52 protein-coding genes (2 of these 52 only partly in view) are annotated in these 54,977 nt (G+C 69.9%); 17 read left to right on the top strand and 35 right to left on the bottom strand.

Annotated elements, in window-relative coordinates:
- A protein-coding gene (locus tag AC27L4_RS08570; protein WP_487141662.1) for an LOG family protein crosses the window boundary here: on the top strand, positions 1-586 show its 3' portion. The gene continues 167 nt to the left of window position 1, outside the view; 586 of the gene's 753 nt are visible here — the last part of the coding sequence; its start codon lies beyond the left edge, outside the window; its stop codon occupies positions 584-586.
- A gap of 46 nt (positions 587-632) precedes the next feature.
- On the opposite strand, the gene lon is transcribed toward AC27L4_RS08570, so the two are convergent.
- The 6 genes from lon to AC27L4_RS08540 form a co-directional block, all read right to left on the bottom strand.
- Positions 633-3,050, bottom strand: a complete 2,418-nt coding sequence (gene lon / locus AC27L4_RS08565; RefSeq protein WP_487141661.1) for an endopeptidase La — start codon at positions 3,048-3,050, stop codon at positions 633-635.
- 12 nt (positions 3,051-3,062) lie between these two features.
- Positions 3,063-3,470: an Hsp20/alpha crystallin family protein gene (locus AC27L4_RS08560; RefSeq protein ID WP_487141660.1), complete on the bottom strand. Its 408-nt coding sequence runs from the start codon at positions 3,468-3,470 to the stop codon at positions 3,063-3,065.
- Between the two features lie 187 nt (positions 3,471-3,657).
- Entirely contained in the window at positions 3,658-4,014 is a 357-nt protein-coding gene (gene rplT, locus AC27L4_RS08555) for a 50S ribosomal protein L20 (protein ID WP_487141659.1), read from the bottom strand.
- A 37-nt stretch (positions 4,015-4,051) separates the two neighbouring features.
- Positions 4,052-4,252 (bottom strand): 50S ribosomal protein L35, encoded by a 201-nt coding sequence (rpmI, locus tag AC27L4_RS08550; RefSeq protein ID WP_487141658.1) that lies wholly within the window; start codon positions 4,250-4,252, stop codon positions 4,052-4,054.
- 405 nt (positions 4,253-4,657) lie between these two features.
- Positions 4,658-5,878: an amidohydrolase family protein gene (locus tag AC27L4_RS08545; protein WP_487141657.1), complete on the bottom strand. Its 1,221-nt coding sequence runs from the start codon at positions 5,876-5,878 to the stop codon at positions 4,658-4,660.
- Complete coding sequence (locus tag AC27L4_RS08540; RefSeq protein WP_487141656.1) at positions 5,875-6,927, bottom strand: questin oxidase family protein; 1,053 nt, start codon at positions 6,925-6,927, stop codon at positions 5,875-5,877. Before AC27L4_RS08540 ends, AC27L4_RS08545 begins: the two co-directional genes overlap by 4 nt.
- Positions 6,928-7,118: 191 nt before the next feature.
- Between AC27L4_RS08540 and AC27L4_RS08535 the strand changes: the two genes are divergently transcribed.
- The 3 genes from AC27L4_RS08535 to AC27L4_RS08525 all read left to right on the top strand — a co-directional run bounded on the left by AC27L4_RS08535 (position 7,119) and on the right by AC27L4_RS08525 (position 10,393).
- Entirely contained in the window at positions 7,119-8,390 is a 1,272-nt protein-coding gene (locus AC27L4_RS08535; RefSeq protein ID WP_487141655.1) for an ABC transporter substrate-binding protein, read from the top strand.
- Between the two features lie 261 nt (positions 8,391-8,651).
- On the top strand, positions 8,652-9,572 hold the full coding sequence (locus AC27L4_RS08530; protein WP_487141654.1) for a carbohydrate ABC transporter permease: 921 nt from the start codon (positions 8,652-8,654) through the stop codon (positions 9,570-9,572).
- Positions 9,569-10,393: a carbohydrate ABC transporter permease gene (locus AC27L4_RS08525; protein ID WP_487141653.1), complete on the top strand. Its 825-nt coding sequence runs from the start codon at positions 9,569-9,571 to the stop codon at positions 10,391-10,393. The genes AC27L4_RS08530 and AC27L4_RS08525 overlap by 4 nt, the downstream gene beginning before the upstream one ends.
- A 109-nt stretch (positions 10,394-10,502) precedes the next feature.
- Here AC27L4_RS08525 and AC27L4_RS08520 read toward each other — a convergent pair whose 3' ends face one another.
- From AC27L4_RS08520 to AC27L4_RS08490, 7 genes are all read right to left on the bottom strand, one after another.
- On the bottom strand, positions 10,503-11,663 hold the full coding sequence (locus AC27L4_RS08520) for an ABC transporter ATP-binding protein (protein ID WP_487141652.1): 1,161 nt from the start codon (positions 11,661-11,663) through the stop codon (positions 10,503-10,505).
- Between the two features lie 84 nt (positions 11,664-11,747).
- Entirely contained in the window at positions 11,748-14,897 is a 3,150-nt protein-coding gene (locus AC27L4_RS08515) for a beta strand repeat-containing protein (RefSeq protein ID WP_487141651.1), read from the bottom strand.
- A gap of 208 nt (positions 14,898-15,105) precedes the next feature.
- On the bottom strand, positions 15,106-16,233 hold the full coding sequence (locus AC27L4_RS08510; protein WP_487141650.1) for a helix-turn-helix transcriptional regulator: 1,128 nt from the start codon (positions 16,231-16,233) through the stop codon (positions 15,106-15,108).
- A 183-nt stretch (positions 16,234-16,416) separates the two neighbouring features.
- Positions 16,417-16,575, bottom strand: coding sequence for a hypothetical protein (locus tag AC27L4_RS08505; RefSeq protein ID WP_487141649.1), 159 nt, complete (start codon positions 16,573-16,575; stop codon positions 16,417-16,419).
- A gap of 92 nt (positions 16,576-16,667) precedes the next feature.
- Positions 16,668-17,177, bottom strand: a complete 510-nt coding sequence (locus AC27L4_RS08500; RefSeq protein ID WP_487141648.1) for a toxin-activating lysine-acyltransferase — start codon at positions 17,175-17,177, stop codon at positions 16,668-16,670.
- 70 nt (positions 17,178-17,247) lie between these two features.
- Complete coding sequence (locus AC27L4_RS08495) at positions 17,248-17,856, bottom strand: glutathione S-transferase family protein (RefSeq protein WP_487141647.1); 609 nt, start codon at positions 17,854-17,856, stop codon at positions 17,248-17,250.
- An 85-nt stretch (positions 17,857-17,941) separates the two neighbouring features.
- On the bottom strand, positions 17,942-18,679 hold the full coding sequence (locus AC27L4_RS08490; RefSeq protein WP_487141646.1) for a M48 family metallopeptidase: 738 nt from the start codon (positions 18,677-18,679) through the stop codon (positions 17,942-17,944).
- Between the two features lie 89 nt (positions 18,680-18,768).
- Here AC27L4_RS08490 and epmA point away from each other — a divergent pair, with 89 nt between their 5' ends.
- On the top strand, positions 18,769-19,815 hold the full coding sequence (epmA, locus tag AC27L4_RS08485; protein WP_487141645.1) for an EF-P lysine aminoacylase EpmA: 1,047 nt from the start codon (positions 18,769-18,771) through the stop codon (positions 19,813-19,815).
- Between the two features lie 95 nt (positions 19,816-19,910).
- On the opposite strand, the gene AC27L4_RS08480 is transcribed toward epmA, so the two are convergent.
- Both AC27L4_RS08480 and AC27L4_RS08475 read right to left on the bottom strand, forming a co-directional pair.
- Entirely contained in the window at positions 19,911-20,168 is a 258-nt protein-coding gene (locus tag AC27L4_RS08480) for a BQ00720 family protein (protein WP_487141644.1), read from the bottom strand.
- Between the two features lie 66 nt (positions 20,169-20,234).
- Positions 20,235-20,663 (bottom strand): Hsp20 family protein, encoded by a 429-nt coding sequence (locus tag AC27L4_RS08475; RefSeq protein ID WP_487141643.1) that lies wholly within the window; start codon positions 20,661-20,663, stop codon positions 20,235-20,237.
- Positions 20,664-20,824: 161 nt separating this feature from the next.
- Between AC27L4_RS08475 and AC27L4_RS08470 the strand changes: the two genes are divergently transcribed.
- Complete coding sequence (locus AC27L4_RS08470; RefSeq protein ID WP_487141642.1) at positions 20,825-22,147, top strand: cobyrinic acid a,c-diamide synthase CobB; 1,323 nt, start codon at positions 20,825-20,827, stop codon at positions 22,145-22,147.
- A 20-nt stretch (positions 22,148-22,167) separates the two neighbouring features.
- On the opposite strand, the gene hisE is transcribed toward AC27L4_RS08470, so the two are convergent.
- Positions 22,168-22,509: a phosphoribosyl-ATP diphosphatase gene (hisE, locus tag AC27L4_RS08465; RefSeq protein WP_487141641.1), complete on the bottom strand. Its 342-nt coding sequence runs from the start codon at positions 22,507-22,509 to the stop codon at positions 22,168-22,170.
- Between the two features lie 363 nt (positions 22,510-22,872).
- On the opposite strand from hisE, the gene hrcA reads away from it, so the two are divergent.
- Positions 22,873-23,940: a heat-inducible transcriptional repressor HrcA gene (gene hrcA / locus AC27L4_RS08460; protein WP_487141640.1), complete on the top strand. Its 1,068-nt coding sequence runs from the start codon at positions 22,873-22,875 to the stop codon at positions 23,938-23,940.
- A 9-nt stretch (positions 23,941-23,949) separates the two neighbouring features.
- Here hrcA and AC27L4_RS08455 read toward each other — a convergent pair whose 3' ends face one another.
- The 5 genes from AC27L4_RS08455 to AC27L4_RS08435 form a co-directional block, all read right to left on the bottom strand.
- Entirely contained in the window at positions 23,950-24,828 is an 879-nt protein-coding gene (locus tag AC27L4_RS08455) for an efflux RND transporter periplasmic adaptor subunit (RefSeq protein WP_487141639.1), read from the bottom strand.
- Entirely contained in the window at positions 24,825-25,034 is a 210-nt protein-coding gene (locus AC27L4_RS08450; protein ID WP_487141638.1) for a DUF1656 domain-containing protein, read from the bottom strand. Before AC27L4_RS08450 ends, AC27L4_RS08455 begins: the two co-directional genes overlap by 4 nt.
- A 9-nt stretch (positions 25,035-25,043) precedes the next feature.
- Complete coding sequence (locus AC27L4_RS08445; RefSeq protein WP_487141637.1) at positions 25,044-27,113, bottom strand: FUSC family protein; 2,070 nt, start codon at positions 27,111-27,113, stop codon at positions 25,044-25,046.
- A complete protein-coding gene (locus AC27L4_RS08440; RefSeq protein ID WP_487141636.1) occupies positions 27,110-27,586 on the bottom strand; it encodes a MarR family winged helix-turn-helix transcriptional regulator in 477 nt (158 codons plus the stop codon). The genes AC27L4_RS08445 and AC27L4_RS08440 overlap by 4 nt, the downstream gene beginning before the upstream one ends.
- A 105-nt stretch (positions 27,587-27,691) precedes the next feature.
- Positions 27,692-28,684 carry a GlxA family transcriptional regulator gene (locus tag AC27L4_RS08435; RefSeq protein ID WP_487141635.1) on the bottom strand — a complete coding sequence of 331 codons (993 nt, stop codon included), beginning with the start codon at positions 28,682-28,684 and terminating at the stop codon, positions 27,692-27,694.
- Between the two features lie 148 nt (positions 28,685-28,832).
- On the opposite strand from AC27L4_RS08435, the gene AC27L4_RS08430 reads away from it, so the two are divergent.
- Positions 28,833-29,990 (top strand): diphosphate--fructose-6-phosphate 1-phosphotransferase, encoded by a 1,158-nt coding sequence (locus AC27L4_RS08430; protein WP_487141634.1) that lies wholly within the window; start codon positions 28,833-28,835, stop codon positions 29,988-29,990.
- Between the two features lie 4 nt (positions 29,991-29,994).
- On the opposite strand, the gene mog is transcribed toward AC27L4_RS08430, so the two are convergent.
- The 8 genes from mog to mutM all read right to left on the bottom strand — a co-directional run bounded on the left by mog (position 29,995) and on the right by mutM (position 38,170).
- On the bottom strand, positions 29,995-30,522 hold the full coding sequence (gene mog, locus AC27L4_RS08425) for a molybdopterin adenylyltransferase (RefSeq protein ID WP_487141633.1): 528 nt from the start codon (positions 30,520-30,522) through the stop codon (positions 29,995-29,997).
- A 117-nt stretch (positions 30,523-30,639) separates the two neighbouring features.
- Positions 30,640-32,109: a chromosomal replication initiator protein DnaA gene (dnaA, locus tag AC27L4_RS08420; RefSeq protein WP_487141632.1), complete on the bottom strand. Its 1,470-nt coding sequence runs from the start codon at positions 32,107-32,109 to the stop codon at positions 30,640-30,642.
- Positions 32,110-32,198: 89 nt separating this feature from the next.
- Positions 32,199-32,645 (bottom strand): rhodanese-like domain-containing protein, encoded by a 447-nt coding sequence (locus AC27L4_RS08415; protein ID WP_487141631.1) that lies wholly within the window; start codon positions 32,643-32,645, stop codon positions 32,199-32,201.
- 725 nt (positions 32,646-33,370) lie between these two features.
- Positions 33,371-33,637, bottom strand: a complete 267-nt coding sequence (gene rpsT / locus AC27L4_RS08410) for a 30S ribosomal protein S20 (protein ID WP_487141630.1) — start codon at positions 33,635-33,637, stop codon at positions 33,371-33,373.
- Between the two features lie 192 nt (positions 33,638-33,829).
- Positions 33,830-35,554 (bottom strand): YbaL family putative K(+) efflux transporter, encoded by a 1,725-nt coding sequence (ybaL, locus tag AC27L4_RS08405; RefSeq protein ID WP_487141629.1) that lies wholly within the window; start codon positions 35,552-35,554, stop codon positions 33,830-33,832.
- Positions 35,555-35,645: 91 nt separating this feature from the next.
- On the bottom strand, positions 35,646-36,437 hold the full coding sequence (locus AC27L4_RS08400) for a TSUP family transporter (RefSeq protein WP_487141628.1): 792 nt from the start codon (positions 36,435-36,437) through the stop codon (positions 35,646-35,648).
- A 4-nt stretch (positions 36,438-36,441) separates the two neighbouring features.
- Positions 36,442-37,215 carry an enoyl-CoA hydratase gene (locus tag AC27L4_RS08395; RefSeq protein ID WP_487141627.1) on the bottom strand — a complete coding sequence of 258 codons (774 nt, stop codon included), beginning with the start codon at positions 37,213-37,215 and terminating at the stop codon, positions 36,442-36,444.
- A gap of 88 nt (positions 37,216-37,303) precedes the next feature.
- Positions 37,304-38,170: a bifunctional DNA-formamidopyrimidine glycosylase/DNA-(apurinic or apyrimidinic site) lyase gene (gene mutM / locus AC27L4_RS08390; protein ID WP_487141934.1), complete on the bottom strand. Its 867-nt coding sequence runs from the start codon at positions 38,168-38,170 to the stop codon at positions 37,304-37,306.
- A 67-nt stretch (positions 38,171-38,237) separates the two neighbouring features.
- On the opposite strand from mutM, the gene ubiE reads away from it, so the two are divergent.
- The 3 genes from ubiE (at position 38,238) to AC27L4_RS08375 (ending at position 43,027) form a co-directional block, all read left to right on the top strand.
- Positions 38,238-38,993 (top strand): bifunctional demethylmenaquinone methyltransferase/2-methoxy-6-polyprenyl-1,4-benzoquinol methylase UbiE, encoded by a 756-nt coding sequence (gene ubiE, locus AC27L4_RS08385; protein ID WP_487141626.1) that lies wholly within the window; start codon positions 38,238-38,240, stop codon positions 38,991-38,993.
- A gap of 163 nt (positions 38,994-39,156) precedes the next feature.
- Complete coding sequence (locus AC27L4_RS08380) at positions 39,157-40,932, top strand: cation:proton antiporter domain-containing protein (RefSeq protein ID WP_487141933.1); 1,776 nt, start codon at positions 39,157-39,159, stop codon at positions 40,930-40,932.
- 103 nt (positions 40,933-41,035) lie between these two features.
- Positions 41,036-43,027, top strand: coding sequence for a hydantoinase/oxoprolinase N-terminal domain-containing protein (locus AC27L4_RS08375; protein WP_487141625.1), 1,992 nt, complete (start codon positions 41,036-41,038; stop codon positions 43,025-43,027).
- A gap of 52 nt (positions 43,028-43,079) precedes the next feature.
- Here AC27L4_RS08375 and AC27L4_RS08370 read toward each other — a convergent pair whose 3' ends face one another.
- Together AC27L4_RS08370 and AC27L4_RS08365 are read right to left on the bottom strand one after the other, a co-directional pair.
- Complete coding sequence (locus AC27L4_RS08370) at positions 43,080-43,874, bottom strand: YdcF family protein (RefSeq protein ID WP_487141624.1); 795 nt, start codon at positions 43,872-43,874, stop codon at positions 43,080-43,082.
- Positions 43,875-43,954: 80 nt separating this feature from the next.
- A complete protein-coding gene (locus tag AC27L4_RS08365; RefSeq protein ID WP_487141623.1) occupies positions 43,955-44,401 on the bottom strand; it encodes a MarR family winged helix-turn-helix transcriptional regulator in 447 nt (148 codons plus the stop codon).
- Positions 44,402-44,461: 60 nt separating this feature from the next.
- On the opposite strand from AC27L4_RS08365, the gene AC27L4_RS08360 reads away from it, so the two are divergent.
- From AC27L4_RS08360 to AC27L4_RS08335, 6 genes are all read left to right on the top strand, one after another.
- Positions 44,462-45,202, top strand: coding sequence for a DUF899 domain-containing protein (locus AC27L4_RS08360; RefSeq protein WP_487141622.1), 741 nt, complete (start codon positions 44,462-44,464; stop codon positions 45,200-45,202).
- A gap of 130 nt (positions 45,203-45,332) precedes the next feature.
- Positions 45,333-46,106 carry a VOC family protein gene (locus AC27L4_RS08355; RefSeq protein ID WP_487141621.1) on the top strand — a complete coding sequence of 258 codons (774 nt, stop codon included), beginning with the start codon at positions 45,333-45,335 and terminating at the stop codon, positions 46,104-46,106.
- Between the two features lie 99 nt (positions 46,107-46,205).
- A complete protein-coding gene (locus tag AC27L4_RS08350; RefSeq protein WP_487141620.1) occupies positions 46,206-47,165 on the top strand; it encodes a substrate-binding domain-containing protein in 960 nt (319 codons plus the stop codon).
- Positions 47,166-47,273: 108 nt separating this feature from the next.
- On the top strand, positions 47,274-48,809 hold the full coding sequence (locus tag AC27L4_RS08345; RefSeq protein WP_487141619.1) for a sugar ABC transporter ATP-binding protein: 1,536 nt from the start codon (positions 47,274-47,276) through the stop codon (positions 48,807-48,809).
- A gap of 5 nt (positions 48,810-48,814) precedes the next feature.
- Complete coding sequence (locus tag AC27L4_RS08340) at positions 48,815-49,834, top strand: ABC transporter permease (RefSeq protein WP_487141618.1); 1,020 nt, start codon at positions 48,815-48,817, stop codon at positions 49,832-49,834.
- Between the two features lie 226 nt (positions 49,835-50,060).
- Complete coding sequence (locus AC27L4_RS08335) at positions 50,061-51,665, top strand: caspase family protein (protein ID WP_487141617.1); 1,605 nt, start codon at positions 50,061-50,063, stop codon at positions 51,663-51,665.
- A 187-nt stretch (positions 51,666-51,852) separates the two neighbouring features.
- Here the strand turns inward: AC27L4_RS08335 and AC27L4_RS08330 are convergent, their stop codons facing one another.
- The 4 genes from AC27L4_RS08330 to coaA form a co-directional block, all read right to left on the bottom strand.
- The gene (locus AC27L4_RS08330) at positions 51,853-52,608 is read right to left on the bottom strand and encodes an SDR family oxidoreductase (protein ID WP_487141616.1); all 756 of its coding nucleotides are present in this window, start codon (positions 52,606-52,608) and stop codon (positions 51,853-51,855) included.
- 81 nt (positions 52,609-52,689) lie between these two features.
- Positions 52,690-53,919: an argininosuccinate synthase gene (locus AC27L4_RS08325; RefSeq protein ID WP_487141615.1), complete on the bottom strand. Its 1,230-nt coding sequence runs from the start codon at positions 53,917-53,919 to the stop codon at positions 52,690-52,692.
- 71 nt (positions 53,920-53,990) lie between these two features.
- Positions 53,991-54,746: a phosphatase PAP2 family protein gene (locus tag AC27L4_RS08320; RefSeq protein WP_487141614.1), complete on the bottom strand. Its 756-nt coding sequence runs from the start codon at positions 54,744-54,746 to the stop codon at positions 53,991-53,993.
- Between the two features lie 30 nt (positions 54,747-54,776).
- Positions 54,777-54,977, bottom strand: the final stretch of a protein-coding gene (coaA, locus tag AC27L4_RS08315) for a type I pantothenate kinase (protein ID WP_487141613.1). 753 nt of this gene lie beyond the right edge of the window; only the last 201 of its 954 coding nucleotides appear in the window; the start codon falls outside the window, past its right edge; it ends in the stop codon at positions 54,777-54,779.

Here is a 54,977-nt window from a genome sequence, read left to right as displayed (position 1 = left end):
CGGCTCGGCGCGGGTGCGGGAGGGGCAGAACGGCAATCACGGCCGCTGGTACGCCGAGGCGCGGACGTTCGGGCGCATCGCCTCCGAGCGCGGCGGCGCGCTCGACGAGGGGCCGGAGGGGCGCTTCAACGTCATCGCCACCGGCGGCGGCCCGGGCTTCATGGAGGCGGCGAACCGCGGCGCCAGCGAGGCCGGCGCGCCGACCATCGGCTTCAACGTCGTGCTGCCGCACGAGCAGGAGCCGAACCCCTACACCACGCCCGACCTGACCTTCCGCTTCCACTACTTCGCCATGCGCAAGATGCACCTGGCCATGCATGCGGCGGCCCTGGTGGTGTTCCCCGGCGGCTTCGGCACGCTGGACGAATTGTTCGAGATCGTCACGCTGCGCCAGACCGGCAAGATGCCGTTCTGCCCGATCGTGCTGATGGACCGCGCCTTCTGGACGAAGCTGATCGATTTCGACGTGCTGATCGGGGAAGGCTTCATCCGGCCGGAGGACCTGACGCTGTTCGCCTATGCCGAGACCGCCGAGGAGGCCTGGGCCATCCTGGAGCGCCAGGGGCTGACCGCGCCGGCGCCGTGAGGCGTCGTCCGGACATGAGGCCTCTCCCGCGCGTCTGCGAGCCCGGCTACTGCACCGTCTCCGGCGCCTCCGCCGGCGCATCCTCCAGGGCCGCGGCGATGGCATCGTCGACACGCTCCAGCCAGATGAACTCCAGGCGGTTGCGGGCGTCCTCGGGAATGTCCTCGAAGTCGCGGCGGTTGCGGGCCGGCAGCATCACCCGGGTCACGCCGGCGGCCGCGGCGGCGACCACCTTCTCCTTGATGCCGCCGACCGGCAGCACCAGGCCGCGCAGCGAGATCTCGCCGGTCATGGCGGTGTCGCTGCGCACGGTCCGGTCCTTCATCAGGGAGACCAGGGCCATGAACATGGCGACGCCGGCGCTCGGCCCGTCCTTGGGCGTGGCGCCCGCCGGCACGTGCACGTGGATGTCGTTCTTCTCGAACTGGGCGGGATCGATGCCGAGCGCGGCGGCGCGGCTCTTGACCAGGGTCATGGCGGCCTGGGCGCTCTCGCGCATCACGTCGCCGAGCTGGCCGGTGAGGATGAGGCCGCCGCGGCCGGGCGCACGCGTCGCCTCGATGAACAGGATGTCGCCGCCGACCGGGGTCCAGGCCAGGCCCGTGGCCACGCCGGCGACGCTGGTGCGCATCGCCACCTCGTTCTCGAAGCGCGGCGGGCCGAGCACGGCGGGGAGGGCACCGGCGGTGATGTGCACGTGCGGGGTGCTGCCCTCGGCGATGCGCACCGCCGCGTGGCGCAGCGCCTGGCCGATCTCGCGCTCGAGGTTGCGCACGCCCGCCTCGCGGGTGTAGCCGCGGATGATCGCCTGCAGGGCCGCATCGTCGACCTCGGCCTGCTCCGCCGTCAGGCCATTGGCCTCGAGCTGGCGGCGCACGAGGTAGCGGCGGGCGATCTGCAGCTTCTCGCCCTCGGTGTAGCCGGCCAGGCTGATGATCTCCATGCGGTCGCGCAGCGGCCCGGGTATGGTGTCGAGCATGTTGGCTGTGGCGATGAAGACGACCCGCGACAGGTCGAAGGGCACGCCGAGATAGTTGTCGCGGAAGGTGGCGTTCTGCTCGGGGTCGAGCACTTCCAGCATGGCGGCGGCGGGATCGCCCTGGATGCCGCGGCCCATCTTGTCGATCTCGTCGAGCATCATCACGCAGTTGCGCGCGCCGGCCTTGCGGATCGCCTGGATGATGTTGCCGGGCAGGGCGCCGACATAGGTGCGGCGATGGCCGCGGATTTCGGCCTCGTCATGCACGCCGCCCAGGCTGATGCGCACGAAGGGCCGGCCCATCGCCCGGGCGATCGACTGGCCGAGCGAGGTCTTGCCGACGCCGGGCGGGCCGGCGAAGCACAGGATCGGCGCCTTGCCTTGCGGCGCGAGCTTGCGTACCGCCAGGAACTCGATGATGCGGCTCTTGATCTTGTCGAGCCCGAAATGGTCGTGGTCGAGGATGCGCCGCGCCTCGGGAATGTCGATCGGCTTCTCCTCCGGCAGGGCCCAGGGCAGCTCGACCAGCCAGTCCAGATAGCTGCGGATCATGCCGGACTCGGCTGCGGCCTCGGGCGTGCGCTCGTAGCGGCGCAGCTCCTTGCGGGCCTGCTTCTCCACCTCTTCCGGCATGTCGGCCTTGGCGATGGCCTCGTTGAGCTCGGCCACCTCCTGGCCCTTGCCGTCGCCCTCGCCGAGCTCGCGCTGGATCGTCGCCATCTGCTCGCGCAGCAGCGCCTCGCGCTGGCGCCCATCGAGCGAGGCCTTGGTCTGGCGGCCGATCTCCTGGCTGAGGCGCAGCACCTCGATGCGCGCCGAGAGCAGGCGCGAGACCTTGTCCATCCGGGCGGCGAGGTCGATCGTCTCCAGGATCTCCTGCTTCTCGCGCGGCGTGACGTCCATGTAGGCGGTCGCCAGGTCCGCCAGGGCCGCCGGCGAGGGCGTCGACTGGAAGGCGGCGACGAGCTCGGGCGGCGCCTGGGGGATGAGCTGGATGGTCTCGATCGCCAGGTTCTGCAGGTTGAGGAAGCGCGCCTCGATCTCCGGCGTGCGGGTGGCCGGCTCGGGGATGGCCGCATAGCGGGCGGCCAGGAAGGGCGCGCCCGACAGGTAGTCGAGGATGCGCACGCGCTGCGCGCCCTGGCAGACGACGTGGTGGGTGTTGTCGGGGGCAGTGATGTAGCGCACCACATTGGCCAGCGTGCCGACGGAATAGAGGCCGTCCGGGCCGGGATCCGCGGCCTCGGGATCGCGCTGCAGCACGATGCCGACCGGTCGTTCCTCGCGCACCGCCTGCTGGGCGGCGGCGATCGAGGACACCCTGCCGATGGTGATCGGCATCACCGTGCCGGGAAACAGCACCATGTTGCGCACCGGCAGGATGATCAGCGCGTCGTCCGGCAACGGCACGGTCTCGGCGGCGCCCTGCGAAGCGGGCGTCACGGCGTCGGCGCGAGGAGCATCCCCCGAATCGGGCATCGTCATCGACAGGTCTCCTCAGAGCGCTTTCGCGAGATTGAACACCAGGCAGCCATTGGCCGCGAAGCGGCTGACGGTGTAGCGCCCGGCCGGCAGGGCGATGCGCCGCTCGAACCGGCCCTGCGGCAGCTCCAGACGGTGGATCACGGCGTTGCGCAGCTGCGGCGGCAGGGTGCGCCGGCCGGCGACGATGAGGGCGCCGTCGTCGATCACCGCCTCCACCTCGTTCGGATCGACGCCGGGCAGGGCGACCAGGATCAGCACCTCGCCCTCGGTCTCCAGCACGTCGACCGGCGGCTCCCAATGCGGCTCGCGCGCATTGGCCGAGCCGCGCAGCCGGAACATCTGCCGACGCATGCGTTCGGCGCGGGCCAGCGACTCGATCGCCTCGGACAGCATCCAGTTTTCGGAATCTCGGCTCGGCATGGGACCTCCTCCGGTGCCAACGGACGCGCCCGGGACGGGAAGCACCCGGGCCCCAAAGCTTTAGCACCGTGGCCGGTCCGCCGGGAATCGGCAAGCGAGGCTGCGGCACGCACGGGGTCGCGCCGGGTCAACAAAAAACCCGCCGCGGAGCCCGCGGCGGGTTATGTGGCGGTTCAGGCCCGGCGGTTCAAGCCGCGGCGGCCTTGACCTTGTCGACCAGGGCCTTGAAGGCCTCGGGCTCGCGGATGGCGAGGTCGGACAGCACCTTGCGGTCGATCTCGACGCCGGCCTTGGCCAGGCCCGCGATGAACTTGGAATAGGTCAGGCCGAACTCGCGGACCGCAGCGTTGACGCGCTGGATCCACAGGGCGCGGAAGGTGCGCTTCTTCAGCTTGCGGCCGACATAGGCATACTGCATCGACCGATCCACCGCCTGCTTGGCGATGCGGATCGTGTTCTTGCGGCGACCGTAAAAGCCCTTGGCGGCCTTGAGGGTCTTCTTGTGCTTGGCGTGGGACGTGACGCCCCGCTTGACGCGCGACATGGCTGATCTCCTTGATGTGTGCTTGTGCCTGCGGCGATCAGCCGTTGGGCAGGAAGTACTTCTTCACGTTGTCGCCGTCCGTCTTGAACAGGACGCTCGTGCCGCGAAGGTTGCGGATCTGCTTGTTGGTCCGCTTGATCATGCCGTGCCGCTTGCCCTGCTGGGCATAGACCACCTTGCCGGTGCCGGTGATCTTGAAGCGCTTTTTGGCGCCTGACTTGGTCTTCATCTTGGGCATTTTGCTCGTCTCCGAAATGAAAAGGGCGCCGGGATCCACGACGATCCAGCCGCCCGGTGTAGCTTGACGATGGTGAAACCGTCCGAGCCAGACACATCGCCACGGCAGCCCTTACCAGCCGGTCGATGCGGGGAACGCGGCTCTATAGTCGGATGCCCCGAAAAAAGCAATGCCGGCTTCGAGCCGGCGGTCAGGACAAGGCGGATTTGCGGATGGGCCCCGTCGCCGAGGTCGATGCCGGGCCCGGTATCGAGCGCCGGGGCGTCGGGCACGTCCAGGGGGCTGCCCTCCAGGCTTCTCCCAGGCTTCCTCGGTCGCCGGCGCCGCGACCGGCTGCACCACCGCGTCGCTGCGAAAACATGGCTGCCAAGCGGTTGACGCATCGCCAAATGAACCGCCTCGGGCCTATACCGGCCCCTCGACCACGAGCCGCCCGTCGCGGGCGAGGACGCGGCCGCGCTTGAGCACCAGCGAGCGCGGCGGATGCGCGGCGACCGCTTCGGCGACCGAGCCGGCCGGCGTGACGACGAGGTCGGCGACGGAGCCGTCTCTCAGGCCGTGCCCGGCCAGGCCGAGGACGCGGGCCGGGGCGATGCTGGCAAGATCGAAGGCCAGCTCCAGGTCGGCGTCGCTGCGGAAATCCTGGCAGTAGCCGACCAGCATGGCCCGCTCGAGCATGTCGCCGTTGCCGAAGGGCGACCAGGCGTCGCGGATATTGTCGGAGCCGGCGAACACCCGCACGCCCATGGCGCGCAGGTGCTTGACCGGCGGCATCGGCACCGAAGCCGGGGCGCTGGTCATGATGGCGACGTCGGCCCGGGCCAGCAGCTCCGCCGTGCGGGCGAACTCCTCGTCGTCGACGCCGCCGAGGGCGAAGGCGTGGCTGACGGCGACACGGCCGGCGAGGCCCAGCGCCAGGGTGCGCTCGGCGATCTGGCGCAGCTCGAAGCAGCCGAGCAGGCCGGGGTCGTGCAGGTGGATGTCGACGCCGACGCCGTGACGGTCGGCAATGCCGAACACGGCGTCGAGATGGCCGGTCACATCGTTGTCGATGCCGGCGGGGTCGAGGCCGCCCACCAGATCGGCGCCGTCCCGGATCGCCTGGTCGAGCAGGTCCTCGGTGCCGGGCTCGGCGAGGATGCCGCTCTGGGGAAAGGCGACGATCTGGATGTCGATCAGCGCCCGCGCCGCCTCGCGCACCTCCAGGAGGGCGTGCAGGCCGGTGAGGCCGGACTGCCTGTCGATGTCGACATGGCTGCGCAGCGCCGTCGTGCCGTGGGCGACGACCTGGCGGATCAGGTGCCGCGCCCGCTCCGCGACGGGATAGGCGAGGTCGCGGCGCTGTTCCTTTTCGCGGGCGATGCGCTCGGCGATGCCGTCGCCGCGCCGATGCGGCTGGAACGGCAGGCCGAGCAGGGTCTTGTCGAGGTGGACATGGCCGTCGACGAAGGCAGGCGTCAGCAAGGCGCCGCCGAGATCGATCCGGCCCGGCGCGTCGGCCGGCAGCGAACCGGCGTCGACGAGGCCGGCGATGCGGCCGTCGGCGATGCGGATGTCGGCGCGGCTGCCCCCCGGCAGCAGGGCGTTGGCCAGGATCGAAGGCTGGTCCGTCAGCAATCCGGTCACGCTATCAGCCCCATGCGGCGGGCGGCGACCACCTGGTAGAGGCGGTCGCCGTGGAAGGCCGCTTCCTCGCGGGCGGAGAACACCAGGCTGAGATCGTGCTCGTCGTCGGAGCGGACGGCTGCGGCGGCGATCTCCGGCCAGTCCGGGCAGGGCAGATGGCGCCACTCGGCCAGCTGCTCGCCGGAGGGCAGGTCGGGGAAGCCGATCTTGGGATAGAGCGCGGCGATCGCCTGCCAGAAATAGCGCAGCGCCGGCGCCGGGTCCGGCACGACCGGGCCGAGCAGCCTGAGCCAGTGCGAGCCGGTGAGCGCATGCAGGGCGCAGAAGTCCATGGTGCCGGCATAGAGGGCGAGCGAGGCGGCGCGGATGCGCTCGCCCGTCTCCGGCCCGATCTCCAGCCAGTCGACCAGCGGGCGGAACTCCGGCCGGCGCGACATGGCGCGCATGAAGTGCCAGAGCAGGTCGAGCTCGGTCTCGATACGGCGGTAGGCCTCGACGGAGCGCATCCGCAGCAGCACCTCGGCCGGGTCCGGCGTCTGCGGCGTCGCGCCGGTGGCCGGGCCGAGCTCCAGATAGGTCGCGGCCCAGTAGCCGAGGGCGACGGCGATCTCGTCCGGATCGGCGCGCATCACGCCATAGGCGAGGCGCATCAGGCCATGGGTGGCGCTGGCCGCCATGCCGGGCAGCAGCGTCGGCAGATAGGCCGATATGGCGCCGCGCGGCCCGAGCCGGGCGACCTCGCCATGGAAGAAGGCGCGGTAGTCGCTCTCGCGGCCACGCTCGCCGAGCGCCTCGGTCCAGGTCGCCCGGTCGATCGGCGCGACGGGCGGCGGCGGCGGATGGAGACGGTTCATCGTACGGTATGCCTCGAAGAACTGGCCGAGCCGCTCGTCCGAGCCGCCGAGCCGATGCATGGCGACCAGCACCATCGGCAGGTGATTGGCGAGCAGGACCGGGAATTCGGCGCTGAAGTCCCGGCTGGCGACGAGCAGCCGTTCGAGGCCGGCCTCGCCGGGGGCGGACGGTTCGGAGCGGCGTGCGAGGGGCATGGCTGCCTCCTGAGGCGAGGGTTCGCGGACCGGCCGCCAGTCTCCGACGAAACCGGCGAAGATTCAAACCGGCTGACGTCCATGCCCGTGTGGACAGGCGCGGGCAAGCGCGCCATGCTGCCGGGGCAGCGTCGGTTTCCCGATACCATGCCATGATGCGCCGGGGCCGGCGACAGGAGGGGGAGGAGGCGATGAGACTCTATGCACGGGCGGCCTTCGCCGCGGCGATGGTGCTGGCCGGCGCCCTGCCGGGCGCGGCGCAGGACAAGCCCTATGACGGCATGACGCTGACCCTGGCCTCGCAGAACGACCAGTACGCCACGGTGCTGGCCGACCTCGCGCCCAAGTTCAAGGAAGCGACCGGCATCGAGGTCAAGGTCGACATCCTCAGCTATCCCGAGCTGCTGACCAAGGTCACCGCCGATTTCGTCGGCCACGCCAGGGGCTACGACCTCGTCACCATGGACAATGTCTGGGCCGGGCAGTTCGCCGAGGGCGGCTACAGCGTCGACCTGACCGAGTGGATCAAGCGCGACGCCGCCGAGATCAAGCCGGACGACATCCATCCCGTGCTGATGACGGCGCTCGGCAACTACAAGGGCAAGCAGGTGGCCTTCCCCTTCGCCGGCTATGCCAATGTCCTGGTCTATCGCACGGACCTCTACGAGGCGGCCGGGCTGAAGCCGCCGGAGACCATGGAGGACATGGTCGCCAACGCCCACAAGCTCACGGCGCCGCCCAAGCAGTACGGCTTCGTCGCCAACGGCCAGAAGGGGCCGGCCGTGGCGCAGGACTGGATGCAGTACAATGCCGAGATGGGCGGCTCCATCCTCGACAAGGACGGCCGGCCGGCGCTGAACTCGGATGCCAACGTCAGGAGCCTCACGGTCTACAAGGAGCTGTTCGACAAGACCGCGCCGCCCGGCGCCGCCGACTATGACTGGGGCGGGCGCGAGGAGAGTTTCCGCCAGGGCCTCGCCGCCCATATGCAGACCTGGTCGGTCGGCCTGCCCGGCTATTCCGACCCGAAGATGTCCAAGGTGGTCGGCAAGGTCGGGGTCAGCGTGGCGCCGCCCGGCAAGGGCGTGCCGAAGAAATACGGCGTCGGCGGCTGGGGCATGGCGATCAACGCCGATATCGACGCCAAGCGCCAGGAGGCGGCCTGGCTGTGGATCAAGTGGCTGACCAGCCCGGCGGTCCACAAGGAGTTCAACCTGCGCGGCGCCGGCAGCTATCTTCGGATCAGCGAGACCCGCGACCCCGAGATCCTGGCCAAGTTCCCGTTCGTGGCGGTGATCGACGAGGTCTTCGTCCATGGCGACGGCGACTATCGCCCGCGCATCCCGCAATATCCGCAGATCCAGGATCTGCTCGGCACCGCCGTCAATGCGGTGCTGATCGGCAATGCCGACCCGAAGGCGGCGCTCGACGAGGCCCAGGCCGAGGCCGGGAAGCTGTTCTGAGGGGCGTCTGCATCTCGGATCGCGGCTTTCCGGTACGGTGACTGGCGTGCTCGTCATGACGATCTTTTCAGGCCCCGACACGCAATTGCAGGCAGAACAGGGGGCAGGAGTCTTCTCCGCGCAAGTCGGATGTTTCCGCCTTGCGCGGAGAAGGCTTTCTCGCGCCATATTCCGGGACGCCGCTGCCGGAGCGATACCGTGATCGACGACCGTTGGCACCGCCACAACGGATCGGGCCCGCCCATGGCGATGCGGCGGGGGATGCCTGGAGCGCCAAGCGCCTCTCGGCTGCCTTACCGGCGGCGGCGGCAGGTCTTCCTCGTCCTGCTCGGCGCGCCGGCCCTGGCCTATGTGCTGGCGGTGGCGGTCTGGCCGCTGATGCAGGGCATTGCCTACAGCTTCTACGACTACAGCCTGCTGCGGCCGGGCCGCACCGCCTTTGTCGGCCTCGACAATTACCGCACCCTCCTGGCCAGCGAGGCGGCGCGGCGCTCCTTCGTCGTCACGGTGGTCTTCACCGGCCTGGCCGTCGCCCTGGAATTCGTGCTCGGGCTCGGCCTCGCGCTGCTGCTGTGGCGCGACGGGCGCTTCCAGCGGGTGTGCCTGGCGCTCCTGCTGGTCCCGGTGACGGTGACGCCGATCGTCGTCGGCCTGGTCTTCCGGGCCCTGCTCGGCGCCGACTACGGCATGCTCGGCACCTGGTTCGCCGCCTGGGGCCTGTCCGGGCCGCGCGGCTTCCTCGGCGATCCCGCCACCGCCCTGCCGACGCTGGTGGTGGTCGACGCCTGGCAATGGACGCCGTTCATGGCGCTGGTCCTGCTCGCCGGCCTCAAGTCCCTGCCGGTCGACGTGCTTGAGGCGGCGGAGGCGGACGGAGCGACCGCGGGCCAGCGCCTCAGGCTGATCGTGCTGCCCATGCTGCTGCCGGCGGTCTTCCTGGCGCTGGTGCTGCGCACCATGGACGCGTTCCGCGTCTTCGACATCGTGTTCGCCACCACCAATGGCGGTCCGGCCGACGCCACCAACGTCCTGATGGTCTATGCGGTGAAGCAGGGCCTCGAATTCTTCAACATCGGCTTCGCCTCGGCGATCGCCAATGCGATGATCCTGTGCATCGCCTTATTCTCGGCGGCCTTCATCGTGCTGGTGCGCCGGGCCGACAAGCGGGCCAACGAGACATGAGCCGGCGTCCGTCCACGCGCGTGCTGGCGGCCGAGCGAGGGGCGCTGGCGCTGGTCACCCTCATGTTCCTCGCGCCGGTGGCCTGGCTGGTCTCGACCGCCTACAAGCCGGTGCGCGACATCTTCAGCATCCCGCCGACGCTGCTGTTCACGCCCACCCTCGACAATTTCCGCGGCGTGTTCCGCTATTTCGACCTCTATCACCTTCTTCAGAGCAGCCTCGTCATCAGCCTGGGCTCGACGGCGCTGTCGCTCGCCATCGGCGTTCCGGCCGGCTACGCCCTCGCCAGGGCACGGGCGAGGGCGGCGATCGGCCTGGCCTATTTCTTCCTGGCCGTGCGCACGGTGCCGCTGGTGGCCACGCTCCTGCCCTTCTACATGATGATGCGCGACGTCGGACTGCTCGGCACCTGGTGGGCGGTGATCCTCCTGTCGGCGACGCTCAACTGCGCCTTCGTCGTCTGGATGATGTTCTCCTCCTTCCGGGCGCTGCCGCGGGAGATGGAGGAGGCGGCGCTGACCGACGGCTGCACCCCGCTCGGCGCCTTCCTGCGCGTCGCCCTGCCGATGGTGAAGCCCGGCCTGGTGGCGAGCGCGCTGCTGTGCATCATGTTCAGCTGGAACGATTTCCTCGTCTCCGCCTTCCTGACCCGGGCCGAGAGCAAGCCGATCTCCGTGGCGCTGCTGGCCGCCTTCGGCACCAAGGACATTTCCTGGGGCACGCTCGGGGCGCTGGCGCACTTCTCGACCATCCCGATCGTGCTGATCGCCCTGGCGCTGAACCGCTTCTTCGTCCAGGGCCTGACCCGCGGCGTGCATTGACGCCGTCATACCACGTCGCGAAGATACTGACGCATCCGCGCCTTGAAAAGCTCAAGCGCCGCTCGGGCTTAGCCAAAGCTCAATGAGTCAGGCTCATTGAGCTTTGGTATCAGTCCTCCGCCCCGATGGCGAGGCCGGTCTTGCGGTCGAACAGGTGGAGGCGGTCGAGGTTGGCGCGGATCGCCAGCCGCTCGCCCCGGCGGACCGGGGTGAATCCGTCGACCAGCACGCGCAGCCGGCCGCGTGAGCCGGGGCCGGCGAGGTCCTCGCCATTGCCGTCGGCCGGCACCGAAGGCACGTCGACGTCGCAATGCACCAGCAGCGAGGCGCCGAGATCCTCGGTGAAGGCGACCGTGCCCGGGATCGCGCCGGGCATGTCGCCGCCGGGCGGGCCGAGGGTAAGCGTTTCGGGGCGCAGGCCGACCGCGACGGCCCGGCCGGGAGAGGCGGCGAGGCCGGGCCGGCGGGCGAGCCAGGCCCCCGGCAGGTCCAGGCGCGTCCCGCCCAGCGCCAGGGCCGGGCCGGCCTCGATCCGGCCTTCGAGGAGGTTGATGGCGGGCGAGCCGATGAAGCCGGCGACGAAGAGGTTGGCCGGCTGGTGATAGAGCGTGCGCGGGGGCCCGAGCTGCTGCAGCACGCCGCGATTCAGCACCGCGACGCGGTCGCCCATGGTCATGGCCTCGACCTGGTCATGGGTGACGTAGAGCGTGGTGACGCCGGTCATCTTCTGGATGCGGGCGATCTCCGCCCGCATCTGCACGCGCAGGCGGGCGTCGAGGTTGGAGAGCGGCTCGTCCATCAGGAAGGCCTGCGGCTCGCGGACGATGGCGCGGCCCATGGCGACGCGCTGGCGCTGGCCGCCGGAGAGCTGCGCCGGCTTGCGGTGGAGATAGTCGGCGAGCTCGAGGGTCTCGGCGGTCGCCCTGACCTTGGCGGCGATCTCGGCATGGCCGACGCCGCGGACCCGGAGGCCGAAGCCGATATTCTCGGCCACCGTCAGGTGCGGATAGAGAGCATAGCTCTGGAACACCATGGCGATGTTGCGTTCGCGCGGCGAGAGGTCGTTGGCCGGCCTGCCGCCGATGCCGAGCGTCCCCTCGGTGATGTCCTCCAGCCCGGCCACCATGCGCAGCGCCGTCGACTTGCCGCAGCCGGACGGCCCGACCAGCACCAGGAACTCGCCGTCGGAAATGGCGAGGTCGAGCGCGCACACCGCGGTGAGGCCGTCGGCATAGCGCTTGCTGACCTTGTCGAAAACGATTGCTGCCATCGGGGAAAGGAGACTCGGGGGCGCAGGCGATCACCTCCGATCGTGACATGCGGAGGCGGTCGAGGTCAAAGAGAGCGGCTGCGGCTACAGCACGAAGTCGCTCGCCTGGACGGTGGTGAGATTGGCGAGCTGGACGGAGAAGTCGGCGCCGCCGTCGCCGTTGGTATCGCCATAGATGTAGATGCTGCCGTTGACGATTGACATGCGCAGTTCGCCGGCATGGCGCGAGAAGCCGGCGGTGCCGACGAAGCTGAAGGCCTGGTCGCCGGCCGTCAGGGTGTCGGCGTCGATGGCGACGAGCGAGACCTTGTCGCCCTCCGTCCGGCTGAAGTCGGTGATCACGTCGCGGCCGGTGCCGGACTGGTTGCTGTCGGCGGACGACCCGTAGACGAAGCTGTCGGCGCCCGCGCCGCCGGTCAGACGATCGGCTCCGGTGCCGCCGGCCAACACATCGGCGCCGCCTCCGCCCTGCAGGATGTCGGCGCCGCCATTGCCGTCGAGCCGGTTGGCGCCGGCATTGCCGATGATGGTCTGGTTGAATGCGTTGCCGCGCAGGTCGATCGCCGCGGTTCCCGCGTCGTTCGTGGTCTTGAGCAACTCGATCTCGGCGGTGGCGAAGAGGCCGAAGGAGGCGGAGGCTCGCACCTGGTCGTTGCCTTCGCCGACTTCGTCGCGCACCTTGTCGGCATTGGAGTCGACGATGAAAATGTCGTTGCCCGTGCCGCCGAGCAGGGTGTCGGCACCGAGGCCGCCGTCGAGCGTGTCGTTGCCGGCCTCGCCTCGCAGGGTGTTGGCGGCGTTGTTGCCGGTGATGACGTTGCCGAGGCCGTTGCCGCCGCCGTTGAAGGCGCCGGTGCCGGTCAGCGTCAGGTTCTCGACATAGCCGCGGATGATGTTCGGCGGCGCCGCGAGGTCGTAGGACATCGCCGCCAGGACCGTGTCGCTGCCGCCGGAGCCGGCGGCGCTCTCGTCGAAGACGTCGCCGGCGTCGCCGGCGACATAGATGTCGCTGCCGGCCCCGCCGCGCAGGATGTCCGCGCCGCCGCCGCCGTCGAGCCTGTCGTTGCCCGCCCCGCCGGCCAGGATGTTGGCGCCGTCATTGCCGGCGAGCGCGTTGTCCAGCGCGTTGCCGGTGCCGTTGATGGCCTCGGCGCCGAGCAGGGTCAGGTTCTCGACGGCCCCCTTGACGATGGCGGTGTCGGCGAGGCTGAAGGAGACCGACGACAGCACCGTATCGAGGCCACCGGAGCCGGCGGCATTTTCATCGATCACGTCCTGCGTGCCGTCGACGAGATAGCTGTCGTCGCCGGCGCCGCCGCGCAGGGTGTCGGTGCCGCCGCCGCCGATGAGGGTATCGTTGCCGGCGCCGCCGATGAGGGTGTCATTGCCGCCGCCGCCGTCCAGGAAGTTGGCGCCGGCATTGCCGGTGATGGTCTGGGCGAAGCCGTTGCCGGTGAGGTCCATGGCCTCGATGCCGGCTGCGTTGCGCGTGGAAAGAAGCTCGACATAGGCGCCGGCTGCGAGCACGTAGTCCACGCTGGCCTGCACCCGGTCCAGTCCGCCGCCGGCTGCCTCGATCACCGCGTCCTCGGCGATGTCGACATAGTAGATGTCGTTGCCGGTACCGCCGATCAGGATGTCGGCGCCGCCGCCGCCGTCGAGCGTGTCGTTGCCGGCGCGCCCTTCCAGGGTGTTGTTGCCGGCATTGCCGGTGATGGCGTTGTTCAGGCCGTTGCCGCCGCCGTTCAGGTGCCGCGTGCCGATCAGCGTCAGGTTCTCGATATAGCCCTTGATGGCATTGGGCGACGCGGCGAGATCGTAGGACAGCGCCGTGCGGATGGTGTCGATGCCGCCGGAGCCGGCAATGCCCTCGTCGACGACGTCGCCGGCATCGTCGACGCCATAGACATCGTTGCCGGCGCCGCCGCGCATCGTGTCGGCGCCGGCGGCGCCGTCGAGCGTGTCGTTGCCGGCCGCGCCGGTCAGGATGTTGGCGCCGGCATTGCCGGTGAGGATGTTGTCGAGGGCGTTGCCGGTGCCGTTGATGTCGGCCGCGCCGAGCAGGGTCAGGTTCTCGACGGCGCCCTGGATGACCGTGATGTCGGCCAGGGAGAAGGTGAAGGCGGCCTGGACCGTATCGTTGCCGTCCGAGCCGGCGATGCTCTCGTTGACGCGGTCGGCGGTGCTGTCGACGACATAGGTGTCGTTGCCGGCGCCGCCGCGCAGGATGTCGGCGCCGCCTCCGCCGTCGAGCACGTCGTTGCCGGCGCCGCCGGTCAGGAGATTGATGCCGGCATTGCCGATGAGCCAGTTGTCGAGAGTGTTGCCCGTGCCGTTGATATCGCTTGCGCCGGTGAGGCGCAGGGCCTCGATGCTGCCCTTGAACGTGCCGGCATTGCCGAGGTCGAGCGATATGGTCGTCTCCACCGTGTCGAAACCGCTTGCCCCGGCCGTGGTCTCGTCGACGATGTCGGCGAGATCGTCGACGACATAGACGTCGTCGTCGGCGCCGCCCTGCATGGTGTCGGCCCCGGCGCCGCCGTCGAGCCTGTCGGCGCCGCCGGCGCCTTTCATCGTATCGCTGCCAGCCAGGCCGCTGAGCACATTGTTGCCGGCATCGCCCCAGAGCGTGTCGCCGAAGGCGGAGCCGGTGAGGTTCTCGAAGCCGTTGATCTGGTCGCCCGCGGCGTCGCCGCCGGCCAGCGTCGCGCCGGCAACGAGTGAAACGGTCACGCCCTGCGAGGATTCGCTGTAGTCGACGGTGTCGACGCCGTTGCCGCCGTCGAGGATATCGGAGCCGCCGCCGCCCCTGATGATATCGTTGCCGCCGCTGCCGGAGATCGTGTTGGCGGCGGCGTTGCCGACCAGCAGATCGGTGAAGACGGAGCCGAGCAGGTTTTCGATGCTCGTGAGGGTGTCGTCGGCCGAGTCGCCAAAATACCCCCGACCGGTCGCGAGGCTCACGGTAACGCCGGTATAAGCGTCGTAGTAGCTGGCGGTGTCGATGCCGTCTCCGCCGTCGATCACGTCGGCTCCGGCTCCCCCAGTCAGGATGTCGTTGCCGAGACCACCATATATCGTATCGTCGTCCGTGCCGCCGTGAATGACGTCGTTTCCGCCGCGGCCGAAGAGGATATCGGCCCCCGGATAGCCGTAGATGGTGTCACTGCCGTCCGTGACACCGTCGTCATAGTCGAGATTGTCGTTGCCAGAAGTGCCCAGGACTTGAGCCATTGCGGGTTGCTTTCCAACGATGTCGAATTCGGCAGGCTGCCGGATGGTGCGATCGGCGAATGCACCCATATCGAGCCAGCAGAGCACAATCGGCGGCAATCCGCCTCACCTATATTGGTGAAATGATGTTCCCGGTGGTGCCGGCCCGGGCTGCCGCGAGGTTGGAGATCCCATCCGCTGCAGGCGCTGACGCCCTCCGGGGCGCGGCTCAGCCCGGAACCCGCGCGACGCGGTTGAGCAATGCCACCAGTTGACCCTGCCGTGCCGTGCTCGTCTTGGTGAAGAGGTTGCGCAGATGGGTGCGGGCCGTGTCGAGCGAGACGCCCTGAGCCCGGGCATAATCTTGAACCGAAAACCCTGCCGCAAGGTCGGCGGCCAGCTCAGCCTCCTTTGCGGTCAGGCCGAAGAGGGACCGGCAGCGCTGCGCCAGGCCTGCGTCGGCGGTGGCAGCCAAGTCCTGGATGAGTAGGATGGCAGCGCGTGCGACCGGCAGGTCGTCAGCAGCCGCACCGACGAACGGCGAGACGGAGAGAGCGAGCCGTGGCCTGTCCGTGCTCGGCGAGCGGACGAGCAGGTCGCCGCCTGCCGGTAGGTACGAGGCCTCGGGCGAGCACGCCGCCGCCACCATCGCCGCCAGCATGTCTCCCGGCCATGCCGTGGTCGCCACGCGGCCGCCCGACAGAAGGAGGCCGCTGTCTGGTGTCGCCAGCAGGGCTTCCGCCGTTGCGTTCAGGGCCAGTGGACGCCCCGCTGCGTCGACGAGAATGTGCCCGATCGCGGCCGCATCCCATGACCGCGCCTCATGGGCGAGGCGCGCCGTCCCCAGCTTGATGTGCAGCGCGGCGGCGCGTGCGATCGTCGGCGCCAGTTGCCTGAGCAGCTCGACCTGGCTGCAATCGAAATCCGGCTGCCGGCCACCGCGGTTGAAGAAAAGGCCGGCCGCAATTCCGATCTTAACCGGCATGGTGGCTATCAAGGCACTGTGATCGCCTTGCGGCACGAGCCATTCGTTGAAGAAGGCGGTCTTGCGGAATTCGTTCTTGGGCAACAGCGCCTGGTCGGTGAAGATGTCGGGAGCGCAGTCGTTCCACATGTAGGGCAAGAAGGGATTGGCAAGGAGGGGATCGAAGGCTGCCGCCTCGAAATCGGGCGTGCAGTCCCCGTGGAGCAGGAAGCCGCGCTGCCCGCGTGGCGCCAGGATGGCAAAGGCGATCTTCGAGCTTCCGGTCAGCGCCTTCATCCGTGTCATCGCCGGCCGCCAGCCGCCGGCATCGAAGGGGGCCCGACGGAGCGCCCCGGCCAGGAGCACCAGGTCGTCGAAGGAAGCCTTGGTCATCCGCATCGCAGTCCGCTTCCCGATCCCTGCCGGCCGCTCGCCCGTCGGCGTGGTCCGAGCCGGCGGAACTCGCGCCGGTGCGTCCTGTCGAAAACGATTGCAATCATCGCCGCGGCACTCTGCCTTCCCGATCCTTTGCTCCGGATCGTGGCATGCAGGGCCAGGGCGGTCAAAGCGCGGCGATCATCGACCGGCGCGCGAGGCGCGCCGCTCACCGGTGTGGCGCGAGAAGCCGGCCATGCCGATGAAGCTGAAGGCCTGGTCGCCGGCGGCGGCTGTGTCGGCGTCGATGGCGGCGAGCGAGATTTTGTCGCCTTGCGCCCGGCTGAAGTCGGCGATCACGTCGCGGTCGGCGGACCGGCTGCCGTCGGCCGCCGTATTCGGACGACATGGAGCGCGCGCCCGAGCCCGGGACGGCTTCCGGCCTGGCCGCGTCACATCGTGGGGCCGCGCCGTTGCTCGACGTGCCGCCGCACGAAGTCGTTGATGCGCAGCCGCCCCGGCCTCACTCGGCCATCAGCATAGAAGCGCTTGAAATAAGCCATCTCCCGTCCCTGCATCGCCTCGCGCGCCGCGTCCAGCAGCACCGCCCGGGCGGCAGCCGTGTCGGCCGACCAGACGTTGAAAATGATGCAGGCGGAGTCCTCCGGGCCAGCCGCCGCGGCGGCACTGCCGGTGATCCAGGCCTCGGCGGCCTGGGTGTCGGCCAGCGTCCATCCGAGCAGGCCGACGACACGCTTTCCGTCGTCGACGATGAAGCGGTAGTGGCCGCGGTTGATCTGGCCGACCAGGATCTTCGACCAGGCGCCGAACCGCAGCGCGGCGAAGGCCGGCTTGGTCATCAGGTGGTTGACGGCGAGGCCGAGGGCGAAGACCGGGCTTGCCGGACGGAACGCCCGCAAGCCCGGGCGCGGCGGCGCGGTGTCCGTTCCTTCGTCGTGCAAGGCTGCCTCCCCACCGTTGCGCCCGGGCGCCACTATGCCTCGGAACGATCGTCGGAGCACCTTGCCCGCGTCAGCCGGCCGCCAGCGCCGCATCCTTCTGCAGGAAGCGCCCGAAAGCCGGCCGGGCCGTCAGCCGGTCGAGATAGGCGCGGAAGACCGGCCGGTCGGGCAGGACGTGCAGGATGTTGAGGGCATAGTGGATGCCGATGCCGATCTGCGTGTCGGCGGCGGTGAAGGCCTCGCCGGCGATGTAGGGCCGCTCGGCGAGAGTCCTCTCCAGGTGGCGGAGCATGTCGTCGTAGAGGCCGAAGGAGAAGTCGTTGCTGACATAGCCCAGCCCCTTGACCCGCGCCGCGATCACCGGGTCGAAGACCGCGTCGGCATAGACCAGCCAGGTCAGATAGGGCGCGCGGGCCTTGTCGCCGATGGCCGGGGCGAGGCCGGCCTGGGGAAAGGTCTCGGCGAGATAGAGGCAGATGGCGGCTCGCTCGGTGACGACGACGCCGTCATGCACGATGGCGGGCACCTTCTTGTTAGGCTGGATCGCCCGATAGGTCTCAGGAGCGCCGCCGGGGCCGCGGATGTCGACCAGCTCGACCTGGTAGGGCGCGCCGAGCTCCTCCAGGAGCCAGAAGACGCCGAGGGAGCGGGACTGGGGAGCGTGGTAGAACGTGATCATGACGACCTCCTGCGCAAGGATTGCGTAGAGGCATTCTTGCGCCGGCCTGCTGACAGCATGGTGGCAGCATGCCGGCGCCGCCCCGTCACCCGTAGCGGTGCAGGTCGGCGCCGTGCGCCTTGAGCCAGGCCTTGGCCTCGGCCGTGCGCGGGCAGAGCGTGGCGCACAGCCGCCAGAAGCGCGCGGAGTGGTTCATCTCCTTCAGATGCGCCACCTCATGGGCGGCGAGATAGTCGAGCACGAAGGGCGGCGCCAGGATCAGCCGCCAGGAGAAGGCGAGCGCGCCGGTCGAGGAGCAGGAGCCCCAGCGGCTGGCCGTATCCTTGATGCTCACGGGTCCGCGCTTGGCGCCGATCGCGGCGCAATGGCGGTCGGCCGCCTTGGTGAGGTCGGCCAGCGCCTGCTTCTTCAGCCAGTCGGTCAGACGGCGCGACAGATGCGGCAGCTCGCCGGCGACGGCCAGCACCGGCGGCTCGCCCGCCTCGGCCTTCACCGTGCCGCGCGCGCCAGGGCGATGCTCGATCCGGTGGGCGACGCCGCGCAGCGGCACCAGCGCGCCGTCGGCGAAGGCGACGGCGGCGGCGAACCTCTGCAGGCGCACCTCGATCCAGCCGGCATGCTTCTCGGCGAAGGCCTTGGCCATGGCCAGGCTGCCGCGGGCCGGCATGGACAGCACCACATCGCGCTGGGCCGTGCGCACCCTGAGGGTGTAGCGCCGGGCGGAGGCAAGGCGGCGGACGGGGATGGGGTAGGTGACCGCGCCGATCCGCACCTCGACATGGGTGGGCTCGGGGGGCGGGGTGCGGCGGAAGAACTGGAACATGGGCGATTCGAAAGCCATCATAGCAGGCCAAGCGCGGCGATCGAATGACGGGCGCTGGCCATGCCGTCGGAGAGGGGCTAAGCAGCGCCATGACCAAACCCTCAGCCTGGTGGCGGCCTGACGTCCACGAGGATCGCCGGCCGCTGCTCCTCGTCCGCAACCGCATCCGGGCGGGCCTGCGCGTCTTCTTCGCCGAGCGCGACTTCGTCGAGGTCGAGGGCGCGATCCTGCAGGTCTCCCCCGGCAACGAGACGCATCTGCACGCCTTCGCCACCGAACTCGTCGGGGCGGACCTGCGCACGGCGCGGCGCTACCTGCACACCTCGCCGGAATTCGCCTGCAAGAAGCTGCTGGCTGCCGGCGAGCGGCGGATCTTCGATTTCGCCAGGGTGTTCCGCAACCGCGAGCGCACGGCGACGCACCATCCCGAGTTCACCATGCTGGAATGGTACCGGGCGGGCGAGACCTACGAGGCGCTGATGGACGACTGCGCCGCGATCCTGGCGCTGGCCGCCGGAATCGCCGGCCGGAGCCGATTCGCGTTCCGCGGCATGACCGCCGATCCCCTGGCTCCGCCCGAACGCGTGACCCTGGCGCAAGCCTTCGAGGCCTTTGCCGGCATCGATCTGCTGGCGACCATGGACGCGGACGGCGCGACCGACCGCGAGGCGCTGGCCGACGCCGCCCGCCGCGCCGGCGTGCGGGTGGCCGAGGACGACACATGGTCGGACATCTATTCCGGCGTCCTCGTGCAGAAGATCGAGCCGCGCCTCGGCCAGGGCCGGGCCGCCATCCTGTGCGAATATCCGATCAGCGAGGCGGCGCTCGCCCGGCCCGCGCCGCATGACCCGCGGGTGGCGGAGCGGTTCGAGCTCTATGTCTGCGGCGTCGAACTCGCCAACGCCTTCGGTGAGCTCACCGATCCGGTCGAGCAGCGCCGGCGCTTCGAGGCCGACATGGCGGAGAAGCTGCGCCTCTACGGCGAGCGCTATCCGCTGGACGAGGAGTTCCTCGAGGCGCTGGCGCTGATGCCGCCGGCCAGCGGCATCGCGCTCGGCTTCGACCGGCTGGTCATGCTGGCCGCCGGCGCCGGTCGGATCGAGCAGGTGATCTGGACACCGGTCGCGGAGATGTAGGGAAGCTGCTGGCCGGGCAGGGAGGCCGGCCGTGCACCCGGCCGGGCGACCGGGCGTTACGCATACGCCACCGCTGAGCCCGCGCCGGCGCGGGCTCAGTGCACCGCGACCGGCGTGAGCTCGTTCTCCCAGGCATTGGCCACGGCGGCCTCCTGCGAGTCCGAGATCATGATCGGCGTGCCGTCCGCGGCGTTGAGCGCGAACAGCTGGATGCCGGGACGAATGGCGCCGACCTGCGGATAGAGGCGGGCGGCGTCCTCCGACATGATCGGACGGACATAGGCGATATGGCCGGCACCGAGGGACGCCAGCATCTCCGGCGTGGGCACAGGGCTCTTGTCGTTCCGGGTCATGGAAACCTCCTGAACGTGGGTGTTGCAGTATGAACGCGCGAGGTGCGCAAAAGGTTACGATCGGGCTCAGTCACGCACGGCAATGTCGATTCTCTTGGCGATCCGCTCCGGCTCGGGACGGATCAGGTCGACGGACAAGAGGCCGTTCCTGAGGTCGGCGCCCATCACCTCCATGCCGTCGGCGAGGAGGAAGGTGCGCTGGAACTGGCGGGCGGCGATGCCGCGATGCAGGAAAACCCGCGTCTTGTCGTCCTGCTGGCGGCCGCGGATGACGAGCTGGCTTTCCTCCACCGTGACATCGAGCTCGTCGCGGACGAAGCCGGCGACGGCGAGCGTGATGCGCAGGCGCTCGGGCGGCCGCTCCGGTGATCCGACACGCTCGATGTTGTAGGGCGGATAGCCGTCCCCGGCGGATTTGGCCACCCGGTCGAGCGCACGCTCGATCTCGTCGAAGCCCAGGAGAAAGGGCGAATTCAGGGTGGGGACGCGCGACATGACAAAGCCCTCGCTCGAAGCGACTTTGGAACTCCGGGACCCGGATCGGCATCCCTGCGGCGGAGGCTCCGCCGCGCCTGAACATGGGGACGGACCCCGGGGAAAGCAAGATGGACGCCGCCGCGCTTGCATGACGCCGCCGCGCGCGGCAGGAACGTGGCATGACAGCGCCAGGCCTTCTCATCGCCGCCCCCCGCTCCGGCTCCGGCAAGACCACGCTCGTGCTCGGCCTCATGCGGGCGCTCGCCCGCAGCGGCGTCGCCGTGCAGCCGATGAAGTGCGGGCCGGACTATATCGACCCCGGCTTCCATGCCGTCGCCGCCGGCCGGCCCAGCCGCAACCTCGACGGCTGGGCCATGCGCCCGGCGCTGCTGGACGGGCTGGTGGCCGGGGCCTCGGCCGATGCCGGGATCGTGATCTGCGAAGCGCTGATGGGCCTGTTCGACGGCGTCGCCAGCCCGGGAGCGACGGATGACGGCTCCTCGGCCGGCATCGCGGCGCGGACGGGCTGGCCGGTGCTGCTGGTGCTCGACGTCTCCGGCCAGAGCCAGTCGGCCGGAGCCGTGGCCAAGGGCTTCGCCGGCTTCCGGCCGGACGTGGCGGTCACCGGCGTGGTGCTCAACAAGGTGGCGAGCGAGCGCCACCTCGCCCTGGCGCGCCGCGGCGTCGAGGCGGCGGGCCTGGCCGTGGTCGGCGCCCTGCCGCGCCGGGCCGATCTCGTGCTGCCCGAGCGCCATCTCGGCCTCGTCCAGGCCGGCGAGATCGCCGGACTGGAGCACATCCTCGACGGGCTCGCCGATTTCGTCGCCGAGCATGTCGACCTCGCCGCGTTGCGCCGCCTGGCCCGGCCGGCCGCGCCGGCCGCCGCCGCTCCGGGCCGCGGCCTCGACCCGCCCGGCCAGCGCATCGCCCTGGCCCGCGACGCCGCCTTCTCCTTCGTCTATCCGCACCTTGTCGAAGGCTGGCGGGCCGCCGGCGCCGAGATTCTACCCTTCTCGCCGCTTGCCGACGAGGCGCCCGACGGCGGCGCCGACGTCGCCTGGCTGCCGGGGGGCTATCCGGAGCTGCATGCCGGCCGGCTCGCCGCCAATGCGCAGTTCCTCGACGGGCTGCGGCGGTTCGCGGCGACGCGGCCGGTGCATGGCGAGTGCGGCGGCTACATGGCGCTCGGCCGGGTGCTGGTCGACGCCGACGGCGCCGCCCACGCCATGGCCGGCCTGCTCGACCTCGAAACCAGCTTCGCCCGGCGCCGCATGTCGCTGGGCTATCGCCACGCCCGTCTCGCCGCCGACTGCGTGCTCGGTCCGGCCGGGCGGGCGCTGCGCGGGCACGAGTTCCATTATGCGACGACCCTGCATGCCGGGGACGAGGCGCCCTTCCTGGTGCGCGACGCCAACGGTGCCGAGCTCGGCGCCATGGGCGGGCGGCGCGGCCAGGTGACCGGCTCGTTCTTCCACGTGATCGATCGGGTTGACGAGCCCTGAGCCCTGAGCCCGGCAGCCTCTCAGGCCGCCGGCGCGCCGTGGTAGAGCGGCGTCTTCGGCAGCTTCTCGGCCACGCCCATCATCTTCTCGCGACGATCGAGCTCGGCCCAGATCTCGCCGGGCGAGATGCCGGCCGCGGCCCAGAGCACGCAGAGATTGTAGAGGAGGTCGGCGCTTTCCAGGACGACGCCGTTGCGATTGCCCTGCACGGCGTCGAGAGCGACCTCGGCCGCCTCCTCCGCCAGCTTCTTGGCCATTTTCGGCATGCCGTCACGGAACAACCGGGCGGTGCGCGAACGCTCCGGCGCGGCACCGCGAAGCGCCAGCACGCTGTCATAGAGGTGTCCGATGGCATCCGACATGGCGATCCCGCGACGTTGCCCTTCAGTAAGGGCCATATTCCACTGCTCCGCAATGATTTACTGTTAACGAAAGTCCGAATCTGTAGAAAAAGACACAGACGGATCATTTGAACCGGAAGCGGCTTCGCCGGACCCGGTTCGGCGGGAGGCTGCGGCCGCGCCGTGCCGGTCCGCCCCTCCAGCGGCAGGATGGCGCGCTCCTGGGCGGGGCTCCCGCTCCGCCCGCAACCGTCGCCTTCCCCGCCCTGCCTGCCGGCGTTGGGCCGGGCTCGGCGCGGCCGTTTGCAGCGGCCCTGCGGGCGGGGATTGAAAAGGGCGCCGCCAGTCGCCAAGATCAGCGTGGAACGGTCGAAGATTTGCAGAATGACGCCTGTCACGCCCCCGGGAGATCTCGCCCAGCTCAACGAACGCTCGCGTGAAATCTTCCGCCAGATCGTCGAGACCTACCTGGCCACGGGGGAGCCGGTCGGGTCCCGCAACATTTCGCGGCTGCTGCCCTCGACGCTGTCGCCGGCCTCGGTGCGCAACGTCATGCAGGATCTGGAGCTGCTCGGCCTGGTGCAGGCGCCGCACACCAGCGCCGGCCGCATGCCGACCGAGATGGGCCTGCGCTTCTTCGTCGACGCCATGCTGGAGTTCGGCGATCTCGCCGCCGCCGACCGCGCGCAGATCGATGCCCAGGTGCGCGCCTCGGCCCGCAACCTGGAGAGCGTGCTGACCGAGGCGTCCAGCCTGCTGTCCGGCCTGTCGCGCGGGGCCGGCATCGTCGTCACGGCCAAGCGCGACCCGCGCCTCAGGCATATCGAGTTCGTCCGGCTGGAGCCGACGCGCGCCTTGGTCGTGCTGGTGGCCGAGGACGGTACGGTCGAGAACCGGGTCGTCGACATCCCCCTCGGCCTGCCGAGCTCGGCGCTGGCCGAGGCTTCCAACTATCTCAACGCCCGCCTGCGCGGCCGCACACTGGCCGACCTGCAGACCGAGATCCAGGGAGCGCTGGAGGAGGGACGCGCCGAGCTCGACGCGCTGACCGCACGCGTGGTGGCCGAAGGCCTGGCGAGCTGGGCCGGCGGCGCGGGCGGCCTGCCGCAGCAACTGATCGTGCGCGGCCAGGCCAATCTCCTGGAGGATCTCAAGGTGGCGGAGGATCTGGAGCGCATCCGCCTGCTGTTCGCCGACATCGAGGCCAAGAAGGACCTGATCGACCTGCTCGGCCGGGCCGAGGCGGGGGACGGCGTGCGCATCTTCATCGGCTCGGAGAACAAGCTGTTCTCCCTGTCCGGTTCCTCGATGGTCGCCGCGCCGTTCCGTGACGGCGACCAGAAGATCATCGGCGTGCTCGGCGTGATCGGCCCGACCCGGCTGAACTATGCGCGGGTGGTGCCGATGGTCGACTATACCGCCAAGGTGGTGGGGCGCCTGCTCGGCGGTTGAGGCCTCCGATCAGCTTGCCGTGCCCGGCTCGATCTCGACCGTGGCGGTGAGGCCGGCGACGAGGCGGACTCCCTCCGGCACCGGGTCGAGCGCGATGCGGATCGGCACGCGCTGGGCCAGGCGCACCCAGCTGAAGGTCGGGTTGATGTTGGCCAGCAGGCTGGAGCCGCTGCTGCGCTCGCGGTCCTCAATGCCGCCGGCGATGCTCTCGACCCGGCCGGTGAGCGTGGCGGGCTGGCCCATCAGATGGATCTGGACGCGGTCTCCGAGCTGGATGCGCGGCAGCCGCGTCTCCTCGAAATAGCCTTCCACCCGCAGCGTGTCGCTGTCGACCAGCGCCATCACCGCCTTGCCGGCCGTGACGTAGTCGCCGGGGTTCAGCGCCATGTTGGTGATGACGCCGTTGGCGGGGGCGCGGATTTCCGAGCGGTCGAGGTTGAGGCGGGCGAGGTCGCGGCTGGCCAGGGCCTGGGCATAGGCGGCCTCGGCCGTGGCCACGGCAGCCTGGGCCTGCTCGATCTTCTGCTGGGACGCGATGTCCTTGCCGAGCTGCTGATAGCGGGCCGCGTCGCGGCGGGCCTGGTCGAGCGAGGCCTTCTGGCCGGCGACGGCCGCCTCGGCGAGCTGCAGTGCCAGGGCGAAGCGCTCGCGGTCGATGCGCAGCAGGACGTCACCCTTGCGGACGCTCTGGTTGTCGCGCACGAGAACGTCGCTGACCAGCCCCGACACGTCGGGCGTGACCCCGACGATGTCGGCGCGGACATGGCCGTCGCGCGTCCATGGCGCGTTCATGTAGCCGTCCCAGGCGCGCCAGCCGAAGCCGGCGGCGGCGGCGACCACGAGGAGAGTTATGGCGACACGCCCGAAGGCGGCAAGCAGTCTTCTCACGACACGACCCGTTGGGTGAAAGCGGCGAAGCCGCAGAGCAGGATGACGAAGAGGGCGACGTCGAACAGGGCGGGATGCCAGACCAGGCGATAGACCCCCGCCCAGGCGAGCGCACGCCGCAGGACCAGGTGAAGCACGAAGGCGAGGAGGGCGATGACCAGCGGGCCGGGCACGTAGACGCCGAAAAGATCGAGATCGTTGATCATGACGAGATCCTATTCCGCCGCGGCCGCCAGCGGCACGGGCGCCGGCCCGAGGCGCAGGGGGCCGGGCGCGCGCGGGAACAGGGCGCGGCGCAGGCCGACGAGCCCCTGCAGCGCCGGCCGTGCATCCTCGCCCGCATCCGCCCGGGTGAGATCGGCCAGAGCCGCATCGATCGCCGCGAGCAGGGCCTCGGCCGGAGGTTCGGCCCGGCCGGCCGAGGCCCGCCGGGCGAAGGTGACGGCCACGGCGTCGAGCACGGCGTCGAGGGAGCCGCGCAGCGCCGAGGACAGCCGCGAACGGACGCGCTGGAGATCGAGGACGTTCATGCCGACACGCAGCTCAGCCAGGATGTCGGCGGCCGCGACGTCGGCGTCGACGCCCTGGGCCAGCCGCGGCACCAGTTGGCCGAGGCGGTCGACCATGCGGGCGGCCAGGGTCTCCGGATCGCGGTTGCGGCCGCCGCGCGCCGTGGCGGCGAGCTCGGCCCAGCCGGCCCGCACCAGGCGGCGGGCCGCCAGGGCGGCGCCGAAGGGCCGCGTCACCAGCGACCAGACCACGCCGAAGAGGCCGCCGGCGATGGAGGCGATGATGCCGTTGACGAAGGCGGGAAAGTCGGCTGCGTAGCTCGCCTGCACGCCGACGAAGGACGCGGTGTTCACCGCCAGCAGCATGGCGATCATGGTGAACTGCGGCCGCGTCACCAGCGTGCCGAGGACGAGGAAGGGCAGGGCGAACACGGCCACCAGCGCGGCGAAGTCGTGCACCAGCGGCAGGATGCCGAAGAGGTAGGCCGCGGAGGCCATGGCGCTGACGCCCATCCAGATCACGAAGCTGCGGATCTGGGGGGCGGGATTGTCGGCAGCGGCGAAGAAGGAGCAGCCGACCGCGGTCATGGTGACGAAGCCGGCGCCCTGGTCCCAGCCGGTCGCGATCCACAGGAAGCAGGCGGCGAGCGTGGCCAGCACCACCGAGGCGACGGAGAAAGCGAGCAGGCCGAAATCATAATGGTGGCGGGCGCCGAGCATGCGGCGTTGGCGGAAGGCGGGCCGCCAGCGGCCGGCACGCTCGCCGAGCAGGATCTGCCGGCGAAGCTCGCGGCAGTCCTGCCAGAGGTCGACCAGCTCCCGCAGGCGCTCCAGGGCGCTGGAGAGGACGAGGCCGTTCCATTCGACGGCGTGGGCGCCCCGCGGCTCGAGGGCGGCGAGGGCCGCCTGCAGGCGGTCGGCCTCGCCATGCGGCGCATCCGGGCCGGCTTCCATCCAGGCGAGAATGTCGGCGGTCACCGCCGCCAGGCCGGCCGGCTCCTCGCCGGTCGTCCGCACCGCCTCGAGGCGATCGGCCAGGGAAGACAGGATCGGCAGCAGCAGGGCCATGCGTCCGCGCAGCTCGCGGGCCTGCCGGGTCGTCGCCGGGATGGCGGCGTCGTAGGCGAGCTGGCTGATCAGCATGTCCATCGCCCGGATGTCGGCGGCGAGGCGCTGGCGCTCCCGGGTGGCGCCGGTCGCGCCGTCCTGCCTCAGGATCGCGCCGGCCCAGGCGCGGGCGTCGCGCAGCCAGGTCGTGGCCCGGGCGCCCAGCACCGGCCCGACGCGGGTGGGGAAGACCAGCGCCGAGACCAGGCTGGCGCAGAGGATGCCGATGGTGATCTCCTCCGTGCGCGCCACGGCGACGTCGAACACCGTGCCGGGCTCGGAGACGGCCGGCAGGGCGATCAGCGGCAGGCTGTAGCCGGCCAGCATGAAGACGTAGCCACGCGGCGAACGGTCGAGCAGCGAGATGAACAGGAAGCCGCCTGTCCACAGGGCGACGACGAGGCTGAAGATTTCCGGCGCATCCACCAGGGCCGGCAGCAGCAGGACCGAGCCGGCGGCGCCGAGGAGCGTGCCGAGGGCGCGGTAGAGCGCCTTGGAGGTCGTGGCGCCCGACAGGGGATTGGCGACGACATAGACCGCGGCCATGGCCCAGTAGGGCCGCGACAGGCCGGCGGCCAGGGCGATGTAGAGCGCCAGCATCGAGGCCAGGAAGGCCTTGGCGGAGAACAGCCAGTCCCGCCAGGTCGGAAGGGCGAACGCACCGGTCACGGCACGGCCTCCTCCTTCACGGCGGCGAACTCCGCGCCACGGCCGACGGCCGCCTCGAAGGCCCGGAAGACCCTGAGGGCCGCCTCCAGATCGCCGCTGTCGATGCCGTCGAGGACGCGGGCGCGCAAGGCCACGACGTCCTCCTCGATCCGGCGGGTGACGCGGCGTCCCTCGGGCGTGAGCCACAGCGTCTTGGCGCGCCGGTCGACGGCGTCGTCGCGCCGCTCGACCAGGCCGCCGGCGCAGAGCTGGTCGAGCAGGCGCACCAGGGAGGGACCTTCGATGCCGATCTCCTCGGCCACCACGCCCTGGCGCACGCCCTCGCCGAGGCGGCCGATGGCGATCAGCGCGGGCGCGGAGGCTTCCGAAACGCCATGGGCGGCGGTGATGTCCTGCACCAGGCGGCGCCAGTGGCGGCTGACCTTGTGCATGGTGCTGGTGACCGCCATGCGGAGCGTGTCGAGCTGGTTCATGGGCAATATGATAGTATGCTAACTAATAGTATGCAATTTATATTGCGCTGGGATGGTGTCGCAGGCCGTGTCGCGGGCATGCGGCCCGGACAGGCCTGGTCGCGGTCAGCGTGTGGCGACGCCGGGCAGTTGCGGCGGCTCGACCCGATCGTCTCGCGGCGCCACGCCGAAATGGCTGCGATAGGAGCGCGACAGGCAGGAGGCGGAGGAATAGCCGCAGGCCATGGCGATCTCCATGATGCTCATGTCTGTCTGGCGCAGCAGGCCGCGGGCGCGCTCCAGGCGCAGCTTGAGATAATAAGCCGAGGGCGAATCCTTGAGCTGGGCGCGAAACAGCCGCTCCAACTGGCGCGGGGTGACGCCGGAGAGCTGGCTGAGCCGGCGGGCGTCGAGCGGGGCCTCCAGATGCGCCTCCATCGCTTCGACCACGCGCAGGAGCTTGCCGTTGACCACGCCAAGACGCCTGGGCAGGCTCATGCGCTGGCGGTCGTTGCGGTCGCGGATCCGGTCATGGATGAACTGCTCGGACACCGCCACGGCCAGGGCCTGGCCGTGCTTGCGGCCGATCATGTCGAGCATCAGGTCGAGCGCCGCCGTGCCGCCGGCGCAGGTGAAGCGGTTGCCGGAGATCTCGAACAAGGCCTGGCTGATGGTGACATCCGGAAAGGCCTCGGCAAAGCCGGGTGCGGCCTCCCAGTGCATGGTGGCGCCGGCGCCGTCAAGCAGGCCGGCTGCGGCCAGGATCCAGGCGCCGGTGTCGAGGGCGCCGATCACGGTGCCGCGCCGGGCCAGGCGCCGCAGTCCCGCCAGCACCGGCTTCGTCGCGCCGCGCTCGGGCTCGAAGCTGGCGCAGACGATCAGGGTCGGCACCTCGGCAAGGTCGGCGAGGCGGCCATGTACGGCCATGGCCATGCCGCTGGAGGCGGTGACCGGCTGGCCGTCCTCCGACCACGCCTTCCAGGCGAACAGCTTCCGGCCCGACAGGCGATTGGCCACGCGCAGCGGCTCGACCGCGGCTGCGAAGGCCATCAGCGAGAATTGCGGAACGAGCAGGAAGCCGATCTGCTCGGGGCCGGGGCCGGGATGGGGCTTGAACATCTGGAGGCTGTCGCGACCGGGGCGGGATCCTGGAAGATGAATCCCGGGAGATGAATTGTGCGACTGTCGATTATTCGCTTCAATCGGGCAACGCCTCGCGGCCCGGTTGCCGCCGGGCGGCGAGTCGCTCTGGCCGAAGGAGGGTTCCATGGCGTCCATCGTCATCGCGCAAGGCGGCGGTCCGACCGCCGTGATCAACGAAACGCTGCGTGGCGCGGTGCTGGCCGCGCGCCGGCGCGACCTGGGCCTGCGCATTCTGGGGGCACGCTACGGCGTCCGCGGCCTGACCGCCGGGGACGTCGTCGATCTCGGCGCCCTGTCCGACGCCGACCTCGCCCGTCTCGGCCGCACGCCGAACTCCGCCCTCGGCAGCACCCGCGACAAGCCCGATCCCAAGGCCTGCGGCGCCATCCTGCAGGCGCTGGACCGGCTCGATGCCCGGGCCTTCGTCTATATCGGCGGCAACGACACGGCCGGCACGCTGGAGCTGTTGCGCGGCCAGTCGAGCGGCGGGCGCACCTTCGTGCACGCGCCCAAGACCATCGACAACGACCTCGCGGCCAATGACCATGTCCCCGGCTTCATCTCGGCCGGGCTGTTCGTCGCCAACGCCTTCGCCAGCATGGACCTCGACTTCCGTGCCATGCCCGGCATCTATGTCGCGATCGTCATGGGCCGGCATGCCGGCTTCCTCAGCGCCGCCGCCGCGGCGTGGCAGCAGTCGGAGACGGATGCGCCGCACCTGATCTACACGCCGGAAAAGCCGTTCTCGGTCGCGCAGTTCCTCGACGACGTCGCAGCCACGCAGGCCCGCCTCGGGCGTTGCGTGGTGTCGATGTCGGAGGGGGTGCAGGACGAGACCGGCCGGCCCCTGGCCGAGGCGCTGGCGGCGGGCGCGGTCGAGCGCGACGCCCACGGCAATGTCCAGCTGACGGGCGGCGATCTCGGCATGGAGATCCAGCGGGCGCTGAAGACGCGCTTCCCCAAGGCCAGGACCCGTGTCGACACGCTCGGCTACCTGCCGCGCGGCTATCTCGGGGTCATCGACGAGACCGACCGGCAGGAGGCCTTTGCCGCCGGGCAGTTCGCAGCCGAGAGCGCCTTCGCGGCCAGCGGCTCGGTGGCGCTGCATTTCGACGGCCGGCTGACCGCGCCGAAGCTGGTGGCGCTGGACGAGGTCGCCGGCCGGACGCGGCACATGCCGGACGGATTCTTCGCCGGCGCCAGCGCGGTGTCGGAGGAGGGGCGGGCCTATTTCCGGCGGCTGCTGCCGCCGCGGCCGGACATCTACGCGCCGTTCGTGTAGCCGCTCAGCCGCCCGGGCGGAACGCCTTGCAGATGGCCGGATCGGTGGTGAGGTAGGGGCCGCCGATCAGGTCGATGCAATAGGGGATGGCCGGGAAGACCGCGGCCAGGCACTGGCGGATCGAGGCCGGCTTCCCCGGCAGGTTGACGATCAGCGACGAGCCGCGGATGCCGGCGGTCTGGCGAGACAGGATGGCGGTTGGCACATATTTGAGGCTTTCCTGGCGCATCAGCTCGCCGAAGCCGGGCATCATCTTGTCGCAGACCGCCTCGGTCGCCTCGGGCGTGACGTCGCGATGCGCCGGGCCGGTGCCCCCGGTGGTGCAGACCAGGGCGCAGCCCTCCTGATCGCACAGGGCGATCAACGCCGCCTCAATGCCGGCCCGGTCGTCGGGAATGACGCGGGCGACCTTCCGCCACGGCGAGGTCAGCACCTCGTGCAGGAAGGCCTCGATCGCCGGGCCGCTCTTGTCCTCGTAGACGCCGGCGCTGGCCCGGTCGGACAGGGTGAGGATGCCGATCGTCGCGGTCATGGCGCCCTCGCTTGCCGAATATCACTGCCGGTGGCCAAGAGGAACCCCGCTCCCGGAGGGAGAGGGGGCTCGCGGCTCATGATTAAAGCCGGAGCCCTCGACCGTCGAGGCGGAGCCCTACTCGGAAAGCAGCCGCTTGAGCAAATCGACTTCCTCGGCCAGCGAGGTGTCGCGGCCGACCAGGCCCTCGATCTTGCGCACCGCATGCAGCACGGTGGTGTGGTCGCGGCCGCCGAAGCGCCGGCCGATCTCCGGCAGGGAGCGCGGCGTCAGCGCCTTGGACAGGTACATCGCCACCTGACGCGGCTTGACGACCGTCGCGGTGCGGCGCAGCGACAGGATGTCGGCGCGGCTGACATTGTAGTGCTTGGCGACGACGCGCTGGATGTCCTCGATCTTGACGCGGCGCGGCTCGCGATTCTTGACGAGGTCGCGGATCGCCGCCTCGGCGGTCTCCAGCGACATGCCGGCGCCCGACAGGGCGGAATGGGCGAGCAGGCGGTTGACGGCGCCGTCGAGGTCGCGGCCGTTCGAGTTCACCTGGTGGGCGACATAGGCCACGACATTGTCGGGCACCTCGAAGCTCGGCTGGTGCACGCGGGCCGATTCGATGCGGGCCTTGAGGATCTTGATCCGCAGTTCCTCGTCGAGCGGCGCGATCTCGACCACCAGCCCGCCGGACAGACGCGAGCGCACCCGCTCGTCCAGCGCCTCGAGGTCCGAGGGCAGGCGGTCGGCGGCGACGACGACCTGGCGGCCGCTGTCGATCAGCGCATTGAGGGTGTGGCAGAACTCCTGTTGCAGCGACTTGCCGGCCAGGAACTGCAGGTCGTCGATGACCAGCAGGTCGATGGCGCGCAGCTTCTCCTTGAAGGCGATGGCGGTCTGCGCCTTCAGCGCGGCGACGAAGCCGTACATGAAGCGCTCGGCCGTGAGGTAGAGCACGCGCCGGCCACGGCCCTCCGCCGTGTGGGCGATGGCCTGGATCAGGTGCGACTTGCCCAGACCGACGGCGGAATGGATGAAGAGCGGGTTGTACAGCGCCGGCTCGCCGGCATTGGCCCTGGCCACCTGCTGGGCGGCGGAATGGGCGAGCGCGTTCGAGCGGCCGAGGAAGAAGGTGTCGAAGGTCATGCGTCGGTCGAGCGGCGAGGAGGTCAGCTCGTCCTCGCGAGCGGGCAGCTCGACGCTGCGCAGCACCGGCGCGACAGGCTTGGCGGACCCGTCCGGGGCGCTGGCGGGCGCGACGGCGGCGATGCGGGTCGCTGCCACGGGCTTGGCGGCAGTGCGCACGCCGATGGCGACGCGCGTCACCGTCGACAGCTCCGCCGACAGGAGGGCGACGATCCGGTCGACATAATGAGCCTGGATCCAGCTCCTGAGGAAGCGGGTCGGGACGGAGAGCTGGGCCATGTCGTCCATGACGCCGTCGAGGTCCAGGCGGGCGAACCAGCTGGAATAGACGTCCTCGCCGAACTCCACGCGCAGGCGCCGCTTGACGCGATCCCACGCCGCGGCGGCATCCGACGACGGGACCTCGCCGGCCTGCGCGCTGAAGGAGAGGGACGGGCTTTCGCTCGATTTCATGGCCGCATCTTTGTCGCGTTGAAGTTCAGGACGAGTGCCAGGCTCCGCGCGGCGGAACCGCGCGCCGGGCCTCACGGAATCGGGTACGATCAGGACTGGATCCAGGGCAGGCCCGCGGCCTTCCACCCATCGGTTCCGCCGCGATGGCGGCTGGCGTCCAGCGGGCCTTCAAAGCCGCCGGAGACGTTTCGGGCCCCCTTCCAGCCGGCGGCGATCATCGCCTTGGCCGCGCTGAGACTGCGGGCGCCGGACCGGCACAGGAACAGCACCGGATCATCCCGTCCGACGCCACGCTTCTGCAGCTCGCTCTCCAGGTTGGCGACGAAATCCGGCGCCACCTCCATGACCGGGTAGCTCTGCCACTCGGTGAGGACGACTTCCTTGCCGATCGACGAAAGGTCTGGCACGCCCACGAAGGACCACTCGGCCTTGGTGCGGACATCGACCAGCTGTGCCTTCGCCTCCTGCTGAAGGAGGACGTAGGCCTCGCCGGCCGTAACGTCCCCCTCGTATTCATCTTGCCACCCCGACGACATAGCACTCCTGGCGCTCACGTATATGAGCAAAAAAATCTTTGGCGACGTCCCGCCGGAGAATGACTTCACCGACAAATGGAAAGTTTGATCTTTGGCTTCACTCTAACAACGTCATGACTACCGCAACCAAACACCGCGCCGCGCTCATATGAGAAAGCTTCCATAAAAACGACAAAAGCTGATCCCCCGTTAGGAGGACTGTGCTTGTCACCGTCAATTTTGGAAGAGAACTGCACGCGCCCCGTTAAAGACACATTACAAAACCCGCCGATGCCGATGCAAGGTCGATTTCTGAAGGATTCGTTAAGTGCCCTCTTGCGGTGCCGATTCGTTCGCGTGCGGTCCACGCGGCCAAAAACGCAACGCGTTGAGGAGTCGATGAAATCGAGAAGGTGGCAAAGCATTTTGGGATTCTCGTTTCGGCCGCGTAAAATTTCGGCGGGTGCTCCATCATGTCGCCATCGGCCCGTCCCCCTTGCTCGCCTCGGGTGGTCTTTGCCTGTAACTCCTTGATTTCGTTATTCTAATTTTGCCCGGCGCGAGTGCTCCGCCAGCCATGTGCCGCAAAGCGCGAGTCAAGCAGAAAAACACCAAAACTGCATGATGGAGGTATTTGGGTAGGTCTCGGAGAACGCGTAGTCCGGCCGGCCGAAAGGCCGCCGGACAAAGAAAAAGGCCCGGCCTGCCCGGCCGGGCCTTTCCAATCTGGTCGGGTCAGTCGCGGCTCAGGCGCTGAGCTTCTTGACCCGCAGTGTCAGCCGCGACACCTTCCGCGACGCCGTGTTGGCCGGCAGGACGCCCTTCTGGGCAGCCCGCATGATCTCCGGCTCGGCCTGATGCAGCGCCGTCTGCGCCGAGGCCTGATCGCCGCTGGCGATCGCTTCCTCGACGCGGCGGATGAAGGTGCGCACGCGCGAACGGCGCGACTTGTTGATTGCCGTACGCGTCGCGATCTTGCGCGCCGCCTTCTTGGCCGATTTCGTGTTGGCCATGATACCCGCCTGTTCAGTGGCGACGCCGGGCCATGCTGCCGCAAGATGTGCAGCCTGATCCGAACCTGCGCCGGGAAAAGAAAAAGGCCGTACGCGTTCCCGCGTCCGCCATCGTGGGCGGCTCATTACAATGGGAGAGGCCCGCCGTCAACAGGGCAGGCGTCCCGTCTGCATGCGCCGCGCGGTCGCGGATCATGCCGTTGCCCCGAGGCGCTCGAGCATGCCACGGGCGATCTCGCGCTCGCCCATGATCACCGTGTCGGCCCCGAGCTTGACGAGGTGGTCGAACTCGGCATCCGAATGGGCGCGGGCAAGGATGACCAGGGCCGGGTTGAGGGCGCGCGCCTGCATCACCACCTGGCCGGCCTCGAAGGCGTTGGGAATGGCGACGATCAGCGTCCTGGCTTCCGCGAGGTTGGCTGCCGCGAGGACCCGATCGTCGACCGCATTGCCGTAGAGGGTCTCGATCCCGGCCGCATCCAGCTTGGCGACGGTCTTGTCGCCATCTTCGATCACCAGGAACGGCGCGCTGGAGCGCTGCAACTCGTCGCCGACGATCGAGCCGACGCGGCCGTAGCCGACCAGCACGATATGCCGGCTGAGCCCGGTGGGACGCAGCCCGGCTTCGTCGGGCACCGCCGGAGGCGGGGGCGCCGTGGGCGCGTCGGGCGAGGACGCCGCCGGCGCGGGAGGGCGGCTGCGGCGGTCCAGCCGCGGCTTGATCCAGTCGACGGCGGCGAACACCAGCGGGTTGAGCACGATCGAGAGGATCGCCCCCGCCAGGATCAGGTCTCGCCCCTCCGTCGGCAGAAGGTGCAGATTGACGCCCATGGAGGCGAGGATGAAGGAGAATTCGCCGATCTGGGCCAGGCTGGCCGAGATGGTCAGGGCCGTGCCGAGCGGATGGCGGAAGGCGAGCACGATCAGGAAGGCGGCGACCGACTTGCCGATGATGATGATGAACAGCGTCGCCAGCATCAGGAGCGGGTTCTCGATCAGCACGGCCGGGTCGAACAGCATGCCCACCGAAACGAAGAACAGCACGGCGAAGGCGTCGCGCAGCGGCAGCGATTCCTCCGCCGCCCGGTGGCTGAGCTCGCTCTCGCTCAGCACCATGCCGGCGAAGAAGGCGCCGAGCGCCAGCGACACGCCGAACAGCTTGGCCGCGCCATAGGCGACGCCGAGCGCGATCGACAGCACGGCGAGGCGGAAGAGCTCGCGCGAGCCGGTATGGGCGACGTAGTGCAGGATCCAGGGGATGACCCGCCGCCCGACGATCAGCATGAAGGCGACGAAGGCGGCGACCTTGCACACCGTCAGGATCAGCACGCCGGTGAGGCCGAGGCCGAAACGCGCCGCCAGCGGATCGGGCGCGGTGGCCGAGCCGCCGCCCAGCGCCCCGGCGAGGGCCGGCAGGACGACCAGGGCCAGCACCATGGCCAGATCCTCGACGATCAGCCAGCCGACGGCGATGCGCCCGCGCTCCGATTCGATCAGGCGCCGCTCCTGCAGCGCCCGCAGCAGCACCACGGTGCTGGCCACCGACAGGGCCAGGCCGAAGACGATGCCGGCGGGCAGCGACCAGCCCTGCAGCCAGGCCAGGGCCGTGCCGAGCAGGGTGGCGAACAGGATCTGCACCACCGCTCCCGGCAGGGCGATGGCCTTCACCGACAGGAGATCCTTCAGCGAGAAGTGCAGGCCGACGCCGAACATCAGCAGGATCACGCCGATCTCGGCGAGCTCGGGCGCCAGGGCCTGGTCGGCGACGAAGCCGGGCGTGAACGGGCCGACGCAGACGCCGGCCAGGAGATAGCCCACCAGCGGCGACAGCCGCAGCCGGTTGGCGATTGCGCCGAAAATGAACGCCAGACCGAGGCCGACGACGATAGTGGCGATCAGGGGCGTGTCATGCGGCATGCGTCGGGGGTCCTCGATGGGTGATGCAGCCACTGTGCGGATTGCATGCCGGCCTGTCGAGCACGGATGAGGTCATCAACTCAAAATCAGTTTATGTGATCAGCGCGGCGATGGCCTGGCGCAGCGGGTTGGCCGGATCGAGCAGCAGCTTGACGGCCATCACCATGCAAACCGCCACCAGGAGCGGGCGCACCAGCCGCGCGCCGTGGCGGATGGCCAAGCGCGAGCCGGCCTGGGCGCCGAGGATCTGTCCGGCGGCCATGGCCAGGCCCGCCGTCCAGACGATCTTGCCGGAGAAGGCGAACAGCAGCAGCGCCGCGAAGTTGGAGGTGAAGTTGAGCAGCTTGGTGTGCGCCGTCGCCCGCACCACGCCGTAGCCGAGCAGCAGCATGAAGCCGAGCATGAAGAACGAGCCGGTGCCCGGCCCGAAAACGCCGTCGTAGAAGCCGATGGCGGGCGCGGCCGTGACCGCGAACAGCGTCGGGGACAGGCGTGCCCGGGCATCGGCGTCGGAGAGCCTGGGCGAGACGGCGAAGTAGAGCGCCATCAGCATCAGGAGGGCCGGCAGGAGCGCGGACAGCAGCGAGAGCGGCGCGATCTTGACGACGGCGGCGCCGAGGCAGGCGCCGACGAAGGTGCACGCGATCATGGTCCGCGCGCTGCGGAAATCGATCATGCGGTGGCGGGCGAAGGCATGGACGGCCGACGCCGAGCCGAAGCTGCCCTGCAGCTTGTTGGTGGCCAGCGCCGAGACCGGGTCGAACCCGGCCAGCAGCAGTGCCGGCACGGTGAGCAGGCCGCCGCCGCCGGCGATCGAATCGACGAAGCCGGCGACGAGGGCGACGAGGGCGAACGCGGCCAGGCCGAGAAGGGACGGGTCCAAGGAGTTACCGGTTCTGGAAGGACGGCGGACGCTTCTCGACGAAGGCGGCCATGCCCTCCTTCTGGTCGGCGGTGGCGAAAAGTGCGTAGAAGGCCTGCTTCTCGCCGCGGATGCCCTCGGCCAGCGTGGTCTCGAACGCCCGGTTGATCGCCGCCTTGGCGGCGATGACCGAGGGCTGGGACTGGGCGGCGATCGCCTCGGCCGTCTTCACCGCCTCGGCGACCAGGTCGGCGGACGGCACGATGCGCGCGACCAGACCGGCGCGTTCGGCCTCCGCGGCGTCCATCATCCGGCCGGTCAGGATCATCTCCATGGCCTTGGCCTTGCCGATGGCCCGCACCAGGCGCTGGGTGCCGCCGATGCCGGGTATGATGCCGAGCCGGATCTCGGGCTGGCCGAAGCGGGCGGTGTCGGCGGCGATGATCAGGTCGCACATCATGGCGAGCTCGCAGCCTCCGCCGAGGGCGAAGCCGGAGACGGCCGCGATCACCGGCTTCTTCAGGCGGCCGATGCCGTCCCAGGCGGCGATGAAGTCGTCGACGACGATCTGCGGATAGGTCTTGTCGGCCATCTCCTTGATGTCGGCGCCGGCGGCGAAGGCTTTTTCCGAACCGGTGATCACCATGGCGCCGATCGCAGGATCCGCGTCGAAGGCGGCGAGCGCCGCGGTCAGCTCGGTCGCGAGGCGGGCGTTGAGGGCGTTGAGGGCGGCCGGCCGGTTCAGCGTGACGAGGCCGACGCGCCCGCGCGTCTCGACGATGATGGTCTCATGGGACATGCTGGGGGCTCCTGATGGCAGTGGCGCACCGATGGTCCGGCGCAATGCGCGATGGCGGGCGGCTTGGCAAGAGCCGGCGTGCGGCCGCTCAGCGCTGGCATGCCGCGCACCAGAAGGTCGAGCGGCCGGACTGGACGATGCGCTGCACCGTGCCCCGGCACCCCGGCGTCGGGCAGGGGGCTCCTTCCTGGTCGTAGACGCGGAAGCGATGCTGGAAATAGCCGAGCGAGCCGTCGGTGTGGGCGTAGTCGCGCAAGGTCGAGCCGCCGGCCTCGATCGCCTCGGTCAGCACGGCCCGGATTTCCACGGCGACGCGCTCGGCTTCGTCCGGCGTCAGCGTGCCGGCGGGGCGCTGCGGCGCGAGGCCCGCCCTGTGCAGCACCTCGCAGACATAGATGTTGCCGAGGCCGGCGATCAGGCGCTGGTCGAGCAGGGCGGCCTTCAGCGGCGCCGCCTTGCCGGCGAAGAGGCCGCCCACCAGGGGGCCGTCCAGGGCATTGCCGAGGGGCTCGACGCCCATGTCCCTGAAATGCCTCGAACCCTCGAGCTCGGACCGGGGCACCAGGTCCATGAAGCCGAAGCGGCGCGTGTCGTTGTAGGTGACGGTGAAGCCGCTCGAGAGACGGAACACCACGTGGTCGTGCTTGGCGCCTCCGCCCGGATCGGCCTGGAACTCGCCGGGCTCGCGGGTGCGCCCGTCCGGCGCGGTCACGAGGAAGCGTCCGCTCATGCCCAGATGCATCACCAGGACCTCGCCGGAGGAGAGGTCGGCCTGCAGGTATTTGGCGCGGCGGCCGAGGGCGGTGATGGTCTGGCCTTTCAGGCGGGCGGCGAAGCGCCGGGGAAAGGGAAAGCGCAGATCCGGACGGTTGACGGTGACCGCCTCGATGCGCGCGCCGCTCATGGCGGGATCGAGGCCGCGGCGGACGGTTTCGACTTCGGGAAGCTCGGGCATGCGCCAGACATAGCGCCGGCCGGCGCGCTGCGCTATGGCTCGGCCGAGATCCGCTTGAGGCCTTGCCATGCCGCAGACCGCCGACACCCATTTCGGCTTTTCCACCGTGCCCCTGGAGGAGAAGCAGACCCTGGTCGACGACGTCTTCCACAAGGTCGCCTCGCGCTACGACCTGATGAACGACCTGATGTCCGGCGGGCTGCACCGGCTGTGGAAGGAGACGCTCGTCACCATGCTCGACCCGCCGCGGCGGCGGCCGTTCCGCCACCTCGACGTGGCGGGCGGCACCGGCGACGTGGCGTTCCGCGTCGTCGAGGCCGGTGGGCCGCAGACGCACGTGACCGTGCTCGACATCAACGGCTCGATGCTGGAGGTCGGCCGGGCGCGGGCCGTCGAGCGTGGCCATGCGGCGCAGCTGGAGTTCGTCGAAGCCAACGCCGAGGCGCTGCCGCTGGCGGACAGGAGCTTCGACGGCTACACCGTCGCCTTCGGCATCCGCAACGTGCCGCGCATCGACCGGGCCCTGGCCGAGGCGTTCCGCGTGCTCCGGCACGGCGGCCGGTTCCTGTGCCTGGAATTCTCGACCGTCGACCTGCCCGGGCTCGACAGGGTCTACGACCTCTATTCGTTCAAGGTCATTCCGCCGATGGGCGGCATGGTCACCGGCGATCCCGAGCCCTACCGCTACCTCGTCGAATCGATTCGCCGCTTCCCCAAGCCGGACGCCTTCTCGGCGATGATCCGGGAGGCCGGCTTCTCGCGTGTTTCGTACCGCCCCCTGACCGGCAGCATCGCCGCCATCCATTCCGGCTGGAAGCTGTAGCGGGCCCTCTCCGGCCGGAGCGGAAATTCTGAGACAAAAATACGGTTCGGCGGCTCGATCGCTTTGATCTTGCCATGCTTGCGTCCAGACTGCGCGCGGCGTTTCGCAGTGGGGAGGACGAAGTTTGGCAGGGGCTGCGCATGATCTGGTTGCCACCAAGGATATGCTGATCGTGCTGGGCGCGGCGGCAACCGTCGTGCCCTTCGTGCGGCGCTTCAACGTCAGCCCGGTGCTCGGCTTCCTGGCTGCGGGCGTCGCGCTCGGGCCGAACGGCCTCGGTGCGCTGCACGCCCTCATGCCGGCCCTCGACTGGATCACCATCAGCGAGCGCGAGAGCATCGCCGCCATCGCCGAATACGGCGTGGTCTTCCTCCTGTTCGTCATCGGCCTGGAGCTGTCGCTGGCGCGCCTGACCAGCATGCGACGGCTGGTGTTCGGGCTGGGTGGTCTGCAGGTGCTGATCTCAGCCGTCACGATCGGCCTGGTGGCGGACCAATTCCTCAGCGTGCCGGCGGCCCTGGCCGTGGGCGCCGCCCTGGCGCTGTCTTCCACCGCCATCGTCATCGAGGTTCTGGCCGGCGAGAAACGCGTCGCCTCGGCCACCGGCCGCGCCGCCTTCGCCATCCTGATCTGCCAGGATCTGGCGGTGGTGCCGATCCTGTTCATCGTCGGGGCCCATCCGGAGGGCTCGGTGCTGCAGGGCATGGCTTTCGGCCTGCTCAAGGCCTGCGCCACCATCGCCCTCATCGTCCTGGTCGGCAAGTTCCTGCTGGCGCCGCTGTTCCGCCTGGTGGCGGGCCGGGACAGCCGCGAGTTCTTCATGGCGGCGACGCTGCTGGTGGCGATCGGCACCGGCGTGGCGGCGGCCGCGGCGGGCCTGTCCATGGCGCTCGGGGCCTTCATCGCCGGCCTGCTCATCGCCGAAACCGAGTATCGCCGCGCCGTCGAGGCGACCATCGAACCGTTCAAGAGCCTGCTGCTCGGCGTGTTCTTCTTCGCCGTCGGCATGAGCCTCGACCTGGCGACGGTGCTGCGGAACCCCGGTTTCGTCGTGGTGGCGCTGGTCTGCCTGCTCCTGGTCAAGGGCCTGATCGTCTTCGTGCTGGCGCGGGCCTTCCGCCTGTCGCGGCCGGTGGCGATCGAGGCGGCGTTCCTGCTGGCGCCGGCGGGCGAGTTCGCCTTCGTGGTGTTCAAGCTGGCGGAGGACAATGCCATCCTCGACCCCGCCCATGCTGCGCTCGGCGTCGCCGTGGCTTCGCTGTCGATGGCGCTGACCCCGGTGCTCGGCATGCTCGGCCTGCGCCTCGGCAAGAGCTTCGAGCGTCCGGTGCCGGTCGACCCGGAAGCGACCGCGCCCCTGCCCGCCGATGGCGCGCGGCGTGCCATCGTCGTGGGCTATGGGCGTGTCGGCAGGCTCGTCGCCGACATGCTCGGCCGGCACGGCGTCTCCCACCTCGCCGTGGACGCGGACGCGCGCAGCGTGGCGCGCTGGCGGCGGGAGACGAAGTCGGTCTATTGGGGCGATGCCACCGACGCCGGCTTCCTCGAGCGCTGCGGCCTCGCCGAGGCTTCGGCCCTGGTGGTCACCATCGACAGGGCCAAGGAGATCGAGGCCATCGTCGCGACGGCGCGCGGCCTCAGGCCCGACCTCGTCATCGTGGCGCGGGCGCGGGATGCCGATCACGCCCGTGCCCTCTACGCGCTGGGCGTCACGGATGCCGTGCCCGAGACGATCGAGGCGAGCCTGCAGCTCTCCGAGGCGGCCCTGGTCGGCCTCGGTGTCGCCATGGGACCGGTGATCGCCTCCATCCACGAACGGCGCGACGAGTTCCGGCATGAGCTGCAGGGCGCGGCCGGGCGTCCGACCCGCGCCGTCAAGGGCAAGCGGTCGCCGCGGTCCCCGGCGCTCGCCTCCGAGGACAAGCCGGCGAATTCCTGAGCCCGCGGCGCGGGATCTCCGCCGGGAGGGTGACGCTGCGGCGTCGATCACCATAGCCTCCCGGCCTTCGCTTCCGATATCCGAACCACAGAACCAGACTCCCATGCCCCTTCTCCTCGGAATCGATACGGGCGGCACCTTCACCGACGCCGTCCTCTATGACGAAGCGCGCGGCGTCGTCGCCAAGGCCAAGGCGCTGACCACCCATCACGACCTGGCGCTCGGCGTCGGCGGGGCGGTGGAGGCGGTGCTGGCGCGGTCGGGCGTCGACCCGGCGGCCGTCGCCCTGGTCTCGCTGTCGACCACGCTCGCCACCAATGCCATGGTGGAAGGGCAGGGCGGCCGCGTCGGCCTGGTCTTCATCGGTTTCGACGCGGCCGACGCCGAGCGGCCGGCCCTCAAGGCGGCGCTGCACGGCGATCCGGTGCTGCTGATCGACGGCGGCCATGACAGCTTCGGCGCGGAGCGGGCGCCGCTGGACATCGGGGCCCTGGCGGCGGAGGCGGTGCGCCTGGCGCCCTCGCTCACCGGCTTTGCGGTGACCGGCCGCTTCGCCGTGCTCAACCCCGCGCACGAGGTCGCGGCGCGCGACCTGCTGCGCGAGCGCACTGGGCTGCCGGTCTCGTGCGGCCACGAGCTCTCGGCCCGGCTCGACGGGCCGAAACGGGCGCTGACCTGCGTGCTCAACGCCCGGCTGATCCACCTCCTGGAGACGCTGATCGAGGCGACGGAGGGGCGGCTTCGCGCCTGCGGCATCGCGGCGCCGCTGATGGTGGTGCGCGGCGACGGCGCGCTGGTCACCGCCGGCGTGGCGCGGGCCAGGCCGATCGAGACCATCTTCTCCGGCCCGGCAGCCAGCGCCGTGGGCGGCGCATTCCTGGCGCGTACGCGCGACGCCATCGTCTCCGACATCGGCGGCACGACCACCGACGTGGTGGTGCTGCGGGACGGGCGGCCGCGCGTCGATCCGGCCGGGGCCCTGATCGGCGGATTCCGCACCATGGTCGAGGCCATCGCCATCCGCACCTGCGGGCTCGGCGGCGACAGCGAGGTGGCGCTGGACCAGTCCGGCCTCGAGACGGTGCTGCGGCTCGGGCCGCGGCGCGCCATGCCGTTGGCGCTGCTGGCGGAAAGTCACGGCGACCTCGTGCACGGCACGCTCGACCGGCAGGCCGGCGCCGAGATCCCCTCCGATCTCGACGGACGTTTCGTCGTACCGCTGCGGCCGCCGACCACGGACCTGCCGGAGCTGGAGCAGGCCCTGCTCGATCGCCTCGGCGGCGAGCCCAGGGCGATGGACCGGCTGGTGACCGGCCGGCGCGAAGCCAGCGCCCTGCGCCGGCTGATCGACAAGCGCCTGGCGATCGCCGCGGCGCTGACGCCGTCCGACGCCGCCCACGTGCTGGGATTGCACACCGCCTGGGACGTTGCGGCGGCGAGGAAGGGGGCCGGACTGTTCGCCCGCAAGCGCGGCGCCGGGGGGCGTGCCTTCGCCGAGGACGCGGAGGCGCTGGCCCGGCTGGTGATCGACGCGCTGATCCGGCGCTCGGGCGAGTTCGTGCTCGACTGCGCCCTGGCCGAGGACGGCTTCGAGGATGGCGACCTGTCGCGCCATCCGCTCGCGGTGGCGGCCATGGCGGATCGGCCGGGCCTCGTGCGCCTGTCCCTGTCGCTGTCGGCGCCATTGGTCGGGCTGGGGGCGTCGGCCGCCACCTATTATCCCGATATCGCCCGGCTGGTGCGCGCGCCCTCGCTGGTGCCCGAGCACGCCGAGGTGGCCAACGCCGTGGGCGCCGTGGTCGGCGGCGTGCATGCCAGCGCCGTGGTCAAGGTGCTGCAGCCGGTGGAAGGTATTTTCCGGGTGCTCGGCGCCGGCCTCGCCCGCGACCTCACCGGCCTGCCGGCGGCGCTGGCGCTGGCCGAGGAGGCGGCGCGCGGCGAGGCGGCCGCCTCGGCGATCCGCGCCGGCGCCGGGGCGGTCGAGATCGGCGTCGTGGTCGAGCAGAAGAAGGCCGAGGCCGAGGGACGGGAGATCTTCGTCGAGGCGTCCGTCACCGCCCGCGCCTCCGGACGGCCGCGCATGGGCACGCCCTGAGCAGCGTCCCGCGGCTCTCGCCACGATTGATTCGGCATCGGCCGGCCGCGGCCTACGGGCCGGGCAGGAGGTCCTCCGTCAGGCCGGCGAGGCGGTAGGTCACGAGGCCGATCCATTCATGGGCGGCGAGATCGGTGGCGGCGAGGCCGGCCGACAGCGGCGTGACCGGCCGACGCAGCACGCCGCTGCCACCGGTGCGATAGTCGACGGGGTAGGGGACGACGTCGAAGCCGGCGGCACGGAAGCAGGCGACCGAGCGGGGCATGTGGCTGGCCGAGGTGACGAGCAGCCATTGCTCGCCCGGCTGGGGCTTGAGGGCGGCGGCGCTCTCGCTGCCGTTCTCGCAGGTGTTGCGAGAGCGCTCCTCCATCGTGATCCGAGCTTCGGGCACGCCGAGCGCGATCAGGAGCGTGCGGGCGAGGTCGGATTCGGTGAGGGAGCCATCGGCGCCGATATGGCCGGCGCCACCGGACAGGAAGATCCGGGCGTCGGGATAGCGGCGGCTGAGCTCGGCCGTCGCCGTCAGCCGTTCTCCGGCTTCGTTCAGGGCGACGTCGCCGCGATCGGCGGAAATATGCGTGTCCACGGCGCCGCCGAGCATGACGATCCCGGTCGCGGGCCCGGCGATCGGCGGCCGCGGGAAGCGGTCCTCCAGCACCATCAGCGCCGCGGGACCGAGCGGCGACCATCCGGCGACCGCCAGCGCCAGGATCGAGGCGGCGAGGCAGGCCTGGCCCAGCCGGCGGCGGCCGGCGAAGAGGCCGAGCAGGCCGATCCCGCCGAGCAGGCCGATCAGGTTGGAGGGAGTGAGCAGGAAGCCGAGGAGCTTGGAGGCGAGAAAGAACATCGGCGGCCTTCGTCAGGGCGGAGCGGGTCGGCAATCCCCCGATCCTACCGGCTCGTCCTTGCCGTTGTGATAATGGCCGCTCAGGCCAGCGCCCGCAGGCCGGTGCGCAGGCGGTCGGGATCGATTGCGGTCAGGCGGGCCTCCAGGGCGGCGTGCGCCGCTTCCCACAGCGGCACTGCGTCGGCCAGGAGGGCTTGCCCCGCCTCCGTCAGGGCGAGGCGACGGCTGCGCCGGTCGGCGGGGTCGGGCGTCACCGCGACCAGGCCGCGGCGTTCCAGCGGCTTCAGGGCTGCGGTGAGGGTGGTGCGGTCCATGGCGAGCAGAGAAGCCACCGAGCCCAGGGCCGGCGGGTGCGGGCGGTTCAGCGACATCATCAGAGAGAACTGGCCGTTGGTGAGGCCGAGCGGACGCAGAACCTCGTCGAAGCGCCGCGCCAGCGCCCGCGCCGCCCGCTGGACATGCAGGCACAGGCAGGTGTCACGCACCAGGACGGTGGTCGAGAAGGGAACCTCAGCCGGCTTTGACATGTCCAATATATGTTGATATCAACCTTTCCTGTCAAGCGAACGGCTGCCAGGGAGGATGGAATGCCGCTGAATCCGGTCGTATCCCGCGAGGAATGGCTCGTCGCCCGCAAGGCTCTCCTCGCCCGGGAGAAGGAGGCGACGCGCCTGCGCGACAGCATCAACGCCGAGCGCCTGGCCCTGCCCTGGGTCCGCGTCGACAAGGACTATGCCTTCGATACGCCGGCCGGGCGCCGGACGCTGGCGCAGCTGTTCGACGGCCGCAGCCAGCTCGTCGTCTATCACTTCATGCTGGGGCCCGGCTGGGACGCCGGCTGTCCCGGCTGCTCCTTCCTGGCCGATCATCTCGACGGCACGCTGCCCCATCTCCAGCATCACGACGTGACGCTGCTCGCCGTCTCCCGTGCTCCGCTGCCGGAGATCGAGGCCTACAAGGCGCGCATGGGCTGGCGCTTCCCGTGGGTGTCGTCGTTCGGCAGCGACTTCAACTACGACTACCATGTCTCCTTCACCAGGGAGGACCTGGCCAGGGAGGGCGTCCGCTACAACTTCACCGAGATCGACCGCGCCGCCGCCCATGACGAGCTGCCGGGGCTCAGCGCCTTCTACCGGGACGCGGACGGCGCGGTGTATCATACCTATTCCAGCTATGCCCGCGGTCCGGAGGAGCTGATCGGCACCTACATGATCCTCGACCGGGCACCCAAAGGGCGCAACGAGGCGGAGACCATGGACTGGATGCGCCGGCACGACGAATACGAGGACGCTCCCAAGGCGCATGCCTGTTGCGGCACCGCAGCCTGAGAGGCCCCGGGGAACCTCGCTCCGGCCGGGTGCGGCCGGGGCGGCCGGACGAAGTCTTCTTGCCGCCCGGATCATCGCGCATCCTGGCGCGATCACCGTGCCCTCGATCCGAACAACTGGAGCTGTCATCATGCAAGCATCCCGTGGCACTTTCGTCTGGTATGAACTGATGACCACCGACCCCAAGGCCGCGGAGGCCTTCTACCGCAGCGTGGTCGGCTGGAGCGGGCATGACGCAGGCATGCCGGGCATGCCCTATACCCTCTTCACCGTCGGGGAGACCCCGGTTTGCGGGATGATGGCGCTGCCCGACGGCGCGGCCTGCCCGGGCGGCGGGGGACCGGGCTGGATCGGCTATGTCGCGGTCGACGACGTCGATGCCGCCGCCGCCGCCTTCGAGCGGGAAGGCGGCAAGATCCATCGCCCGGGTGACGACATTCCCGGCATCGGCCGTTTCGCGGTCGTCGCCGATCCGCAAGGCGCGGTGATGTGCCTGTTCAAGGGGACGAGCGAGCCTCCGCCGGCTGCGACGCCCGGCACGCCGGGCCATGTCGGATGGCACGAGCTCTTCGCCGCGGAGTGGGAAAGCGCCTATGCCTTCTATGCCCGGCACTTCGGCTGGACCAAGGGCCAGGCGTTCGACATGGGGCCGATGGGCACCTACCAGCTCTTCGACATCGGCGGAAAGGCCGCCGGCGGCATGATGACCAAGCCGGCGGACATGCCCGCTCCCTTCTGGCGCTATTACTTCAACGTCGACGGGATCGCCCCTGCCGAAAAACGGGTGCGGGACGGGGGCGGGGAGATCCTGGCCGGGCCGATGGAAGTGCCCAACGGCGACTGGATCGTGCAATGCCGCGATCCGCAGGGGGCCATGTTCGCCCTGGTCGGGCCGCGCGGCTGAGGCGCGAAGAGCGGCAGATTGGGATTGACCCGGCAAACGATTGCGCTTCATTCTTGAATCAGCGCTTCGCCAGAGGGCGCAAAACGAGGGATGAACGCCATGAACCGCCGTCAATTTCTGCAAGGAACCAGTCTCGCCGCCGTCGGCCTCACGTTCGGGGTGGGGCCGGTGTTCGCCGCCGGCAAGGCGCTGACCATCGCCACGTCCTTGCCGAGCCTGTCCTTCCCGTTCTTCGTGCATATGCAAAAGCAGCTGGCCGCGGAGGCTGCGACGCTCGGCGACATCAAGCTGATCGAGACCGACGGCCAGAACCAGGCGACCAAGCAGACCGGCGACGTCGAGGCGGCCGTGACCCAGAAGGTCGACGCCATCGTCATCTCGCCGCTGGACGTCAACGCCATGGCGCCGGCCCTTCAGGCCGCCGTCGAGGCGGGCGTGCCGGTCGTCACCATCGACCGGCGGGTCAAGGACGTCGAGGGCATTCTCGCCCATGTCGGCGCCGACAACGTCGCCGGCGGCGAGGCGCAGGGCCATGCCATCATCGCCGCCTTCCCGGACGGCGCCAGGATCTTCCACCTGCAGGGCCAGCCCGGCGCCGGCCCGGCGATCGACCGCAACAAGGGCCTCCACAACGTCCTCGACAAGGTCAAGGACAAGTACCAGATCGTGTTCGAGCAGACGGCGAACTTCGCCCGCGCCGAAGCGCTGAGCGTGACGGAGGCGGGCCTGGCCGGCGCCGCGACCCCGCCGGACGTGATCGTCTGCGCCAATGACGACATGGCGCTGGGCGCCATGGAGGCGGCCAAGGCGCGCAACCTCGCCAACATCAAGATCTACGGCTTCGACGCCTTGCCCGAGGCGCTGAAGATGGTGAAGGAAGGCGGCATGGCCGGTACCGTGGAGCAGTTCCCCGGCGAGCAGAGCCGCATCGCCATGCGCATCGCCGTCGCCTTCGCCCGCGACGGCAAGAAGCCGGAGAAGGCGGTGACGCTGCTGACCCCGATCGTCCTGACCAAGGACAATCTCGACAAGGCCGAGCGCCTCGGCGAGGTGAAGTAGCAGGGAGGCGGGCCGCCTTCAGGAACGAGGCGCGGGGAACCCCTCTCCCTCCGGGGGAGAGGATCCTCCGCGTCTCCGTCTGCCGCCCTTCCCGGCCGGGACCGCGCCATGCCATCTCCCCTTCTCGCCCTGTCCGGGCTCTCCAAGCGCTTCCTCGGCGTCCAGGCGCTGGACGATGTCGGCATCACCGTGCTGCCCGGCGAGGTGCACGGGCTGCTCGGCGAGAACGGTGCCGGCAAGTCGACCCTGCTGAAAATCATCGCCGGGGCGCAGCCGCCCGATTCCGGCACCATGCTGTGGGACGGCGCCCCGACGACGCTGGCCAATCCGCTGGCGGCGCAGGCGCTCGGCATCGTCACCATCTACCAGGAATTCAACCTGATCCCGACGCTGACCGTGGCCGAGAACATCTTCATCGGCCGCGAGCCGAAGCGGATGGGCCTGTTCGTCGACTGGCCGCAGATGTCGGCCATGGCCCGCCGCCACCTCGACCGCATTGGCCTGGCCATCGACCCTGCGACCCCGGTCTCGGCTCTGTCGGTGGCCGAGCAGCAGATGGTCGAGATCGCCCGCGCCCTGTCGATGAAGGCGCGGCTGGTGGTGATGGACGAGCCGACCTCGGCCCTGACCGAGGCCGAGGTCGAGCGGCTGATCGGCATCATGCGCCAGCTGCGCGGCGAGGGCGTCAGCATCCTGTTCGTCACCCATCGGCTCGAGGAGGCGATGCAGATCTGCGATCGTTTCACCGTGCTGCGCGACGGCCGGCTCGCCGGCCGGCGTGACCGCGAGGGGCTGACCATTCCGCAGATCATCGAGCTGATGGTGGGGCGCTCGGCCTCCGAGCTCTACCGCCGCCCGGAGCGGCGCCACCAGGCCGGCGAGGTCAGGCTGGCGACGCGCGGATTGACGACGCTCGCCACCGGCCAGCGCAGCCACGGCACGGTGCTGCGCGGCATCAGCCTCGACGTGCGGGCCGGCGAGATTCTCGGCATCGCCGGCCTGGTCGGGGCCGGGCGCACGGAATTCGCCCGCGCCGTGTTCGGCGCCGACCCGGCGGCGGACGGCGAGATCCGGATCGACGGCCGGCCGGTGACCATCCGCACCCCGCGCGACGCCATCCGCCACGGCATCGGCCTGGTGCCGGAGGATCGCAAGCAGCAGGCGCTGTTCCTCGACCTCGCCATTCGGCAGAACTTCTCCATCGCCGGGCTGGAGCGCTTCTCGCGGCTGGGCGTCTTCGTCGACGAGGCGGCGGAGGGCAGGGCGCTGGAGAGTTTCCGCCGGTCCATGCATGTGCGCATGCGCGATCCCGGCCAGCGGGTCGGAGCGCTGTCCGGCGGCAACCAGCAGAAGATCGTGCTGGCGCGCTGGCTGCAGCTGGAGCCCAAGATCCTGATCGTCGACGAGCCGACGCGCGGCGTCGACATCGGCGCCAAGGCGGAGGTGCACGAATTGCTCGACCAGCTCGCCTCGCGCGGCGTCGCCGTGATCGCCATATCGTCAGACCTGCCGGAGGTCATGGCGGTCTCCGACCGGATCATCACCATGCGGGCGGGACGCATCACCGGCGAAGTGTCGGCCAACGACGCCACCCAGGAGCGGCTGATGACCCTGATGACCCTCGAACAACGCGACGCGGCCTGATCGTCATGACAGACAACGCTCCCGGCAAGCCCGCACCCGACCGCCGCGCCCTGGGCCGCTTCGTCGCGGGCCTGGCGCCGCTGATCTTCCTCCTGGCGATGATGACGGTGTTCGCGGTGCTGGAGCCGCGCTTCCTCAACTCGACCAACCTGTTCAACGTCATGCGCCAGATCTCGATCACCGGCCTGATCGCGCTCGGCATGACCTTCGTCATCCTGACGGCCGGCATCGATCTTTCCGTCGGCTCGCTGCTGGCCCTGGCCGGCATGATCGCCGCGGCCGTGGCCAAGGGCTCGACCGGCAACACCCTGTCGCTCGACGACAGCGCCGCGGCCGGGCATGGCGCCATGGCGGCGATGCTGGCGGCGATCGGCGTCGGCCTTGCCGGCGGCCTGATCCAGGGCCTCGGCATCACCAGGCTGAAGGTGCCGCCCTTCGTCGTGACGCTCGGCGGGCTCTCCGCCTTCCGCGGCATGACCCTGTGGTTCTCCGGCGGCGGGCCGATCTCGGGCTTCGAGGCCGACTATCGCTGGTGGGGCCAGGGCTATGTCGGCTCCATCCCGGTGCCGGTGATCATCTTCCTCGCCTGCGCCGTGATCTGCCACGTCGTGCTGCGCCACACCCGCTACGGCCGCCATATCTATGCCGTCGGCGGCAATCCGGAGGCGGCGCGCCTGTCGGGCCTGCCGGTCGACCGCATCATCCTGTCGGTCTACGTCATCGTCGGCTTCTTCGCGGGGCTCGCCGGCTTCGTGCTCTCGGCGCGGCTGAACTCTTCGGAGGCCGTGGCCGGCATCGGTTACGAGCTGACCGTCATCGCCTCGGTGGTAATCGGCGGCACCAGCCTGTTCGGCGGATCGGGGTCGGTGGCCGGCACGGTGGTCGGGGCGATCCTGATCGGCGTCCTGGTCAACGGGCTCGTGCTCAACAACGTGTCGAGCTATGTGCAGCAGATCGTGATCGGCCTGATCATCATCCTGGCCGTCGGCTTCGACCGCTGGATCAAGACGCGCAGCGCCGCATGACGGCCGCCGGAGCCATCCGCTCCGGGGCCATGTGCGAAAGCGCACAGCCGGTCGCCGGCCCCGATGTTACCTCCATTGCGGTGCTGATCGCAGGGGTGCCCGCCAGGGCGTGAAGCCTTCTGCCTCGAGGCCGGGAGCGTGGAACGGGCGCGCGCCTGCGGCCTGCGGCCGGGCTTCCGCCGAAGCGGCCGGCTCGGCGATCGGCTGGCATGGCTGAGGATCGATCATGACGCGCATATTCCGCCTCCTGGCCCTGGCATTCGTCGCCTGGGTCGGCTTGCAGGGCGCAGCGCTTGCCGAGAGGCGTGTCGCGCTCGTCATCGGCAATGGCGCCTATGTCCACACGGCGCCCTTGCCCAACCCGACCACGGACGCCCGGGCCATGGCCGACAAGCTCCGCGGCATGGGCTTCGAGGTGGTCGAGGGCTACGACCTCGACAAGCAAAACATGAACGCCGTGGTGCAGCGTTTCGCCCGCGCCGTCGCCGGCGCCGATGTCGGGCTGTTCTTCTATGCCGGCCACGGCATGCAGGTGAACAGCGAGAACTACATCGTGCCGATCGACGCAAAGCTCGAGGACTCGCTCTCCGTCGATTTCGAGATCACCAAGGTCGGCTTCGTCATCGACCAGATGTCCCGCGACGTGAAGCTGAAGATCGCCCTGCTCGATGCCTGCCGCAACAACCCGCTGTCTCGCAACCTGGCGCTGACCTCGCGGGCCATCACCGTGGTCAGCGGCATGGCGGACATGAAGATCGTCAACCAGGCGGCGACCGAAGGCTCCCTGATCGCCTTCGCCACCGACCCCGGCAATGTCGCGCTCGACGGATCCGGCAAGCACTCGCCCTTCACCGAGGCGCTCCTGGACAATATCGGCGACAGCACCAGCCTCAGCAGCGTCATGAACAAGGTCACCAGTTCGGTGCTGCGGCTGACGGACAACCGCCAGCGGCCCTGGATCCAGGCCTCGCTCACCGGCGACGTCTTCCTCAATCCGCTCCGGCCGGTCGCGACAGATGCCGCGCCGGTGGCGCCCGCCCAGCCGCAGCCGGCCGTGGCCGGCCAGCTGCAGCCGGCCACCCAGGCCGACGACGGCGCCGCGCTCGGCCGGGAGAACGCCCTGTGGGCCGCCGTAAGGCAATCGAACACCCTGGAAGACTACCAGTCCTATCTCGACACCTATCCGAACGGCCTCTATGTCGGCCTTGCCCGCAATGCGATCCAGCGTGTCAAGCAGGCGGCGCTGACGCCGCCGGCCGGCATCGTGCCGCTCCAGGGTGCGACGCCGATCGTCAGGCAGACGGTGCAGGGGCCGAGTTCGGCCGAGACGGAGGACGCGCTCAACCTGACCCTCGCCGCCCACAAGGCGGTCCAGCAGCGCCTGAAGCTGGCGGGCTTCGATCCGTCCACGTTCAACGGCAATTTCGGTACCAAGACCCGCGTCGCCATCGGCAAGTGGCAGACGGCGCGCGGCGCCGCGGCAACCGGCTATCTCGACAAGCCGCAATATGAAGCACTGTTGACCGAAACCGAAGCCGCCTTCGGGCAGTTCCAGAAGAAGGCCGCCGAGGCCGCCGCGCTCGCCGCCAAGAAGCAGAAGGCCCAGAAGATCGCGCGCCAGCAGCCCGCGGTCGAGGAGCAGGCGCCGCGGCAGGCCCGTCGCCGCCCGGTGGTGGAAGAGCAGCCTCAGGTCGTCCGCCGCAGGCCGGCGGCGGAGGAGCCGGTGGTGATCGAGCGCGAGGCCCCGCCGAGGAACACGGCCGGCGACGCCTTCATGGGCGCGGTCGGCGGCGCGCTGATCGGCGGAGCTCTTTCGGGAGCCTTCCGCTGAGGCGAGAACGCTGCGAATGAAACGCAGAGCCGGCCCGGCGGATCGCTCCGCCGGGCCGGCTTCATGATGGGACAGTGCGCCTGATGCGCATGCTGCGCCGATTGAAGAAGCGCGGCTTGGAAAGAACAAGCCCCTCTTCCGGTCGGAAGAGGGGCGGGAAACCTTGCGAAAGGGACGTTGGCGCGGTTCAGCCGCGGCCGACGAAAGGCATCTTGGTCGCCATGACGGTGAGGTGCAGCACGTTGGCGTCGAGCGGCAGGCCTGCCATGTAGAGCACGGCGTCGGCGACATGCTTGACGTCGAAAGTCGGCTCGATCTTGACCGAAAGATCGGGCTGCAGCACGCCGGTGGTCATCTTGGCCGCCATCGGCGTGAGGGTGTTGCCGATGTCGATCTGGCCGCAGGCGATGTCATATTTGCGCCCGTCGAGAGCGGTCGACTTGGTCAGGCCTTCGACCGCGTGCTTGGAGGCGGTGTAGGGCGCCGAGTTCGGGCGCGGCGTCGTCGCCGAGACCGAGCCGTTGTTGATGATGCGGCCGCCGCGCGGCACCTGATCCTTCATCACGCGGAAGGCTTCCTGGGTGCACAGGAACACGCCGGTGACGTTGGTGTCGATGACGCTCTTCCACTGCTCGACGCTGAGCTCTTCCAGGTTGATCGGCGGGGCGTTGGTGCCGGCATTGTTGACGAGGAGGTCGACCCGGCCGAACCTGTCGACCGTGGCGCGGAAGAGAGCGGCCACCGAGGCCGGATCGGTCACGTCGGACGGCACGACCAGGGCCGAGGCGGCACGCGGATGGTTGGCGACGACCTCGTCCAGCGCCGCCTTGCGCCGCCCGGTCAGCACCACCGACCAGCCATTGTCCAGCAGCGCCAGGGCGATGGCCTGTCCGATACCGGTGGCGGCGCCGGTGACGATGGCAGTTCCGGGTTGTCCGGCCATGGGGTTCCTCCTGATGACATGGTTCTGAAATGGCATGGGCCGGCGGCCCGGGCCGCCGGCGATGGCGCGCGGAGCCGGGGCTCAGACGCCGAGCTTGCGCTTGCGGCTGCCCAGGGTGCGCAGGCGCAGGGCGTTGAGCTTGATGAAGCCGGCGGCGTCGCGGTGATCGTAGGCGACGGCGCCCTCTTCGAAGGTGACGAGGTCCTGGCTGTAGAGCGAATAGGGGCTCTCGCGGCCGATCAGATGCACGCCGCCCTTGTAGAGCTTGAGCCGCACCGAGCCGGTGACCGCCTCCTGGCTCTTGTCGATCAGGGCCTGCAGCATCTCGCGCTCGGGCGAGAACCAGAAGCCGTTGTAGACGAGCTCGGCATATTTGGGCATGAGCTCATCCTTGAGATGGGCCGCGCCGCGGTCGAGCGTGATGCTCTCGATGCCGCGATGGGCCAGCAGCAGGATGGTGCCGCCCGGGGTCTCGTACATGCCGCGCGACTTCATGCCGACGAAGCGGTTCTCGACCAGGTCCAGCCTGCCGATGCCGTTGATGCGGCCGAGCTCGTTCAGCCTGGCCAGCAGCGTCGCCGGGCTCATCCTGACGCCGTCGATGGCGACGGCATCGCCCTTCTCGAAGTCGATGGCGACGACGGTCGGCGTGTCCGGCGCCTTCTCCGGATCGACCGTGCGGGAATAGACATAGTCCGGCACCTCGATCGCCGGATCCTCCAGCACCTTGCCCTCGGAGGAGCAGTGCAGGAGATTGGCGTCGACCGAGAACGGCGCCTCGCCGCGCTTGTCCTTGGCGATGGGGATCTGGTTCTCCTCGGCGAAGCGGATCAGCGCCTCGCGCGAGCGCAGGTCCCATTCGCGCCAGGGCGCGATGATGGTGACGTCGGGCTTGAGGGCGTAATAGCCGAGCTCGAAGCGCACCTGGTCGTTGCCCTTGCCGGTGGCGCCGTGACAGACCGCGTCGGCGCCGACCTTTTCGGCGATCTCGATCTGCTTCTTGGCGATCAGCGGCCGCGCTATCGAGGTCCCGAGCAGGTAGAGGCCCTCATACTGGGCGTTGGCGCGGAACATCGGGAAGACGTAGTCGCGCACGAATTCTTCGCGCAGGTCCTCGATGAAGATGTTTTCCGGTTTGATGCCGAGCAGCAGCGCCTTCTGGCGGGCGGGCTCCAACTCCTCGCCCTGGCCGAGATCGGCGGTGAAGGTCACCACCTCGCAGCCATAGGTGGTCTGCAGCCATTTCAGGATGATCGAGGTGTCGAGCCCGCCCGAATAGGCAAGCACCACCTTCTTCACGGTCTTAGACATCAAGAGGCTCCGGAAAAATCGCGGGCGACTATAGGCGGCGAAAGCGGCCACGCAAGTCGATTCGCCCGGATTCAGGAACTGCCGGGCACCACCGGAGGATGCGGATGCCGTCGAGCCGCCAGCCGGGCCTCGATCGCCCCGGGGCGGCCGGCCCACCAGCGCGGATCATGCATGAGGCGCAGCATGACGACGGCGATCAGATGGGTGAACAGGGCCGCCAACAGCACGTCGGACAGGAAATGGCCGCCGAAGGCCAGGCGCAGCAGGGCGACGGCGATGGTGATCGCCACGGCGGCGGCGGTGGCCACGCCGGCGACCGCCGCCGGCAGCACGGCAGCCGCCGCGATCAGCACCGTGGCGCTGGAGACTTCGCCCGAGGCGAAGGAGCAGTTGGAGCGGCAGGAGCCGCCGACGTTCCACCAGGAGGTCAGCGGCACTTCACCCTGCTCGACCTGCTCGACCACCGTCGATGGCCGCTCGCGTCCCCAATGCTCCTTGAGCACGACGTTGACCAGCAGCACCGGCCCGAGCAGGAAGGTCGCCAGCACCGCGATCAGGCCGCGGGCGTCGACGGGAAGGCGGGCCTGGGGCCGCAGCAGCTTGACCAGCAGCATGGCGATGAACAGGCCGGCCACGCAGGCCGGCAGAAACATGCCGAAGATCCGCAGATGCACGGCCAGGGAAGACAGGCGCAGGTCGAAGCTTGGGCTCGTATCCTCGAAGAAGTCCGAAACCTCGAAGTCGATGGCCGGGAACAGGCCGAGGATCACGCCGACCAGAAGCGTAATGCCCGCGGTGACGACCAGTGCCCTGCGGCCGAACATCATGATGCCTTGTCCTCGTTGCGCGGCGGCACGTCACAGCTTACGCAGCGAGACCTCCTCGATCGCATGACTCTCGCCCTTGCGCAGCAAGAGGTCGGCGCGCGGGCGGGTCGGGAGGATGTTCTCGACGAGGTTGGGCTGATTGATGCGGCTCCACAGACCGTGCGCCGTCTCGAGCGCCTCGCCCTCGGATAGGTCGGCATATTTGCGAAAATATGACTTCGGATCGCGGAA

The organism is Labrys sp. Lb11 (assembly GCF_057554225.1).
The sequence above is the reverse complement of the archived record's forward strand: the minus strand, read 5'-3'. Positions and strand labels throughout refer to the sequence as shown.

Excerpts from the sequence above, each read along its gene's own strand:
- AC27L4_RS08560 (WP_487141660.1), bottom strand. The coding sequence starts at position 3,470 with ATGCCGAGCCGAGATTCCGAAAACTGGATGCTGTCCGAGGCGATCGAG.
- AC27L4_RS08360 (WP_487141622.1), top strand. The coding sequence starts at position 44,462 with ATGCCGCTGAATCCGGTCGTATCCCGCGAGGAATGGCTCGTCGCCCGC.
- hisE (WP_487141641.1), bottom strand. The coding sequence starts at position 22,509 with ATGTCGGATGCCATCGGACACCTCTATGACAGCGTGCTGGCGCTTCGC.
- ybaL (WP_487141629.1), bottom strand. The coding sequence starts at position 35,554 with ATGCCGCATGACACGCCCCTGATCGCCACTATCGTCGTCGGCCTCGGT.
- AC27L4_RS08330 (WP_487141616.1), bottom strand. The coding sequence starts at position 52,608 with ATGGCCGGACAACCCGGAACTGCCATCGTCACCGGCGCCGCCACCGGT.
- AC27L4_RS08450 (WP_487141638.1), bottom strand. The coding sequence starts at position 25,034 with ATGATCAACGATCTCGATCTTTTCGGCGTCTACGTGCCCGGCCCGCTG.
- AC27L4_RS08480 (WP_487141644.1), bottom strand. The coding sequence starts at position 20,168 with ATGACCCGGAACGACAAGAGCCCTGTGCCCACGCCGGAGATGCTGGCG.
- AC27L4_RS08355 (WP_487141621.1), top strand. The coding sequence starts at position 45,333 with ATGCAAGCATCCCGTGGCACTTTCGTCTGGTATGAACTGATGACCACC.
- epmA (WP_487141645.1), top strand. The coding sequence starts at position 18,769 with ATGACCAAACCCTCAGCCTGGTGGCGGCCTGACGTCCACGAGGATCGC.
- mutM (WP_487141934.1), bottom strand. The coding sequence starts at position 38,170 with ATGCCCGAGCTTCCCGAAGTCGAAACCGTCCGCCGCGGCCTCGATCCC.
- AC27L4_RS08320 (WP_487141614.1), bottom strand. The coding sequence starts at position 54,746 with ATGATGTTCGGCCGCAGGGCACTGGTCGTCACCGCGGGCATTACGCTT.
- AC27L4_RS08535 (WP_487141655.1), top strand. The coding sequence starts at position 7,119 with ATGAGACTCTATGCACGGGCGGCCTTCGCCGCGGCGATGGTGCTGGCC.
- AC27L4_RS08415 (WP_487141631.1), bottom strand. The coding sequence starts at position 32,645 with ATGTCGTCGGGGTGGCAAGATGAATACGAGGGGGACGTTACGGCCGGC.
- AC27L4_RS08430 (WP_487141634.1), top strand. The coding sequence starts at position 28,833 with ATGGCGTCCATCGTCATCGCGCAAGGCGGCGGTCCGACCGCCGTGATC.
- lon (WP_487141661.1), bottom strand. The coding sequence starts at position 3,050 with ATGACGATGCCCGATTCGGGGGATGCTCCTCGCGCCGACGCCGTGACG.
- AC27L4_RS08530 (WP_487141654.1), top strand. The coding sequence starts at position 8,652 with ATGCCTGGAGCGCCAAGCGCCTCTCGGCTGCCTTACCGGCGGCGGCGG.
- AC27L4_RS08395 (WP_487141627.1), bottom strand. The coding sequence starts at position 37,215 with ATGTCCCATGAGACCATCATCGTCGAGACGCGCGGGCGCGTCGGCCTC.
- AC27L4_RS08335 (WP_487141617.1), top strand. The coding sequence starts at position 50,061 with ATGACGCGCATATTCCGCCTCCTGGCCCTGGCATTCGTCGCCTGGGTC.
- AC27L4_RS08515 (WP_487141651.1), bottom strand. The coding sequence starts at position 14,897 with ATGGCTCAAGTCCTGGGCACTTCTGGCAACGACAATCTCGACTATGAC.
- AC27L4_RS08345 (WP_487141619.1), top strand. The coding sequence starts at position 47,274 with ATGCCATCTCCCCTTCTCGCCCTGTCCGGGCTCTCCAAGCGCTTCCTC.
- mog (WP_487141633.1), bottom strand. The coding sequence starts at position 30,522 with ATGACCGCGACGATCGGCATCCTCACCCTGTCCGACCGGGCCAGCGCC.
- AC27L4_RS08470 (WP_487141642.1), top strand. The coding sequence starts at position 20,825 with ATGACAGCGCCAGGCCTTCTCATCGCCGCCCCCCGCTCCGGCTCCGGC.
- AC27L4_RS08375 (WP_487141625.1), top strand. The coding sequence starts at position 41,036 with ATGCCCCTTCTCCTCGGAATCGATACGGGCGGCACCTTCACCGACGCC.
- AC27L4_RS08350 (WP_487141620.1), top strand. The coding sequence starts at position 46,206 with ATGAACCGCCGTCAATTTCTGCAAGGAACCAGTCTCGCCGCCGTCGGC.
- AC27L4_RS08435 (WP_487141635.1), bottom strand. The coding sequence starts at position 28,684 with ATGTTCAAGCCCCATCCCGGCCCCGGCCCCGAGCAGATCGGCTTCCTG.
- rplT (WP_487141659.1), bottom strand. The coding sequence starts at position 4,014 with ATGTCGCGCGTCAAGCGGGGCGTCACGTCCCACGCCAAGCACAAGAAG.
- AC27L4_RS08540 (WP_487141656.1), bottom strand. The coding sequence starts at position 6,927 with ATGCCCCTCGCACGCCGCTCCGAACCGTCCGCCCCCGGCGAGGCCGGC.
- AC27L4_RS08340 (WP_487141618.1), top strand. The coding sequence starts at position 48,815 with ATGACAGACAACGCTCCCGGCAAGCCCGCACCCGACCGCCGCGCCCTG.
- AC27L4_RS08475 (WP_487141643.1), bottom strand. The coding sequence starts at position 20,663 with ATGTCGCGCGTCCCCACCCTGAATTCGCCCTTTCTCCTGGGCTTCGAC.
- AC27L4_RS08520 (WP_487141652.1), bottom strand. The coding sequence starts at position 11,663 with ATGGCAGCAATCGTTTTCGACAAGGTCAGCAAGCGCTATGCCGACGGC.
- hrcA (WP_487141640.1), top strand. The coding sequence starts at position 22,873 with ATGACGCCTGTCACGCCCCCGGGAGATCTCGCCCAGCTCAACGAACGC.
- AC27L4_RS08490 (WP_487141646.1), bottom strand. The coding sequence starts at position 18,679 with ATGTTCCAGTTCTTCCGCCGCACCCCGCCCCCCGAGCCCACCCATGTC.
- rpsT (WP_487141630.1), bottom strand. The coding sequence starts at position 33,637 with ATGGCCAACACGAAATCGGCCAAGAAGGCGGCGCGCAAGATCGCGACG.
- AC27L4_RS08365 (WP_487141623.1), bottom strand. The coding sequence starts at position 44,401 with ATGTCAAAGCCGGCTGAGGTTCCCTTCTCGACCACCGTCCTGGTGCGT.
- AC27L4_RS08495 (WP_487141647.1), bottom strand. The coding sequence starts at position 17,856 with ATGATCACGTTCTACCACGCTCCCCAGTCCCGCTCCCTCGGCGTCTTC.
- ubiE (WP_487141626.1), top strand. The coding sequence starts at position 38,238 with ATGCCGCAGACCGCCGACACCCATTTCGGCTTTTCCACCGTGCCCCTG.
- AC27L4_RS08440 (WP_487141636.1), bottom strand. The coding sequence starts at position 27,586 with ATGAACCAGCTCGACACGCTCCGCATGGCGGTCACCAGCACCATGCAC.
- AC27L4_RS08380 (WP_487141933.1), top strand. The coding sequence starts at position 39,157 with ATGCTGATCGTGCTGGGCGCGGCGGCAACCGTCGTGCCCTTCGTGCGG.
- dnaA (WP_487141632.1), bottom strand. The coding sequence starts at position 32,109 with ATGAAATCGAGCGAAAGCCCGTCCCTCTCCTTCAGCGCGCAGGCCGGC.
- AC27L4_RS08510 (WP_487141650.1), bottom strand. The coding sequence starts at position 16,233 with ATGACCAAGGCTTCCTTCGACGACCTGGTGCTCCTGGCCGGGGCGCTC.
- AC27L4_RS08370 (WP_487141624.1), bottom strand. The coding sequence starts at position 43,874 with ATGTTCTTTCTCGCCTCCAAGCTCCTCGGCTTCCTGCTCACTCCCTCC.
- AC27L4_RS08325 (WP_487141615.1), bottom strand. The coding sequence starts at position 53,919 with ATGTCTAAGACCGTGAAGAAGGTGGTGCTTGCCTATTCGGGCGGGCTC.
- AC27L4_RS08525 (WP_487141653.1), top strand. The coding sequence starts at position 9,569 with ATGAGCCGGCGTCCGTCCACGCGCGTGCTGGCGGCCGAGCGAGGGGCG.
- rpmI (WP_487141658.1), bottom strand. The coding sequence starts at position 4,252 with ATGCCCAAGATGAAGACCAAGTCAGGCGCCAAAAAGCGCTTCAAGATC.